Annotated in this window: 48 protein-coding genes and 1 riboswitch (1 of these 49 only partly in view); of the genes, 25 read left to right on the forward strand and 23 right to left on the reverse strand. The window is 75.0% G+C overall.

Annotated elements, in window-relative coordinates:
* Positions 1–207: 207 nt before the first annotated feature.
* The gene (locus ABT247_RS04180) at positions 208–744 is read left to right on the forward strand and encodes an HAD domain-containing protein (protein WP_350737614.1); all 537 of its coding nucleotides are present in this window, start codon (positions 208–210) and stop codon (positions 742–744) included.
* A gap of 101 nt (positions 745–845) precedes the next feature.
* Here ABT247_RS04180 and cobC read toward each other — a convergent pair whose 3' ends face one another.
* Positions 846–1,892 (reverse strand): Rv2231c family histidinol phosphate aminotransferase CobC, encoded by a 1,047-nt coding sequence (gene cobC / locus ABT247_RS04185; RefSeq protein WP_502892378.1) that lies wholly within the window; start codon positions 1,890–1,892, stop codon positions 846–848.
* Positions 1,893–2,029: 137 nt separating this feature from the next.
* Entirely contained in the window at positions 2,030–2,974 is a 945-nt protein-coding gene (locus ABT247_RS04190) for a cobalamin biosynthesis protein (protein ID WP_350737620.1), read from the reverse strand.
* Positions 2,975–3,194: 220 nt separating this feature from the next.
* Between ABT247_RS04190 and ABT247_RS04195 the strand changes: the two genes are divergently transcribed.
* From ABT247_RS04195 to ABT247_RS04210, 4 genes are all read left to right on the forward strand, one after another.
* On the forward strand, positions 3,195–4,130 hold the full coding sequence (locus ABT247_RS04195; protein WP_350737623.1) for an alkaline phosphatase family protein: 936 nt from the start codon (positions 3,195–3,197) through the stop codon (positions 4,128–4,130).
* Between the two features lie 5 nt (positions 4,131–4,135).
* Positions 4,136–5,455 carry an MFS transporter gene (locus ABT247_RS04200; RefSeq protein ID WP_350737625.1) on the forward strand — a complete coding sequence of 440 codons (1,320 nt, stop codon included), beginning with the start codon at positions 4,136–4,138 and terminating at the stop codon, positions 5,453–5,455.
* 2 nt (positions 5,456–5,457) lie between these two features.
* A complete protein-coding gene (locus tag ABT247_RS04205; RefSeq protein WP_350737750.1) occupies positions 5,458–6,483 on the forward strand; it encodes a TolB family protein in 1,026 nt (341 codons plus the stop codon).
* A 119-nt stretch (positions 6,484–6,602) separates the two neighbouring features.
* A complete protein-coding gene (locus tag ABT247_RS04210; RefSeq protein WP_350737628.1) occupies positions 6,603–7,538 on the forward strand; it encodes a hypothetical protein in 936 nt (311 codons plus the stop codon).
* Here ABT247_RS04210 and ABT247_RS04215 read toward each other — a convergent pair.
* Positions 7,517–8,551, reverse strand: coding sequence for an EamA family transporter (locus tag ABT247_RS04215; protein ID WP_350737631.1), 1,035 nt, complete (start codon positions 8,549–8,551; stop codon positions 7,517–7,519). The two genes, ABT247_RS04210 and ABT247_RS04215, sit on opposite strands and share 22 nt — an antisense overlap.
* A 131-nt stretch (positions 8,552–8,682) precedes the next feature.
* On the opposite strand from ABT247_RS04215, the gene ABT247_RS04220 reads away from it, so the two are divergent.
* Both ABT247_RS04220 and ABT247_RS04225 read left to right on the forward strand, forming a co-directional pair.
* A complete protein-coding gene (locus ABT247_RS04220) occupies positions 8,683–9,198 on the forward strand; it encodes a MarR family winged helix-turn-helix transcriptional regulator (protein ID WP_350737635.1) in 516 nt (171 codons plus the stop codon).
* Between the two features lie 65 nt (positions 9,199–9,263).
* Positions 9,264–9,716 (forward strand): hypothetical protein, encoded by a 453-nt coding sequence (locus ABT247_RS04225; protein ID WP_350737640.1) that lies wholly within the window; start codon positions 9,264–9,266, stop codon positions 9,714–9,716.
* Between the two features lie 7 nt (positions 9,717–9,723).
* On the opposite strand, the gene ABT247_RS04230 is transcribed toward ABT247_RS04225, so the two are convergent.
* Together ABT247_RS04230 and ABT247_RS04235 are read right to left on the reverse strand one after the other, a co-directional pair.
* Positions 9,724–10,380, reverse strand: coding sequence for a class I SAM-dependent methyltransferase (locus ABT247_RS04230; RefSeq protein WP_350737643.1), 657 nt, complete (start codon positions 10,378–10,380; stop codon positions 9,724–9,726).
* 112 nt (positions 10,381–10,492) lie between these two features.
* Positions 10,493–11,668 (reverse strand): FAD-dependent monooxygenase, encoded by a 1,176-nt coding sequence (locus ABT247_RS04235; protein WP_350737646.1) that lies wholly within the window; start codon positions 11,666–11,668, stop codon positions 10,493–10,495.
* A gap of 141 nt (positions 11,669–11,809) precedes the next feature.
* On the opposite strand from ABT247_RS04235, the gene ABT247_RS04240 reads away from it, so the two are divergent.
* Positions 11,810–12,415 carry a TetR/AcrR family transcriptional regulator gene (locus ABT247_RS04240; protein WP_350737649.1) on the forward strand — a complete coding sequence of 202 codons (606 nt, stop codon included), beginning with the start codon at positions 11,810–11,812 and terminating at the stop codon, positions 12,413–12,415.
* 63 nt (positions 12,416–12,478) lie between these two features.
* Here the strand turns inward: ABT247_RS04240 and ABT247_RS04245 are convergent, their stop codons facing one another.
* The 7 genes from ABT247_RS04245 to ABT247_RS04275 all read right to left on the reverse strand — a co-directional run bounded on the left by ABT247_RS04245 (position 12,479) and on the right by ABT247_RS04275 (position 20,270).
* Positions 12,479–12,955, reverse strand: coding sequence for an OsmC family protein (locus ABT247_RS04245; RefSeq protein WP_350737652.1), 477 nt, complete (start codon positions 12,953–12,955; stop codon positions 12,479–12,481).
* Between the two features lie 71 nt (positions 12,956–13,026).
* Positions 13,027–13,569, reverse strand: coding sequence for a chloramphenicol phosphotransferase CPT (cpt, locus tag ABT247_RS04250; protein ID WP_350737655.1), 543 nt, complete (start codon positions 13,567–13,569; stop codon positions 13,027–13,029).
* Between the two features lie 40 nt (positions 13,570–13,609).
* Positions 13,610–15,031 carry a cobyrinic acid a,c-diamide synthase CobB gene (locus ABT247_RS04255; RefSeq protein ID WP_350737658.1) on the reverse strand — a complete coding sequence of 474 codons (1,422 nt, stop codon included), beginning with the start codon at positions 15,029–15,031 and terminating at the stop codon, positions 13,610–13,612.
* A gap of 4 nt (positions 15,032–15,035) precedes the next feature.
* Positions 15,036–15,641, reverse strand: a complete 606-nt coding sequence (gene cobO / locus ABT247_RS04260; protein ID WP_350737660.1) for a cob(I)yrinic acid a,c-diamide adenosyltransferase — start codon at positions 15,639–15,641, stop codon at positions 15,036–15,038.
* Between the two features lie 5 nt (positions 15,642–15,646).
* A complete protein-coding gene (locus ABT247_RS04265) occupies positions 15,647–17,776 on the reverse strand; it encodes a putative cobaltochelatase (protein WP_350737663.1) in 2,130 nt (709 codons plus the stop codon).
* On the reverse strand, positions 17,773–19,311 hold the full coding sequence (locus tag ABT247_RS04270) for a cobyric acid synthase (RefSeq protein ID WP_350737666.1): 1,539 nt from the start codon (positions 19,309–19,311) through the stop codon (positions 17,773–17,775). Before ABT247_RS04270 ends, ABT247_RS04265 begins: the two co-directional genes overlap by 4 nt.
* Positions 19,308–20,270 carry a cobalamin biosynthesis protein gene (locus ABT247_RS04275; RefSeq protein ID WP_350737669.1) on the reverse strand — a complete coding sequence of 321 codons (963 nt, stop codon included), beginning with the start codon at positions 20,268–20,270 and terminating at the stop codon, positions 19,308–19,310. The genes ABT247_RS04270 and ABT247_RS04275 overlap by 4 nt, the downstream gene beginning before the upstream one ends.
* A 99-nt stretch (positions 20,271–20,369) precedes the next feature.
* A riboswitch (cobalamin riboswitch) is annotated at positions 20,370–20,498 on the reverse strand.
* Between the two features lie 242 nt (positions 20,499–20,740).
* Here ABT247_RS04275 and ABT247_RS04280 point away from each other — a divergent pair.
* The 3 genes from ABT247_RS04280 to ABT247_RS04290 all read left to right on the forward strand — a co-directional run bounded on the left by ABT247_RS04280 (position 20,741) and on the right by ABT247_RS04290 (position 24,605).
* Entirely contained in the window at positions 20,741–21,433 is a 693-nt protein-coding gene (locus ABT247_RS04280) for a helix-turn-helix domain-containing protein (RefSeq protein WP_350737671.1), read from the forward strand.
* Between the two features lie 121 nt (positions 21,434–21,554).
* Complete coding sequence (locus tag ABT247_RS04285) at positions 21,555–22,688, forward strand: alpha/beta hydrolase family protein (protein WP_350737674.1); 1,134 nt, start codon at positions 21,555–21,557, stop codon at positions 22,686–22,688.
* A gap of 591 nt (positions 22,689–23,279) precedes the next feature.
* A complete protein-coding gene (locus ABT247_RS04290) occupies positions 23,280–24,605 on the forward strand; it encodes a hypothetical protein (protein WP_350737677.1) in 1,326 nt (441 codons plus the stop codon).
* A 162-nt stretch (positions 24,606–24,767) separates the two neighbouring features.
* Here the strand turns inward: ABT247_RS04290 and ABT247_RS04295 are convergent, their stop codons facing one another.
* From ABT247_RS04295 to ABT247_RS04335, 9 genes are all read right to left on the reverse strand, one after another.
* Complete coding sequence (locus ABT247_RS04295; protein WP_392903669.1) at positions 24,768–25,646, reverse strand: CDP-alcohol phosphatidyltransferase family protein; 879 nt, start codon at positions 25,644–25,646, stop codon at positions 24,768–24,770.
* Positions 25,633–26,325 (reverse strand): phosphatidylserine decarboxylase, encoded by a 693-nt coding sequence (locus ABT247_RS04300; protein WP_350737680.1) that lies wholly within the window; start codon positions 26,323–26,325, stop codon positions 25,633–25,635. Before ABT247_RS04300 ends, ABT247_RS04295 begins: the two co-directional genes overlap by 14 nt.
* A gap of 492 nt (positions 26,326–26,817) precedes the next feature.
* Positions 26,818–28,020, reverse strand: coding sequence for an acyl-CoA dehydrogenase family protein (locus tag ABT247_RS04305; protein WP_350737683.1), 1,203 nt, complete (start codon positions 28,018–28,020; stop codon positions 26,818–26,820).
* 170 nt (positions 28,021–28,190) lie between these two features.
* Positions 28,191–28,694: a MaoC family dehydratase gene (locus tag ABT247_RS04310; protein WP_350737686.1), complete on the reverse strand. Its 504-nt coding sequence runs from the start codon at positions 28,692–28,694 to the stop codon at positions 28,191–28,193.
* An 11-nt stretch (positions 28,695–28,705) separates the two neighbouring features.
* Entirely contained in the window at positions 28,706–29,668 is a 963-nt protein-coding gene (locus ABT247_RS04315; protein ID WP_350737689.1) for an HpcH/HpaI aldolase/citrate lyase family protein, read from the reverse strand.
* A gap of 43 nt (positions 29,669–29,711) precedes the next feature.
* Entirely contained in the window at positions 29,712–31,742 is a 2,031-nt protein-coding gene (locus tag ABT247_RS04320) for an ethylmalonyl-CoA mutase (RefSeq protein ID WP_350737692.1), read from the reverse strand.
* A gap of 10 nt (positions 31,743–31,752) precedes the next feature.
* Entirely contained in the window at positions 31,753–33,090 is a 1,338-nt protein-coding gene (gene ccrA / locus ABT247_RS04325) for a crotonyl-CoA carboxylase/reductase (protein ID WP_350737695.1), read from the reverse strand.
* Positions 33,091–33,468: 378 nt separating this feature from the next.
* Entirely contained in the window at positions 33,469–34,404 is a 936-nt protein-coding gene (locus ABT247_RS04330; protein WP_350737698.1) for a TetR family transcriptional regulator, read from the reverse strand.
* Between the two features lie 194 nt (positions 34,405–34,598).
* Positions 34,599–36,374, reverse strand: coding sequence for a 3-hydroxyacyl-CoA dehydrogenase family protein (locus ABT247_RS04335; protein ID WP_350737701.1), 1,776 nt, complete (start codon positions 36,372–36,374; stop codon positions 34,599–34,601).
* Between the two features lie 802 nt (positions 36,375–37,176).
* On the opposite strand from ABT247_RS04335, the gene ABT247_RS04340 reads away from it, so the two are divergent.
* From ABT247_RS04340 to ABT247_RS04350, 3 genes are all read left to right on the forward strand, one after another.
* The gene (locus tag ABT247_RS04340; RefSeq protein ID WP_350737704.1) at positions 37,177–38,628 is read left to right on the forward strand and encodes a type I glutamate--ammonia ligase; all 1,452 of its coding nucleotides are present in this window, start codon (positions 37,177–37,179) and stop codon (positions 38,626–38,628) included.
* A gap of 3 nt (positions 38,629–38,631) precedes the next feature.
* Positions 38,632–39,750, forward strand: a complete 1,119-nt coding sequence (locus ABT247_RS04345; RefSeq protein ID WP_502892379.1) for an amidohydrolase family protein — start codon at positions 38,632–38,634, stop codon at positions 39,748–39,750.
* Positions 39,751–39,989: 239 nt separating this feature from the next.
* On the forward strand, positions 39,990–41,474 hold the full coding sequence (locus ABT247_RS04350) for a S8 family peptidase (RefSeq protein ID WP_350737707.1): 1,485 nt from the start codon (positions 39,990–39,992) through the stop codon (positions 41,472–41,474).
* Between the two features lie 178 nt (positions 41,475–41,652).
* Here ABT247_RS04350 and ABT247_RS04355 read toward each other — a convergent pair whose 3' ends face one another.
* A complete protein-coding gene (locus tag ABT247_RS04355) occupies positions 41,653–42,546 on the reverse strand; it encodes a HipA family kinase (protein ID WP_350737710.1) in 894 nt (297 codons plus the stop codon).
* 103 nt (positions 42,547–42,649) lie between these two features.
* On the opposite strand from ABT247_RS04355, the gene ABT247_RS04360 reads away from it, so the two are divergent.
* The 9 genes from ABT247_RS04360 (at position 42,650) to ABT247_RS04400 (ending at position 53,691) form a co-directional block, all read left to right on the forward strand.
* Positions 42,650–43,090, forward strand: coding sequence for an SRPBCC family protein (locus ABT247_RS04360; RefSeq protein WP_350737713.1), 441 nt, complete (start codon positions 42,650–42,652; stop codon positions 43,088–43,090).
* Between the two features lie 215 nt (positions 43,091–43,305).
* The gene (locus ABT247_RS04365) at positions 43,306–44,460 is read left to right on the forward strand and encodes a glycosyltransferase (protein WP_350737716.1); all 1,155 of its coding nucleotides are present in this window, start codon (positions 43,306–43,308) and stop codon (positions 44,458–44,460) included.
* A gap of 394 nt (positions 44,461–44,854) precedes the next feature.
* Complete coding sequence (locus ABT247_RS04370; RefSeq protein WP_350737719.1) at positions 44,855–46,378, forward strand: sugar transferase; 1,524 nt, start codon at positions 44,855–44,857, stop codon at positions 46,376–46,378.
* A gap of 6 nt (positions 46,379–46,384) precedes the next feature.
* Positions 46,385–47,779: an O-antigen ligase family protein gene (locus ABT247_RS04375; protein WP_350737721.1), complete on the forward strand. Its 1,395-nt coding sequence runs from the start codon at positions 46,385–46,387 to the stop codon at positions 47,777–47,779.
* Entirely contained in the window at positions 47,776–49,557 is a 1,782-nt protein-coding gene (locus ABT247_RS04380; protein WP_350737725.1) for a lipid II flippase MurJ, read from the forward strand. The genes ABT247_RS04375 and ABT247_RS04380 overlap by 4 nt, the downstream gene beginning before the upstream one ends.
* The gene (locus tag ABT247_RS04385; RefSeq protein WP_350737728.1) at positions 49,547–50,398 is read left to right on the forward strand and encodes a polysaccharide deacetylase family protein; all 852 of its coding nucleotides are present in this window, start codon (positions 49,547–49,549) and stop codon (positions 50,396–50,398) included. Before ABT247_RS04380 ends, ABT247_RS04385 begins: the two co-directional genes overlap by 11 nt.
* On the forward strand, positions 50,395–51,510 hold the full coding sequence (locus ABT247_RS04390; RefSeq protein ID WP_350737731.1) for a glycosyltransferase: 1,116 nt from the start codon (positions 50,395–50,397) through the stop codon (positions 51,508–51,510). The genes ABT247_RS04385 and ABT247_RS04390 overlap by 4 nt, the downstream gene beginning before the upstream one ends.
* 46 nt (positions 51,511–51,556) lie before the next feature.
* Complete coding sequence (locus ABT247_RS04395) at positions 51,557–52,534, forward strand: Wzz/FepE/Etk N-terminal domain-containing protein (RefSeq protein ID WP_350737734.1); 978 nt, start codon at positions 51,557–51,559, stop codon at positions 52,532–52,534.
* The gene (locus tag ABT247_RS04400; protein WP_350737736.1) at positions 52,531–53,691 is read left to right on the forward strand and encodes a GNAT family N-acetyltransferase; all 1,161 of its coding nucleotides are present in this window, start codon (positions 52,531–52,533) and stop codon (positions 53,689–53,691) included. The genes ABT247_RS04395 and ABT247_RS04400 overlap by 4 nt, the downstream gene beginning before the upstream one ends.
* Before the next feature lie 39 nt (positions 53,692–53,730).
* Here ABT247_RS04400 and ABT247_RS04405 read toward each other — a convergent pair whose 3' ends face one another.
* Positions 53,731–54,978, reverse strand: a complete 1,248-nt coding sequence (locus ABT247_RS04405) for a glycoside hydrolase family 26 protein (protein WP_350737739.1) — start codon at positions 54,976–54,978, stop codon at positions 53,731–53,733.
* 425 nt (positions 54,979–55,403) lie between these two features.
* Between ABT247_RS04405 and ABT247_RS04410 the strand changes: the two genes are divergently transcribed.
* Both ABT247_RS04410 and abc-f read left to right on the forward strand, forming a co-directional pair.
* The gene (locus ABT247_RS04410) at positions 55,404–56,417 is read left to right on the forward strand and encodes a PQQ-binding-like beta-propeller repeat protein (protein ID WP_350737742.1); all 1,014 of its coding nucleotides are present in this window, start codon (positions 55,404–55,406) and stop codon (positions 56,415–56,417) included.
* Between the two features lie 203 nt (positions 56,418–56,620).
* Positions 56,621–57,096: the 5' end (the start) of a ribosomal protection-like ABC-F family protein gene (abc-f, locus tag ABT247_RS04415; protein WP_350737745.1), read on the forward strand. 1,123 nt of this gene lie beyond the right edge of the window; 476 of the gene's 1,599 nt are visible here — the first part of the coding sequence; the start codon lies at positions 56,621–56,623; its stop codon lies beyond the right edge, outside the window.

Below are 57,096 nucleotides of genomic sequence, written 5' to 3' on the forward strand. Positions count from 1 at the left end.
CCGCCATCAGGGCGCCCGCCTGCTGCTCCAGCTGCTCGTCGGTGAGCCCGTCGTCGTCGGCTGCGGGCGTCCTGCGTGCCGCGGGCGCCGGGGCGGTGGGGCCGGCGGTGGTGCGGTGGTGCCGCGGTGAGGCGCGGTGGCCGGAGCCGGGCGGGGTCGGGTGGAAATCGCTGGTCGGTCCCCGGCCGCCGCAGGAGAATGCGCGGCATGACTCAACGGCCCCTGCTCCTGCTCGACGTGGACGGACCGCTCAACCCCTACGCCGCGCCGAACACCCGCCGCCCCGCGGGCTACGGCACCCACCGGCTGCTGCCCGAGTCCTGGGTGGCGCGCCAGAAGCCGCAGCCCGGGGCGCGGGTGAAGCCGCTGCGGGTGTGGCTGAATCCGCTGCACGGGCCCGAGCTGTCGGCGCTGCCGTACGAGCTGGTGTGGGCGACGACCTGGATGCACGAGGCGAACACCTTCATCGGTCCGCGCATCGGACTGCCCGAACTCCCTTACATACCGTGGACGGAGGTCTTCCGGGAGGACCCGGACGGCCTGCACTGGAAGACCAGGGAGCTGGTCGCCTGGGCGGCCGGGCGGCCGTTCGTCTGGCTGGACGACGAACTCGGCCCGGCGGACATCGAGTGGATCGCCGCTCACCACCCGGCGCCGGCGCTGCCGCTCTGGGTCGACCCGCGGTTCGGCCTGGGGGAGCTGCACTTCGCGGCGCTGCGGGAGTGGGCACAGGAGGAATGCTGACCCGGCCGCCGCACCCGGCGCCGGGCCCGGTGGCCGGGTGTGGTGGCCGGGTGCGGCTTCCGGGTGGTAGCGTCCCGGCCGGCTCGTGAGCGGCGACAGCGTCAGTCCGAACCGAGCACCGCTCCGAGGGCCTCGAGGAAGCGGTCGGTGGTCTCCTCGTCCCGCACGGCGATCCGCAGCCAGTCCTCGCCGAGCCCGGGGAAGGTGTCCCCGCGCCGGACGGCGAAGCCGTGCTCGCGCAGCCGCTCGCGGACGGCCGCCGCTCCCGGAAGCCGGACCAGCACGAAGGAGGCGGCCGGTTCGCCGTGGATCCGCAGCGCCGGGAAGGCGGCCAGGCCCTTCAGCAAGTACGCGCGCCACAGGGCCAGTTCGGCGGCGGCCCGCTCCGCCTCGGCGAGCGCCGCCGGGCCGCTGCAGATCTCGGCGGCGGCCAGCGCCGGGGTGGAGACCGGCCAGAGCGGCTGGGCGGCGGCGAGGTCGGCGATCAGCGGCGCCGGGCCGAGGACGTAGCCGATCCGCAGTCCGGCCAGGCCCCAGGTCTTGGTGAGGCTGCGCAGGACGACGACCCGGCCGGGCAGGTCCCGCACCGAGGCCAGGGACTCCCGTTCGCCGGGGACGGTGTCCATGAAGGCCTCGTCCACCACCAGGGTGCGCCCGGGCCGGGCGAGCGCGGCGACGGCCCCGGCGGGGTGCAGCACGGAGGTCGGGTTGGTCGGGTTGCCGAGGACGACCAGGTCCGCCTCCTCGGGGACGGCGGCGAGCCGGAAGCCCTCCTCGGGGGTGAGCAGCACCCGGTGCACGCGGTGGCCGGCGTCCCGCAGTGCCGCCTCGGGCTCGGTGAACTGCGGGTGCACGACGACGATGTGACGGGTAGTCAGTACGCGGGCGAGCAGGACGAAGGCTTCCGCCGCCCCCGAGGTGAGCAGCACCTCCTCGACCGGGCGCCGGTGCCGGGCGGCCACCGCGGCGCGGGCGGCGCCCTGGTCCGGGTAGGCGGCGAGGTCGCCGAGGGTGGCGGCCAGGTGCTCGCGGAGCCAGACCGGGGGCGTGCCGGTGCGGACGTTGACGGCGAGGTCGACCAGGGCGCGCCCGTCGGCGCGGACCTCGGCGTCGCCGTGGTGGCGCAGGTCGGGTTCGATGGCGGTCACGCGGAGTCTCCTGCTGGTCGATCCGGTCGATCTGGTCGATCTGGTCGAGTGGGTGGATCCGGTCGGGCGGTCCGGGCGGGTGGAGCTGGTCGAGCGGACTGGTTGAACCGGCCGGCCGGTTGACCCGGTCGGACCGGTCAAACGGGCCGGGCGGCGTCGGTGGCCGGCCGGGGTGCGCGGTGGACCTCGTACGGGCCGGGTGGCACCGCGGGCTCCGCGCCGTCGCCCAGGGCGACCAGCACGACGGCGTGTCCGTGCGCGGCGAGCGCGGCGGCCGCCCCGACGTGGTCGACCGCCGTTCCGGTGCCGTCCACCGCCTCGCCGACGCAGGGCGCCACCCGCCCGCCGGCGCCCGGTACCGCCCCGGAGGCGGACCAGGCGGACCAGGCGGCCCAGGCGGTCCGAGCGGTGGGAGCAGCCGAGGCGGCTGCGGCGGCCCGCGGCGGCTCCGGCCGCAGCAGTCCGGCCACCGCCTCGACCGCCTCCGGCCGGCCCACCACCGCCGAGGCGGCCCGCAGTTCGGCCAGCGCCCGCGCCCCCAACCGGTCGGTCGTCCCGGCCGGCCCGAGGCCGACCACGACCAGCCGCCCGCGCACCGCCGCCGCCCGGGCGACCGCCACCGTCGCCGTCGCCGACTTCCGCTTGGTGACCACGAGGCGGCCGCCCGGGGCGCTGGCCAGTGCGGCCGCCTCGGCGACGCTGGCCGTGCCGACGGCCGCACCGACCAGCTCGGACGGGTTCGGCACCGGTACGTCCGCCAGCAACTGCGGCGGGTGCTCGTCCACGGCCACCCCGGCGAGGCGGGACGCTGCCCAGCGCACCGCCGGGTGGTCCGCCTTGCCGGTCACGGTGGCGAGCCGGGCCACCGCGGAGCCGGCGAGGCCGTTCTCCTCCAGGGTGTCCGCCAACAGCCGCAGGACCTCGGTCCGTTCGGTGCCGCCGCCCGCGCCGATGCCGACCACCAGGGTGCGCGGGAACACCAGGACGTCGCCGCGGTCCGGATCGTCCCGGGTGACGACCCGCAGGGCCGGGGGGTCGGCGGCGTGCGGTCGGACCCCGCCGCCGGCGATCAGTCCGATCACGTCCCGTGCTCCTTCGTCCAAGCCCCCGTGATCCCACCACGGGCGGCCGAAACGGGTCAATCGCGGCGGGTGTGAGATCCACCGCCGCGCCGGTTGCTTCGTGTGGCGACCGCGTCGCAGCTGTTCGCCTGTTCTTCACCTCCCTTGTGCGGTACACGACACGCCGCGCTCCTACTGTTCTCGGCGCTCCCGCCCGGAAGCCCCGACCCCGGAGGACCCCATGGTCTTCGCACGACCGCGCACCCCCGGCACCCCCGCCGACGGGCCGCGCCCCGGCCGTCGCCGCAAGCTGCGCCCGCTCACCGCCCTCGCCGGCGGCCTCGGCCTGGTCGCCGGCTCGCTCGGCCTGTGGGCCGCCGGCGGCAGCGCCGCCGCCGACACCGCCGCCGGCCTGCCCTCGCCCGACCACATCGTCGTGGTGATGCTGGAGAACCACGCGTACTCGCAGGTGATCGGCAGCTCGTCCGCGCCGTACATCAACGGCACCCTGGTGGCCGGCGGCGCCAAACTGACCCAGTCCTACGCCCTCACCCACCCCAGCCAGCCGAACTACTACATGCTGTTCTCGGGCAGCTCGCAGGGCGTCGTCGACGACAGCTGCGTGGACGTCGGCGCGCTCCAGCAGCCCAACCTGGCCTCCGAACTGCTCGACGCCGGCCAGACCTGGGCCAGCTACAACGAGGGCCTGCCCGCCCCCGGCGCCACCGACTGCCGCGTCGACAACTACGCGCAGAAGCACAACCCGTGGTTCGGCTTCGGCAACGTGCCCACCGAGACCGCGTACGGCATGGACGCGTTCCCGACCGACTTCAGCACGCTGCCCAAGGTCTCCTTCGTCGTCCCGGACCTGTGCGACGACATGCACGACTGCTCGGTGGGCACCGGCGACTCCTGGCTGCGGAACAACCTCGACGCGTACGCCCAGTGGGCCAGGAGCAACAACAGCCTGCTGGTGGTGACCTTCGACGAGGACAACAAGCTGTCCGGCAACCGCATCCCGACCGTGGTCTACGGCGCCCACGTCGCCGCGGGCAGCTCCACCGCCACCCGCTACAACCACTACGACGTGCTGCACACCCTGGAGGACCTGGCCGGGGTCAACGCCCACGCCGGCAAGTCCGCGGGCGCCGCCGACATCACCGGCATCTGGAACTGACGCCCGTGTACGTCGCGGACTCCCGCAGCTCGAAGGCCCCCGTCGCGCCGGCCGCCGGCCGGGCGCGGCGGGGCGGGGCCGTGCGCGCGGTGCCGGGGACGGTCCTCGTCCTCGGCGCCGTCAGCATGGTCACCGACGTCTCCTCCGAGATGGTCAACGCCGTCCTGCCGCTCTACCTGCTCACCGGCCTCGGCCTGTCCCCGCTCGGCTTCGGGCTGCTCGACGGCATCCAGAACGGCTTCAGCGCCCTGGTCCGGCTGGCCGGCGGCCACCTCGCCGACCGCCGCGGCCGCGACGGTGCCGCCCGCCACAAGGCCGTGGCGGCCGTCGGCTACGGCCTGTCCGCGCTGTGCCGGCCGCTGCTGCTGTTCGTCCACACCGTGCCGCTGATCGGCGCCGTCATCGCCGTCGACCGCACCGGCAAGGGCCTGCGCACCGCGCCCCGGGACGCGATGATCTCGCTCGCCACCGAACCGGCCCACCGCGGCCGGGCGTTCGGCGTGCACCGGGCGATGGACACGGCCGGGGCCCTGCTCGGCCCGCTCACCGCCTTCCTGGTGCTGCGCCTGGCCGGCGGCCCGCTGCTCGCCGACGGCGGCGAACGGCACGGCTACGACGCCGTGTTCACGGTCAGCTCCTGCGTCGCCGCGCTGGGCGTCCTGATCCTGCTGCTGTTCGTGCCCGGCCGGCAGCCGGGTGACGAGCCGTCGGCGCCGGCGCCCTCGCTCCGCGACAGCCTCACCCTGCTGCGCCTGCCGGGCCTGCGCCGGCTCACCCTGTGCGCCGTGCTGCTCGGGCTCACCACCGTCAGCGACTCCTTCCTCTACCTGCTGGTCCAACGCCGGCTCGGCCTGTCCGTCAGCCTGTTCCCGCTGCTGCCGCTCGGCACCGCCGCCGCCTTCCTGCTGCTGGCCGTCCCGTTCGGCTCGCTCGCCGACCGGATCGGCCGCCGGCGGCTCTTCCTGCTCGGGCACGGCGTGCTGCTGCTCGGGTACGGGCTGCTGCTGTCACCGCTGCGCGGGCTGCCCGCGGTGATCTGCGTCCTGCTGCTGCACGGCGCCTTCTACGCCGCCACCGACGGGGTGCTCGCCGCCGCCGCGGCCGACGCGGTGCCCGCCGAGCAGCGCGGCGCCGGGCTGGCCCTGGTCGGCACCGGGCAGGCGCTCGCCCGGTTCGCCTGCTCGCTGCTGTTCGGCGCGCTGTGGAGCGCGGTGGGCGGCGTGAGCGCGCTGGCCTGGTCCGCCGGGGCGCTGGCGCTGTGCGCGGGCGGCGCCGCGGTGGTGCTGCACCGCTCGGAGACCGTCACCGTCGAGGAGGGGCCGTGAACCTGAGGAACCGCACCAGGGTGATCGTGCTGCTGGTCGCCGTGCTGGTGCTCGGCGCGGTCGGCACCGGAGCCGTCCTCTACGCGGCCGACCGCACCGCCGAGCGCGACCGCGCCCAGGCCGGCGGGCCGACCGTCAGCCCGGGCCCGGTCTCCCTGGAAAGCCCGGGCGGCGGACGGCGGTTGCTGTTCCGCAACATGGCCTGGGGCCCGCACCGGGACGAGATCACCGCCGTCCCGGCCGACCGGCCCGACGGACCGCGCACCGCCTCGGGCGTCCAGTGCCTGCGCTTCCACGCCGCCGCCGGCACCGGCATCTGCCTGCAGGCCCAGCACGGGGCGCTGGAGGACACCTACCGGGCCGTCGTCCTCGACGACCACCTGCACGAGCGGCGCTCCTTCCCCGCCGCCGGCATCCCCACCCGCGCCAGGGTCTCCCCGTCCGGGCACCTCGTCGCCTGGACGGTCTTCGTCAGCGGCGACTCCTACGCGGGCACCGACTTCTCCACCCGCTCCTCGATCGTGGACGTGCGGGACTGGAACCTGCGGGAGAACCTGGAGGACTTCACCGTCGTCAAGGACGGCCACCCGTACCAGGCCCACGACGTCAACGTGTGGGGCGTCACCTTCGCCGACGACAACACCTTCTACGCCACCCTGGCCAGCGCCGGGCAGACCCACCTCGTCCGCGGCGACCTCGCCGCCCGCACCCTCACCACCCTGCACGACAACGTCGAGTGCCCCTCGCTCTCCCCCGACGGCACCCGCATCGCCTACAAGAAGCGCGTCCCCGGCCTGCCCGCCGACGCGCCGTGGCGGCTGTACGTCCTCGACCTGGCCACGATGACCGAGACCGCCACCGCCGAGCAGCGCGACATCGACGACCAGGCGCTCTGGTCCGACGACCGCACCCTGCTCTACGCCCTGCCCGGGGACTACGGGGCCGACCTGTGGACCGTCCCGGCGGACGGTTCCGGCACCGCACGGCAGGTCACCGAGGCCGCGGTCGCCCCCGCCTACCTGGGCTGAGGAACTCTGGGCTACGGTGCCACGTCGAGCGGAACGCGACGTCCCGACCGAACGTCCCCGGGCCCGCCCGGGGCGCGTGCCGGCCGGGCGTCCTGAACGAGACGGGGGACCAAGACACCGTGGACGGCATCCCACCCGAGCGGACGGTGACCGACTCCTGGCCCGCCCTGCACGGCCGACCGGTCCTGCGGCGCACCGTCGCCGTCGGACTGGTCCTCGGCGTGTCCGTCGCCGCCGCCCTGGTGGTGCGCGGCGTCAACGCCCTGACGGAGGGCCAGGGAGGCCGGGAGACCGACCGGGACCGCGCCGAGCGCCTGGCCGGCCTCCACGCCTCCCAGCACCCCGGCGCGGGGCGGTACTACATCCCGGTCAGCACGGTCTACACCCGGACGCCGAGCGGCGCTCCGGTCGCCTACCTGCACTACCGGCTCGGCGGCGGCAAGGACCCGGGGGTGGGCGAGTTCCTGCAGACGTACGACCTCCCGGCGCCCGGGCCGACCGCCCCGCTGCCGCCGGACCTGGTGGCGGCGCTGGGCGGGGACGAGCCGGCGGAGGCGCCGGAGCTGCCGGAGGTGCTCCCCACGGCGTCCGCCCCCGGGGTGCCGTCGGCCGGGGCGTCCTCGCCCGGGACCGGCCCGGGGCCGGCGCCGGCCCCGGTCGCCGCCGCGGCGCAGCCGGCCGGTGGCGGCGCCGCGGCTGCCGACCCCGGTGTCGATGCCGGTGCCGATCCCGGTTCGGAGGGCGGCTCCGCAGCCGGCTTCGAGGCGGGTGCCGACGCCGATCCGGACTCCGACGGGGACGCCGGTTCCGCAGCGGCCTCCGCCGGAACGGCGGCCGGGGCCGGGGCGGGCGATCCCACCCCGGCCCCGACCCCGGCGCCGACCACCCCGAGCCGGACCCCGGACCCGACGCCGGGCTGGACGGCCACCCCGACCCCCGGCTGGAGCCCGTCCGCCGTCGCCGTGCACCCTCCCGGCGCCCGCCGGATCTACGTCGTCGCCGTCCCCGGCGGCCTGCCCGGCGCGGCCGACATCTACGTCCGCGCCACCGGCTGAGTGGCGAGCGCTGCCTCGGCCGCGCGGGCGGGCGCGGGCTGCGGCACGGCCGCCAGGTCCGTCGAGGTAGCGACCACCCGGTCCGGCGAGGCAGCGACCACCCGGTCCGGCGAGGCAGCGACCGCCCGGTCGGCTTCTGCCACCGGCGCTGCGGCCGGGCGGCTCGGCGCCTGGCCGACCAGCAGCGCGCCGAGCGCCAGCAGCAGGCCGAGCCGCTGCCAGCCCGTCAGGGTCTGGCCGAGGACCACCAGGCCGCCGACCGTCGCCACCACCGGGTTGATCAGGCCGAGGAAGGACGCCGGTCCGGCCCCCAGGCGCTCGATCCCGCGGAACCACAGCACGTACCCGAGGGCGGTGCCGAACAGCCCGAGGTACGCGAAGCCCGCCAGGTTGGTGCCGCTCAGGGCGGGCGGCGCGCCCTCGACCAGCGCCGCGAGCGGGACCAGGAGGATCGAACCGGCGAGCAGCTGCCAGGCGGTGAGGTCGAGCAGCGTCGCCCCCTCGGGGCGCCCCCACCGGCGGATCAGCACGGTGCCCGTGGCCATCAGCGCGATCCCGGCGACCATCGCCGCGATCCCCACGCCGTCCAGCCGCGCCCCGCTCTTCAGCACCAGCAGCGCCACCCCGCCGACCCCGACCAGTCCGGCGAGCAGCGACCGCCGTCCGGGCCGGACGCCGAGCACGCCGATCGAGAGCCCGGCGACGAGCAGCGGCTGGATCGCCCCCAGGGTGGCCGCGACGCCGCCGGGCAGGCGGTAGGCGCCGACGAACATCAGCGGGAAGAACAGCCCGATGTTGAGCGTCCCGAGCACCGCGGCGCGCCCCCACCACCGGCCCCTGGGCAGTCTGCGGCCGATCAGCAGCAGTAACAGCCCGGCCGGCAGCGCGCGCAGCGCGGCGAGCAGCAGCGGACGGCCTTCGGGCAGCAGCTGGGTGGTGACCAGGTAGGTGGTGCCCCAGGCGGCCGGGGCGAGGGCGGCGGTGGCGGCGATCGCTGCGCGCTTCCGGTCCATGATTGTTCCCCTCAACGTTGAGTATCTGAACGTTGAGATATTTCTACGCCCCGGGATCGATGAACGTCAAGTATGTGAATGTTAAGATATCTGCGACCGGCGGAACCGAGGGACGAGAGAGGGCGACGGGCATGCCGCAGCGCGACACCATGGACGACATCGCCGAACAGTGGGCCAGGAACCGCCCCGACCTCCCCCGCGAGGCCCTGGCCCTGATCGGCCGGCTGCGCCGGCTCAACGTCCGGATCGACAGCGCCCTGCGCGAGTACTTCGCCACGTGCGGCCTCGACTCCTCCGAGTTCGACGTCCTGGCGACCCTGCGCCGCTCCGGCGAACCGTACGAACTCAACGCCCGCGCCCTGCTCAAGTCCGCCCTGGTGACCTCCGGAGCCATCACCAACCGCGTCGACAAGCTGTGCGCGAAGGGCCTGGTCGAACGCCACCCCTGCCCGACCGACCGCCGCGCCGTCCTGGTCCGCCTCACCCCCGCGGGCAAGGACCTCATCGACGCCGCCATGCCCGGCCACATCCGCAACGAGGAACGCCTCCTCGCCGCCCTCGACCCCGACGAGCGCGCCCACCTCGACGCCCTGCTGCGCAAACTCCTCGTCGCCCACGGCGACACCGATCGGCTCCTCGACGACTGACGCCCTCGTGTCCCCCGCCTGCCGGCCGCGTTGACCCTTCGGCAGTCACACACCGGAGGAGACCGATGAGCCGCAGGACACCCAGGCAGATCGCCGTCGACGACCAGTTGCGCGCGGCCGGCGCCGAGGGGGCCCGGTGGCTCGCCGCCGCCGGCTGGGGGCCGCCGGTGACCGTCCCGCTGGAACGGGCGGCCGCGTGGCAGCAGGAGGCCCGGGCCAGGATGCTCGCGGCGCAGGAGGACGAGTCCTGCACCTGGTGCGACCACCTCCTCCACGGCGGGCCGCAGCCCGTGCTCGTCCACGCCGAGCACCCCGCCCACCTGCTCTGCCGTGCCTGCTCCGTCGCCGCCCGCCCCCACCGCCGCTGCCTGGACTGCGGGAGGCCCGCCGCCTCCACGTCCCGGCTGGACGGCCGCGAGGACGTCTGCATGGGCGCGGTGGCGATCTACAGCCGGCTCCGCTGCGCGGCCTGCTTCCGGGGCGACCCGCTCGGCGGGACGTTCCGGGGCGGCGCGTGACGCACCGTCACACCCGGGCGATCAGGGCGTAGCGCTCGTCGTCCACCGGCCCGCCCCACAGATCGGCGTCCCCGCTGAGCGGCTCCACCCGCAGCTCGGCCGCCCACGGGCGCACCGCCGCCGAGAGCCGCTCCGCCCCGACGCCCCCGTCCCAGGGCAGGGGCCCCGCCCCCGCGACGTACGGCGTCACGGCCTGCCCGGCCTCGCGCCAGCGCCCCTCGACCAGCACCAGCCGCCCGCCGGGGCGCAGCAGCTCCACCCAGGCGCGGAGCGCCCGCCGCGGCTCGGGGAGCGTCCAGATCAGATGGCGGCAGAGCAGCGCGTCGAAACCGGCCGCCCGCAGCGGAGGCGCCCCGGCGTCGCCCACCAGGAACCGCGCCGCCACCCCGGCGGCCGCCGCCTTCTCCCGGGCCCGCGCCACCATCCGCGGCGACAGGTCCACCCCCGTCACCCGGTGCCCCTCCGCCGCGGCCAGCACCGCCAGCGACCCGGTGCCGCAGCCCACGTCCAGCACGTCCCCCGGCGCTGACGGCAGCCACCCCCGCAGCCGCCGTGCCCACGCCTCCCGCGTCACCCCCTCGCGCAGTCCGTGGTCCGGCTCGTCGTCGAAGGCCGACGCGGCCGCGTCCCAGTACGCGGCGATCGCCCGGCTGGAGTCACCCATGCCGCGCATCGTGCCACCCGGCACCGACATCGGCCGGTACTCCTGGTTCCGGAGGCGACTCGGCCGGGCGCCTCGGGTGCCACACCGGTGCCCGGGCCGGCCGCGGCCGCGCTCAGGCCCCCGTGCGGAGTGCCGGCGGGCGCCAGTCGAAGGTGGCGTTGGTACGGCTGAGCACCGTGCGGGTGGGGAGCAGGCCGACGAGGGCGAGGGCGGTGTCGCGCAGGAGGGCGGCGGCCGGGCTGCGGACGGCGACGAGGGCGCCGACGCGGCGGGAGGCGGCGGCGACGGCCGTGGTCCGGGGGAGGCGGGCGGCGCTGTAGGCGGGGAGGGGCGAGGCGAGATCGGCGGCGGGGGTGAGGAGGGAGGCGAGGACGACGGCGTCCTCGATGGCCTGGCAGGCGCCCTGGCCCTGGAAGGGGCACATCGCGTGGGCGGCGTCGCCGAGGAGGGCGACCCGGCCGTGGTGGTAGGCGGGGAGCGGATCGGCGAGGTCCCAGACGTCGTTGCGCAGGACCCGGTCGGGTTCGGCGCGGGCGAGCAGCTGGGGGAGGGGTGCGCACCAGCCGCCGAACAGCCGCTGGAGCTCGGCGTGTTCGTCGGCCGCGCGGGTGCCGGCCGGGGCGAGGGCGGCGAAGTAGAGGTAGATCCGGCCGTCGGCGAGGGGCACGATGCCGGCCTGCCGGCCGCGGCCCCAGATCTCGCCGGCGGCGGCCGGCGGGCCGTCCGGGGAGACGACGGTGCGCCAGGTGGTGAAGCCGCTGTAGCGCGGACCGGGGTGGTGGGGGAAGAGCAGGCGGCGCGAGGTGGAGCGGATGCCGTCGGCGGCGACGACCAGTGCGGCGGACTGCTCGCCGCCGGCGGTCCGGACGACGGCGGGTTCCTCGGCGCCGCCGGGGCTGACCAGGGTGGCGGGGGAGTCGGTGCGGACGGTGCCCTCCGGTAGGGCGTCGACCAAGGCGGCTGTCACGTCGGCGCGGGCGACGGCGGCGATCGGGTCGCCGAAGTGGGCCTCGAAGGCGTCGGTGCTGGTGCGGGCGAGCCAGCGGCCGGCGGGGTTGCGCACCCCGACGGCCGGGTGCGGGGCGGCGAGCGCGCGCAGGCGGTTGCCGACGCCGAGCAGGTCGAGGGCGCGCAGGGCGTTGGGGGCGAGGGCGAGGCCGGCACCGACGGGCTCCAGGGAGCGGGCGCGTTCGTGGACGGTGACGGGGATGCCCTGGCGGTGGAGTGCGAGGGCGGCGGTGAGGCCGCCGATGCCGCCGCCGATGACGATCGCTCGCTGCAGGTCCATGGGGGCTCCTCCGCTCGCACTACAGCTGTAGTATCCGTTGGGCGAAACGGTACTACACGTGTAGTTCCCGGTAAACTACGACTGTAGTCGGAGGGGGAGTGAGAGTTGGGGGAGTCCGTCCGGAAAGGCCATGATCAGCCCATGACGCCCCCGCGCCCGACCCTGATCGCCGACGCCGCCATCGACCTGATCGCCGACCGCGGCCTGCGCGGGCTCACCCACCGCGCCGTGGACGAGGAGTCCGGCCTGCCCGCCGGCTCGACCTCCAACCTCGCCCGGACCAGAGCCGCCCTGCTGGAACTCGTGCTCAAGCGGATCCTCGAACGGGAGACCGCCGACCAGCCGGCCTACACCGAGGGAGTGCGCCTCCCGCCCGGTGCCCCGGCGCGCGAACTGCTGGTCGAGATCGGCGCCGACGGGCTGTACCAGGCGCTCACCACCGGCCGCCGGCTCACCCTGGCCCGGCTGGAACTCGCCCTGGAGGCCACCCGCAGGCCCGAACTGCGCGCCGTGTACGACCGCTTGGGCGCGGGCTTCACCGACCTCGCCGCCGTCCTGCTCGCCCACGCCGGCTCCACCGACCCGACGGCCGACGCCCGCCGGCTGATCCGCTGGTGCGACGGCCTCCTGTTCAACTCGACGGCCGGCAGCGGGCACTGGTACGTGCCGACCCCCGAGGAACTGCGCGACGAGGTGGCCGCCTACGTCGCCGCGCTGCTGGCCCGCGGAGCGGGGCCGGGCCGGTAGCGGTCCCGGCCCCGGCGCTCTCGCAGCGCCTCGCAGCGCTCTCGCTGCGCTCTTGGCCGGGTCCTACTCCCGGCCCGCGACCGTCACCACGGGCTCGTGCCGCACCGGGAAGTCGACCGAGGCCGCGATGAAGCAGCCCCGCTGCGCCTCCGCGTGCAGGGCGAGCGCCTTCTCCGTCATGCCCTCCTCGGCGACCTCGATCCGCGGGTGCAGCACCACCGAGGTGAAGTGCCCGCGCCCTGCCGCGACGGCCATCGTGCCCACCGGCCGGTCGACGTACGAGGTCACCACGACCCCGTTCACCGCGCACTGGTAGAGGTACGACATCAGGTGGCACTGGGAGAGCGCGGCGAGCAGCAACTGCTCCGGGTTCCAGCGGCCCGGATCGCCGCGGAAGGCGGGGTCGGCCGAGCCGAGGATGACCGGAAGCCCCTCGACGGACACCTCGTGGTCACGGGAGTAGGAGCGGGGGTCGCTGGTGCCGGTGCCCCGGTTGCCGGTCCAGCTGATCTCGGCGGTGTACGTGAACTGCCTGGCCATTGCGGGTGCCTCCGGGCGGAGCGGACTGCGGTCGCGGCCAGTCAACCGCAGCGGCCGCCCCTCCGCGAGCGTCAGCGCGGGCCCGCCACCCGCGCGAGCACCAGTCGGGCGCACGCGTCGGGCGAGGCCTGCGAGGTGTCCAGGACCAGGTCGTAGGCGACGCCCCGGTGCACCGACTCGGCCTGCGCGGCGGCCATCCCGGCGACCCGGTCGCCGCGCCCGGCCTCCCGGGCCGCGGCTACCGCCGGATCGCAGCGCACCCCGACCCAGAGCACGTCCAGGCCCTCCAGGGCGGCCCGCCAGCGCTGCTGCGAGGCGGGGCCGCCGAGGAACACCTCGTCCACCACGATCCGCGCACCCGCCCGGGCCATCGCGGCGACCCCGGCCGTCCAGGCGGCGTCCAGGGCGGCGAAGACCGGCCCGACCTCCACCGTGCCGTCGCCGTCCTGGAGCCCGCCGATGCCCCCGCCGCCGTCCAGCAGCCGCGGCGGCAGCGCGGCCACCATGGTGTCGGCGCCCAGGTGCAGCCACGGCTCCGGCAGCAGCTCCTGCAGGCGGCGGGCGATGCTCGACTTGCCGGAGCTGGAGCCGCCGTTGAGGACGATGACGTTCATGCGCGCGATCCTAGGAGCGGGCCGGCCGACATGCGCGGGGTTATCGGCCCGCCCCCGGGCCCGCCGCCCGGCCCGCTTCCGGGCCCGCCGCCTGACCCGCCGCCCGGTACGCCGCGGCCGCGGCCGCGAAGGAGGAGGCCAGCGCGGGCGCTCCGGCCCAGTGCAGGTGCAGGTAGGAGGCGTGGACGTGCCCGCCCGCGAAGCCCTCGGTGCGGGGCCCGGTCGGCAGGTGCCAGCCCCAGGCGGGGTGTTCGCCCGCGCCGGGCTCGCAGATCGTCCGGTGGAACTCGTGTCCGCGCAGCCGGGTGCCGGCCGGGGCGAGCGGGGAGTCGTGCAGGGCGACGGCCTCGCGGTAGCCGAGGGTGAGCCGCTCGGTCATCCGGGACACGGCGTCCAGCACTCCGCACATCGGCAGGCCGTCCAACTCCCGCCCCAGGTAGAGCAGTCCGGCGCACTCGGCGGCGATCGGCCCGCCCGAGGCGGCGAACCGCGCGATGGCCCCGCGCAGTTCGGAGTTCCGGCTCAACTCCCGCACGTACAGCTCGGGGAAGCCGCCGCCGATGACCAGCCCGGCGGTGTCCTCGGGCAGCGCGGAGGCGTGCAGCGGGTCGAACGGGACGACCTCGGCGCCCGCCGCGCCGAGCAGTTCGGCGTTCTCGGCGTACGAGAAGGAGAACGCGGCGCCGCCCGCCACCGCGATCCGCGGCCGCCCGGCCACCGGTGCGACCTCGGTCGACGGGTCCCACGGCTCGGCGTCCAGGTCCGGTGCCGTCCGGGCGAGCGCCAGCAGGGCGTCCAGGTCGACCGAGGAGGCGACCAGCTCGCCCATGTCCGCGACGGCCTTCAGCGCCTCCGCCGAGCGCTCCACCGCCGGGATCAGCCCGAGGTGCCGGGAGGGCGTGGCGACCGCCGCCGAGCGGCGCAGCGCGCCCAGCACCGGGACGCCTGACCCCTCCTCCAGGGCCTCCCGCAGCAGCTGCTCGTGCCGGTCGGAGGCGACCCGGTTGAGGATCACCCCGGCCAGCCGCACCTGCGGGTCCCAGGAGGCGAAGCCGTGCACCAGCGCGGCCACCGACCGGGACTGCGAGGAGCCGTCGACGACCAGCACCACCGGCGCCCGCAGCAGCTTGGCGACGTGCGCCGTGGACGCCAGCTCGCCGCGCCCGGAGGCCCCGTCGAACAGGCCCATGACCCCCTCGACCACCGCGACGTCCGCCCCCGCCGCGCCGTGCAGGAACAGCGGGGCGATCCGCTCCGGCCCGCACAGGAAGGCGTCCAGGTTGCGGCCCGGGCGGCCGGCGGCGAGTGCGTGGTAGCCCGGGTCGATGTAGTCCGGGCCGACCTTGTGCGGGGACACCGCCAGCCCGCGCGCGGCGAGCGCGGCGATCAGGCCGGTGGCGACGGTGGTCTTGCCGGCGCCGGAGGAGGGCGCGGCGACGACGAGGCGGGGGACGGTGCTCAACGGCCTACCACTCGATACCGCGCTGGCCCTTGCGGCCCGCGTCCATGGGGTGCTTGACCTTGGTCATCTCGGTGACCAGGTCGGCGAATCCGGTGAGCGGCTCGGGCGCGTACCGGCCGGTGATGACGACGTGCTGGCTGCCGGGGCGGTCCGCGAGCACGGAGACCACCTCCTCGGGGTCGATCCACCCCCAGTGCATCGGGTAGGTGAACTCGTCCAGCACGTAGAAGCGGTAGGTCTCGGCCGCGAGGTCGCGCTTGACCTGCTCCCAGCCCTCCTTGGCGGCCTCCTCGCTGGACATCTCCTGCTCGGCGGTGCGCTGGATCCACGACCAGCCGGAGCCCATCTTGTGCCAGTCGACGGTGCCGCCCTCGCCGGAGGCGCCGAGCACGCGCAGCGCGTTCTCCTCGCCGACCTTCCACTTGGCGGACTTCACGAACTGGAACACCCCGATCGACCAGCCCTGGTTCCAGGCCCGCAGCGCCATGCCGAACGCAGCCGTGGACTTGCCCTTGCCGGGGCCGGTGTGCACGGCGGTGATCGGCTGGGTACGGCGCTGGCGGGTCGTCAGGCCGTCGTCGGGAACGCTCTCGGGGACACCCTTGGGCATGGGGCTCAGGCCGCCTTTCGCATCGAAGTGGTCGAACGGTTCACGGCGCGGTTGTCGCGGACGAGCGAGGCCACGCCCTCGGCGCGCAGCTCGTCCAGGCTGACGGCGCTGCCGCCGAGCCGTCCGGCCAGCGTGCGGGCCAGGCCCAGCCGGACCGGTCCGGACTCGCAGTCCAGCACCACGCTCGCGGTGCCCTGCGCGGCGAACAGCGCGGCCGCGCGGTGCGAGCGGGCGAGCGCGTCCCGCCCGCCGCCGGTGGCCCGGCCGTCGGTCACCACGACCAGCAGCGGGCGCCGGTCCGGGTCGCGCAGCCGCTCGACCCGCAGCACCTCGTGCGCCCGCAGCAGCCCCTCGGCCAGCGGCGTCCGGCCACCGGTGGGCAGCGACTCCAGCCGGGCCGCGCCGACCTCGACGGAGGAGGTGGGCGGCAGCGCCAGCTCGGCGCCGGTGCCGCGGAAGGTGATCATGCCGATCTTGTCGCGGCGCTGGTAGGCGTCCATCAGCAGGGACAGCACCGCGCCCTTGACGGCCGTCATCCGCTGCCGGGCGGCCATCGAGCCGGAGGCGTCCACGACGAACAGCACCAGGTTGGACTCCCGCCCCTTGCGCACCTGTTCGCGGAAGTCGTCCCTGTGCAGCACCAGTGCCCGGCCGTCCCGCCCGCGTGCCACCTGGTGCGGCGCGGCGGCCTGGAGGGTCGCGGTCAGGTGCAGCCGGCTCAGCGGGCCGCGCGGCCGGCGGGCGCGGACGGTGTGCCCGCCGGTGGTCTCGGCGGGGGAGCGGCGGCCCTGGGCGCCGTGGCCGGTGCCCCGCACGGTGAACAGCCGGGTCCGGTACGGGTCGCCGGCCGCGACCGGCGCGGACTCCCGGGCGGGCGCGGGGTGTTGGGCCGGGACGGGCTGCTGCGGCGGGAGGTCCCCGTCCGCGGTGGAGCGCTCCGGGGCCGGGACGCCGCCGTCGGACGGCTCGGGCGCGCCCCCGCCGTCCGGGCCGCCGTCCGGGCCATTGCCGTCCGGTCCGCCGTCGGGGCCATCGCCGTCCGGTCCGCCGTCCGGCCCGTCCCCGCCCGGCCCGTCCCCGTCCGGCGTCGGGCCGTCGCCCTCGGGCTCCGGCTCGTCCGGCTGGGCGTGCTCCTCCAGCGTCCGGTCCAACTGCTCCTCGTCCAGCCCCGGAGCGTCGAAGGGGTTGCGGCGTCGCCGGTGCGGCAGGGCCAGCTGGGCGGCCTTGCGGACGTCCTCCTCCAGCACCTGCGTCCGCCCCGCCCAGGCGGCCAGCGCGACCGCCGTGCGGGCCATCACGATGTCCGCGCGCAGCCCGTCCACCTCGAACGCCGCGCACACGGCGGTGATCTGACGCAGCGCCACGTCCGTCAGCTCGACCTCGGGCAGCAACTCCCGCGCGGCGGTGATGCGTTCGGCGAGCTCGCGTTCCTGGTCGGCGAACCGGGCCGCGAAGCCGGCCGGGTCCGCGTCGTAGGCGAGCCGGCGCCGGACGACCTCGGCGCGCTCGGCCGGGTCCCTGGTGGCGGCGATCTCGACGGTGAGGCCGAAGCGGTCGAGCAGCTGCGGCCGCAGCTCGCCCTCCTCCGGGTTCATCGTGCCGACCAGCAGGAAGCGTGCCGCGTGCCGCACCGACACGCCCTCGCGCTCGACGTACGAGCGGCCCATCGCGGCGGCGTCCAGCAGCAGGTCCACCACGTGGTCCTGGAGCAGGTTCACCTCGTCGATGTAGAGCACGCCGCGGTGCGCCTTGGCGAGCAGACCGGGCTCGTACGCCTTGACGCCCTCGGCGAGCGCGCGCTCCAGGTCGAGCGAGCCGACGATCCGGTCCTCGGCCACGCCGACCGGCAACTCGACGAGCTGGGCGGGCCGTTCACCGCTCGTGGCGGCGGAGTGCGGGCCGTCCGGGCACTGCGGGTCCGGCGCGGCCGGGTCGCAGGCGAAGCGGCAGCCGTCCACGGTGGCGATGGAGGGCAGCAGCCCGGCCAGCGCGCGCACCATGGTGGACTTCGCGGTGCCCTTCTCGCCGCGCACCAGCACCCCGCCCACGGCCGGGGAGACCGCGTTCAGCAGCAGCCCGAGCCGCAGGTCGGCCATGCCGACGATCGCGGTGAACGGATAGCGGACGTCGGTCATGCGTCACTCCCAGGTGCCCCGGGCGACAGGAACGGCAGCGATCCGGCCGCCGGCACCCCGCCCTCGATCAGCTTCCACAGCGCGTCGGTGTCCGCGTGCTCCTCGATCAGGTCGCCCAGCCGGTCCAGCCGGGCCTCGCGCGCCTCGGCGAAGCAGGTGTCCGGTGCCGGGACGAACGCCCGGCCCGCCAGGGCGGCCGTCTCGCGCAGGAGTTCGCGGCGGAAGCCGTCGTTCTCCAGCACGCCGTGCCAGGTGGTGCCCCAGACCGGGCCGACCCGGCAGCCGTCCAGGGCCTGCCCCCGGCCGTCGGAGACGAACGCCTCGCCGCCCTCGACGGCGACGACCCCGTGGTGGATCTCGTAGCCCTCGACGCGCTGTCCGAACGCCTCGCCGGCCGGCCGGGCGAGCACCTTCTCGGCGCCGAACCGCACGCGGGTCGGCAGCAGGCCGAGCCCCTCGACCAGCCCCGCCCGGGACTCCACCTCGTCGTCGATCGAGTGCGCCAGCATCTGGTAGCCGCCGCAGACCCCGAGGATCGGCAGTCCGGCCGCCGCCCGCGCCTTCAGGGCGGGCTCCAGGCCGCGGTCGCGCAGCCAGGCGAGGTCGGCCACGGTGGCCCGGGTCCCGGGCAGCACCACCAGGTCGGCGTCGGCCAGCTCCTCCGGTCTGGTCGCCCAGCGCACCAGCACGCCCGGCTCCTGCGCCAGCGCGTCCACGTCGGTGAAGTTCGACAGCCGGGGGAAGCGCACCACGGCGACCCGCAGCACGTCCGCCCCGAGCGGGCCGCGGCCGTCCACCCGGTCGACCACCGTCGACAGGTCGAGCGAGTCCTCGGCGTCCAGCCACAGCCCCGGCAGCATCGGCAGCGTGCCCAGCACCGGACGGCCGGTCAGCCCGTGCAGCATCTCCAGGCCGGGCGCGAGCAGCCGGGCGTCGCCGCGGAACTTGTTGACGAACCAGCCGGCGACGTGCCGCTGGTCCTCGGCCGACAGCAGTGCCAGCGTCCCGTACATCGCCGCGAACACCCCGCCGCGGTCGATGTCGCCGACCACCACCACGGGCAGTCCGGCGGCGGTCGCCAGGCCCATGTTGGCGATGTCCCGGTCGCGCAGGTTGATCTCGGCGGGCGAGCCGGCGCCCTCGCACACCACCACGTCGTGGCGGCGGCGCAGGTCCGCCAGGCACTCCAGGGCGCGTTCCAGCAGGACGGGCTTGCGCTCCCGGTAGTCCAGCGCGCCGACCTCGGCGACCGGCCTGCCGAGCAGCACCACCTGGCTGCGGCCGTCCGCGCCGGGCTTGAGCAGCACCGGGTTCATCGCCGCCTCCGGCTCCACCCGGGCGGCCTGCGCCTGCATCGCCTGGGCGCGGCCGATCTCGGCGCCGTCGGCGGTGACGAAGGAGTTCAGCGACATGTTCTGCGCCTTGAACGGCGCGACCCGCACGCCCTGGCGGGCCAGCCAGCGGCAGATGCCGGCCGTCACCACGCTCTTGCCCGCGTCCGAGGTCGTCCCGGCGACCAGCAGCGCGTTCGTCATGTCCCACTCCTCTTCCCCAGGAGCCGCAGCAGGACGTGCCCCGCGACCGTCGTACCCAGCGCCAGTGCGCCCACCCGCCGCGACAGCGTGCAGGCCCGCTCGATGTCGTCCACCGTCACCGGCCGCAACTCCGTGCCCAGCACCGGGCGGTGCTCCAACCGCTCGCCGTACCGCAGCGTCCCGCCCAGCCGTACGCCGACCGCTCCGGCGAAGGCCGACTCGGCCTGCCCCGCGTTCGGGCTCGGGTGCGCCGAACCGTCGCGCCGCCAGATCCGCCAGGCCGTGGCGGGCTCCGGGGCGGCGGCCACCGTCAGCAGGGCCGTCAGCCGGGCGCCCGGCCAGCCCGCGACGTCGTCCAGCCGGGCCGAGGCCCAGCCGAAGCGGGCGTGGCGGGGCGAGCGGTGGCCCACCATCGCGTCCAGGGTGTTCACCGCGCGGAAGGCCAGCAGGCCCGGCGTGCCCGCGAGGGCGCCCCAGGTCAGCGCGTTCACCACGGCGTCGGCGGTGTTCTCGGCCACCGACTCGACCACCGCCCGGGCGATCTGCTGCCCGTCCAGCGCGCTCGGGTCCCGCCCGCACAGGTGCGGCAGTCGCTCCCGGGCGGCCGCCAGGTCGCCCGCGGCGAGCGAACGGCCGACGGTCCGCGCCTCCCGGGTCAGCGAGGTGCCGCCGAGCACCGTCCAGGTGGCCGCCGCGGCCAGCGCCGCCCGGCCCAGCGGTCGGCGCCCGACCGTGCGGTCCAGGGCGAGCGCGCCGGCCGCGACCGCGCCCACGCACAGTGCCGTGTACGCCGTTCCGGCCGCGCGGTCGTCGCGCCACAGGCGCCGTTCCAGGCGGGTCGCGGCGCTGCCGAAGAGGGCGACCGGGTGGCCGCGGCGCGGGTCGGCGAAGCGCGAGTCGGCGGCGTAGCCCGCGACGGCGCCCAGCGCGAAGGCGGCGGCGCGGGTCAGCGGGCGCACGGCGGCGGGCAGCTCGGGGGCCGGCGGGGCGGGGCAGCCTGCATCGCGTGGGTGTCCTCACTCAGGGTCCGCGCCCTGGATCGACGTACCGGGGGCGAGAGTCTCCTGGCTTCCGGGTCGGACGCACTCCCGGGCCTTCCAGCGGCTCCTGACGGCCCGCCGTGGCACTTTCCGAGCGTGCTCCCCGGTGACAGTGGCGGGACCGCGCCGGACTCGCACCGGCTTCCTCTCCATGCCTCCGTTTGGCCCCAGGATCCCATCACGCGGCCGTTCCACGCGTCAACCGAGGTCACGGAGGGGTTGGTCACACGGAGGCGGGGCGGTCGGCCACACGGAGGCGGGGTGGTCGGCCACACGGAGGCGGGGCGCCGTCCTGTGCGATCGACCAGCGCGGCCGAGGGCTCGTCAGTCCCGGTTCGTGCGTTCGGGGGCTGGGGGCGCGCCGAGGGGCGCCCCTACGGTTCGGTGCCATGCGCCGCAGAAAGCCCCACGCCGCCGCCCCCCTTCCGGTGCCCTTCTCCCCCGAGGCCGCCCGCATCCACCGCGTCGGCCTCGGCCTGACCCCCGAACAGGTCGCCGAGGGCATGGCCGCCCACGGCGTACGGCTCCTGGCCGGTCACGTCCTCGCCTGGGAGCGCGGGGAGCTGCGCCCGGGCGAGGCCGAGTTCATCGCCCTCGCCCGGGCCCTGTGGTGTTCCGCGGCCGATCTGATGGACGGCCGCCCGACCCGGCTGCGGGACCACCGCATCGCCCGGGAGCTCCCCCCGGAGACGGTCGCCGAGCGCGTCGGCATGCTGCTGCCCACCTACCAGCAGGCCGAGCTGACCGGCCGGTGGGAGGGGGACGCGGAGCAGACCTACGCCCTCGCCGTGGTGCTGGGCCTGCGGCTGACCGAGCTGGTCGAGGCCACCGGCCGCGCCGAGGCGCTCGACCGCCTGCTGCGCCAGTGCGTCGCCGGCCGCTGGCAGCCGCACCTGCGCGCGCTCACCCGGCTCGTCCCCGTCGCCGAGCGAGAGCTCGCCGCCGTCCTGCTCGTGCTGGCGCAGGAGCACCACGTCCCCGCCCACTGGGGCATGCCCAGCGGGCCCCGCACCCCGGCGGTGCCCCTCACCCCCCGCTTCTGGGAACTCCTCGCGGCCCAGCCGACGGCCGTTCCGGTCTGATCGGACGTTGTTTTTCGGCCTTTCGTAGCCCGGACGGCCCAGTCCGGTGGCCGCGGGGTGCCGGGCCCCGGTGAACTGGTGCACGAACACCGACCGGTCCGCGAACAGAGCGGGGAACGATATGCGCTGGGGAACCGCAGCCGTGGTGGCGGCCGCCGCCGTGGGGGCCGGGGCCGCCGCCGTCCTGGTGATCGGCCGCCGGGCCTCCGAGCGGATGGTCAGTCCCGGGTCCGGGCCGGGCGCGGGGACGGCCCTGCAGGAGAGCGGCCCGCTCCTGGTGCAGAGCGTCGCCACCGGGCGGGTCACCTTCACCCGCCGCCCGGAGAGCCTGCGGCGCGGGCGCTGGGCGGTCGAGTGGGCGGACGGCGGGCACGCGGTGGTGGAGGAGATCCTCCACAGCGACCAGCGGGGCGTCACCCGGCGGCTGGTCCGGGCGGACCGGGGCACCCTGACGCCCGGCACCGAGGTCCGGTTCACCCCCCGGGTGCTGCTCGGCGACCCGGCCGAGGCGCTCGGTCTCCCGTTCACCGAGATCGGCGCCCGCGGCGAGCTGGGTACCTTCCCGGCCTGGTACCTCGAGGGCAAGCGCGGCACCTGGGTGATCCTCGTCCACGGCACGGAGGCCGACCGCCAGCAGACCCTGCCCGTGCTGCCGCTGCTCGAGCGCCTCGGCCTGCCCGTGCTGGCCGTCACCTACCGCGGGGACGCGGGCGCCCCCGCCTCCCCGGACGGCCTCAGCCACTTCGGCGCGACGGAGTGGCGCGACGTCGAGTCGGCGGTACGGCTGGCGCTCGACCGCGGGGCCGGCCGGGTGATCCTCTACGGCTGGTCGCTGGGTGCGACCATGGCGCTGCACACGGCGGCCCGTTCGGCCTGGGCCCGCACGATCAGCGGGCTGATCCTGGACTCGCCCGTCCTGGACCTGCCCGCCTCGGCCCGCCGGGAGGCCGCCAGGGCCGGTTTCAGGGGCGCCGCGGCCGAACTCGGCGCGCTCGCGGCCGAGGGCCGCACCGGCGTCGACCTCGCCGACTTCTCCCGCCTCGTCGAGGGCGCGGACCTGCACGTGCCGACCCTGGTACTGCACAGTCCGAGCGACCGGACCGCCCCCTTCGGCGCCGCCCAGCGCCTCGCCGCGGCCCGTCCGCAGCTGGTCAACCTCCAGACCTTCCCGGGCGGGGAGCACGCGGCGCTGTGGAACTCGGCCCCCGACCACTACACCGAACTGCTCCGGCGCTGGCTCACCCCGCTGCTCTGAGGCAGCCCGGGGGTCGGGGCCGGGATTCACCCAGCACCCGAGAGGCGAGCCCGCCTGGCCGGAAGTCCGTTCGATTCGCTCGGGTGCGCGGCGCCCGCGCTGCACGCCCCTTGTGCGCGCACCAGAAGTCGGCCCGGCCGACTTCCCGTGCCGGGCACCCGCCCGCCGGCACATGCCGTCTGGCCGGATTCCCGTCCCTCCCGCCGCTCCGCACCCGGCTCGTCCGACACGGACCGTGATCGGCCGGACGAGTACCGCGACGCCCCGCGCGACCCTGGCATGACCCCGCCACACGTTTCCGGCCAGGTGGTTTGCCTCTGTTGCCCGGTCTTGCGGAGGTGCCGCCACCGGTCTCCCGGTCGTACGGACAACCGGATGTGACAGAAGGCCGGTGCAAGGGGAAGACTGCTCGACGTGACGTCTCGGAACCCGCGCGACCGTGATGCCCCGCTCCCGCCGACGATCGGTACCGGTGCGACGGTGACCCGTCTCCCCGGTACGGCCCACCGGCCCTCCGGTGGCAGGCCGGGCGGGGCCGGTGTACCCCGGCGACGAGGGCCCGCCCCGGCACCCGGCCGCGGCCGGGTACCCGTGCCGGACGGCTTCCCCGCGCCGGCCGAGCTCGCGCCGCTGGCCCGTCGGATGCTGGTCGACGCCGTCCGGATCGCCCGCTGGGCCGGGGAGCTGGACGAGGTCGACAAGCGCGGCGAACTCCTTCCGGAGGACGCCCGTGCGGCCGGCCGCGCGCTGGCCATGACGGTCGGTGCCGCCGCCAAGGCCTGGGGCCAGGCGCTGCTGGTCGGCCTGGTGGAGGCCCGCGACGGCGGAGCCGGCCCCGGCTGGCGCCTGCACGCCTGGGAGCACGACGACGAGGCCGTGGTGCGCGGCTGGTCCGGGCTGTTCGACGCCTGGACGCTGCTCGCCCCGGTGCCGCCCGCCGCCCTGCGCGGGGTGTTCGCCGTCCTGGCCGGGCAGGCCGTGGACCAGGCCCCCCAACTGCTCTCCTTCCTCCACCTGGTGGACGGCCCGGTGGCCGAGAGCGAACTGCTGGAGCTGCTGCGCCGAGGCCTGGACGAGCGCCGGGTGGGCGCCGCCCTCGGCGGGCCCGGCCTGTCGCCCGTGCCGCACGCCGCCTCGGCCGTCTCCGCCGTCCGCGGCACCTGCCGCGAGCCGCAGATCGACACCCCGCCCGCGCCCTCCGACGTGGCCGCCGTCCTGGACTGGATGCTGGACGGCCTGGCGGCGGTCGGCGCCGTGCTGCGCAAGGACGACGCCGCCGAACTGTCCCCGCTGGGCCACTGGGCGGTTCGGGCGAAGCTGGAGGAGATCTGCACGGTCGCCCAGACCGCGGCCGGCCACATCGAGCAGAGCGCCTTCGAGCTGCTGAACGCCTGCGCGGACTACTCGCCGGGCCCGGCCAGGGCCGAGTTCCGCGCCTGGGTGGCGGCCCGTCCGGCGGACCGCGCGGTGGCCGAGCTGCTGGAGGCCGCCCAGGGCGACGACGCGCTGGTGCGCGGGCTCGCCTTCGAGGCGCTGCGGGTGGCCGGCGGACCGGCCGAGCAGGCGGTCCGGGCCGCGGTGGACGAGCCGGTGCTGCGCCCGTACGCGCTGCTGTGGCTGGCGGAGCGCTCGGACGAGGGCGTCTCCCCCGCGGACGTGCTGGGCGCCGAGGACGCCGCCTGGCTGTGGGTGGACACCGCGGCCGCGGTGCTGGACCACGGCGAGACGGAGCTGCTGGTCGGCCACGTGGAGGGGGCCTCGGCCGGTGACCCGGTGCGGCTGTTCGCCCGGGCCAGGCAGTCCGGCCACCCCCGGGCGGCCTCGGTGCTGACGGCGGTCTCGAGCGTGCACCCCGACCCGGGCGTGGCCCGGGCGGCCCGCCGCTCGGCCTTCAGCGTCCACACCGGCGGGGCGTGAGCAAGCGGTACCGCCCGTACCGGCGGGGCCTGAGCCCCCGGGCCCACCCGGCCGCGCACCCGCCCGGGCGGAGCCGGGAAACGCAAACCGGAGCCGGACAACGCAAAGGGGAAGGGCCCGGAACCTGGTGGTTCCGGGCCCTTCCCGTCGAGGCGGTGCGGCTCAGCCGAGGCGCGACTCCGCCCGCCGGGCGCGGACGTCGCCGACCTTCTGGCCGACCTTCCGTCGGATGACCAGCAGCGGCGCCATCGCCGCGAGCGTGATCTGGGCGAAGGCACCCACGTGCATCAGGGTGTCACCGCCCGGCAGGCCGGTGGCCCAGGCCGCCAGGCAGCCGATCGAGACGACGATCCAGCAGAGCGTGGCGGTGGCCAGCAGCCCCTGCGGCTTCGGGTACTCGATCCGGCTGACCATGAGGTACGCGGCGCCGAAGATGGCGAGCAGACCGGGCAGGAACGGCGGGTCGAGCAGCACGATGGCGATGACCGTCATCGCGCCCATCGGGCACGGCATGCCCTGGAACACCCCGGGCCGCATCTTGACGGCGGAGAAGCGGGCCAGCCGCAGGACCACCGCGAGCAGCACGGTCAGCGCGATCAGCGCCGAGAGCTTGGTGTTGGAGCCCTGGGAGACCATGCCCCAGACCGCGACGAAGTAGGCCGGCGCGATGCCGAAGCTGATCAGGTCGGCCAGGTTGTCCAGTTCCGCTCCGAGGGCGGAGGAGCGGAGCTTGCGCGCCACCAGCCCGTCGAAGAGGTCGCACATCGAGCCGATCAGCAGCAGCGTCACCGCGGTGGCGGCGCTGTGCCGGTCCGGAGCGGCGTCCGGGTTGGTGATGTGCGGGACGAGCACCCCGGTGGTGATCGAGTAGATCGCCAGGAAGCCGCAGACGGCGTTGCCCAGGGTGAGGAAGTCGGCGGTGGACAGGTGCTGCGGGGAGCGCGGGGCGCGCAGCTCGCGGTCGCGCGCCCACCGGCGGCGGCGCAGGGCCGTCTCCTCGTCGTCCAGGCCGACGATTGTCTCAGGATCAGTCACGGTCAAGGCGCGTCACCCCGGCTGTGGTCTTCTGGCCGACCTCGACGCCGACCTCGACGCCGGCCGGCAGGTAGGTGTCGACCCGGGACCCGAACCGGATCAGGCCGATCCGGTCGCCCTGCTCGACCTTGGTTCCGGCGGCCAGGTACGGCACGATGCGGCGGGCCACGGCCCCCGCGATCTGCACCATCTCGATGTCGCCGAGCTCGGTGTCGAAGTGCCAGACGACCCGCTCGTTCTGGTCGCTGTCCTTGTTGAACGCCGGCACGAAGCCGCCCGCGACGTGCTCCACCGAGGTCACCGTGCCCGGCAGGGGCGCGCGGTTGACGTGGACGTTGAGGGGGCTCATGAAGATCGCGACCCGGGTGCGGCCGTCCGGCCAGGCGTCGATGCTCTGCACCACGCCGTCGGCGGGCGAGATCACTCTGCCCGTGCCGATCTCACGCTCGGGGTCGCGGAAGAACCACAGCATGCCCGCGCTGAGCGCACAGGCCGGAACCGCCGCCAGGGCCCACGTGCCGCTGCGCCGGGTGAGGGCGGTGGTGACGGCTGCCGTGGCGAGGGTGGGGACGAACCAGGGGGTGGCTCCGCGCGCGATGGTCACGCGGGGTCGCCGACCGGCCGTCGGGGCGGCGAGGGCATCGCGGTCCGTGACGGAGGTGTGAGGGGACGGGCTGATGGGCATCGAAGACCTTTGTCGCGGGGGATCATGGCCGCTGGACGGGGGCCACCGCGGGATCGGCAATAGAGGGACGGCTTGCTGTCCCGGTGGATGCTATCGGGAGCACACGGTGGGTGGGCAACCCGCCTGCTCGTTCATGTGTCCGGTGGAAGCGCGTGTGCGCATCCCGTTCCTACGACCGTAGCTCGCCCCGGTCCGGTTCCCAAGGGACCGGACACGGCTGGTGACTCTTGTCTCAGCGGAGGTGCGGTCGGAACCCGGCGGGGACACGGGCCGTGGCGGCCGTCGGCGGGTGCACGGAAGCGGCCGCAGGGCGCGTCGCTGCAGCTGTACGCCCTGCGGCCGCTGTCCGGAGGGCCGTGCCGGACCAGGCGGACCAGGCCGGGTCCGTGACGGGGCACGGCGCTCAGCCGGGACGGGCCCGCACGCCCGTCGACCGGCGGTTCGAGAGGGGACCGTCCGTACGTGACGTCGTCAACCCGGACGGCCCCGCGATCACTCGGCGATCCGGTACTCCTCCAGCAGCCGGCGCCCGACGATCATCTTCTGGATCTCCGCAGTACCTTCACCGATCAGCAGCATCGGGGCCTCGCGGTAGAGGCGCTCGATCTCGTACTCCTTCGAGAAGCCGTAGCCGCCGTGGATCCGGAAGGCGTCCTCGACGACCTCCTTGCAGTACTCGGAGGCCAGGTACTTGGCCATGCCGGCCTCGAGGTCGTTGCGCTCGCCGCCGTCCTTCTTGCGGGCGGCCATCACCATCATCTGGTGGGCCGCCTCGACCTTGGTGGCCATCTCGGCGAGCTTGAACTGGATCGCCTGGTGTTCGGCGATCTTCTTGCCGAAGGTGGAACGCTGCTGGGCGTAGGAGATGCCCAGCTCGAAGGCGCGGCGGGCGACGCCGCAGCCGCGGGCGGCGACGTTGACCCGGCCGACCTCGACGCCGTCCATCATCTGGTAGAAGCCGCGGCCCGGGACGCCGCCGAGGATCCGGTCGGCGGGGATCCGGACGTCCTGGAGGACCAGCTCGGTGGTGTCGACGCCCTTGTAGCCCATCTTCTCGATCTTGCCGGGCACGGTCAGGCCGGGAACCCTGGGGTTCGGGCCGAAACCCGCCTCCTTCTCGATCAGGAAGGTGGTCATGTTCTTGTACGGGGTGTCGCCGCCCTCGTCGGTCTTGCACAGCACCGCGACGAGGGTGGAGGTGCCCCCGTTGGTGAGCCACATCTTCTGGCCGTTGAGGACGTAGAACTCCCCGTCCTTGACGCCCTTGGTGGAGATGGCGGAGACGTCGGAGCCGAGGCCCGGCTCGGACATCGAGAAGGCGCCGCGGATCTCGCCGGCGGCCATCCGCGGCAGGAAGTGGTCCTTCTGCTCCTGGGTGCCGTGGGCGTTGATCATGTGCGCCACGATGAAGTGGGTGTTGACGATGCCGGAGACCGACATCCAGCCGCGGGCGATCTCCTCGACCACCAGGGCGTAGGTGAGCAGCGACTCGCCGAGGCCGCCGTACTCCTCGGGGATGGTGAGGCCGAACAGCCCGAGCTGCTTCATGCCCTCGACGATGGCGGTCGGGTACTCGTCCTTGTGCTCCAGCTCGGTCGCGACCGGAATGATCTCCTTGTCGACGAAATCCCGCACGGTGGCGAGGATGTCCCGCTGGATCTCGGTGAGGCCGTCGGTCTGTGCGAGGCGTCCCATCGTGCGGCTCCGAAAGGTGTGAGGGGTGGGAAAGTCCGTGGGTCCCCGGAACAGCGGGGGGGGATTATCGGGGGCCCTGCCGGCGTGGCTGCGGCAGCAGGGCCCCCTTCCGGGTGGGGGTCGGCCGATGACGGCGGCCTCCCCGTCCGGGGTCCATCACATGGAGGGGATCAGGCGAGGGGCTCGGGACGGCCGGGCTGCTCGCCGCCGCGCTCCTTGGTGTAGGTCGCGGTCGGCACCATCACCTTGCGGCGGAAGACGCAGACGACCGTGCCGTCCTGCTTGTAGCCCTTGGTCTCGACGTGGACGATGCCCCGGTCGTCCTTGGACTTGGAGGGCCACTTGTCGAGCACGGTGGTCTCGCCGTAGATGGTGTCGCCGTGGAAGGTCGGCGCGATGTGGCGCAGCGACTCGATCTCCAGGTTGGCGATCGCCTTGCCGGAGACGTCCGGGACGGACATGCCGAGCAGCAGCGAGTAGACGTAGTTGCCCACCACGACGTTCCGGCCGAAGTCCGTCGTCTTCTCGGCGTAGTTGGTGTCCATGTGGAGCGGGTGGTGGTTCATGGTGAGCAGACAGAACAGGTGGTCGTCGTACTCGGTGACGGTCTTCCCGGGCCAGTGCTTGTAGACCGCGCCGACCTCGAACTCCTCGTAGGTGCGTCCGAACTGCATGGCTCAGGCCCTCAGCTTTCCGGGATCTCGAACTTGGTGGTGCGCTCCATGCCGGCGGCCCGGCCCTTGCCGGCGATGACCAGCGCCATCTTGCGGCTGGCCTCGTCGATCATCTCGTCGCCGAGCATCGCGGAGCCCTTGGCGCCGCCGGCCTCCGAGGTGCAGTAGTCGTAGGCGTCGAGGATCAGCTCGGCGTGGTCGTAGTCCTCCTGCGAGGGCGAGAAGATCTCGTTCGCGGCGGCGACCTGGTCCGGGTGCAGCACCCACTTGCCGTCGAAGCCGAGGGCGGCTGAGCGGCCGGCCACCTCGCGGTAGCCCTCCTGGTTGCGGATCTGCAGGTAGGGGCCGTCGATCGCCTGGAGGTCGTTGGCGCGGGCGGCCATCAGGATGCGCATCAGGATGTAGTGGTAGGCGTCGGCCGGGTAGCCGGGGGGCTGCTCGCCGACCACCAGGGACTTCATGTTGATCGAGGCCATGAAGTCGGCGGGGCCGAAGATGATGGTCTCCAGCCGGGGCGAGGCCTCGGCGATGGCGTCGACGTTGATCAGGCCCCTGGCGTTCTCGATCTGCGCCTCGATGCCGATCCGGCCGACCTCGAAGCCCATGGTCTTCTCGATCTGGGTGAGCAGCAGGTCGAGCGCCTTGACCTGCTCGGCGTCCTGGACCTTGGGCAGCATGATGCAGTCCAGGTTCGGGCCGGCGCCCTCGACCACGGTGATCACGTCGCGGTAGGTCCAGTGGGTGGTCCAGTCGTTGACCCGGACCACGCGGGTCTTGCCGCCCCAGTCGCCGTTGTTCAGCGCGTCGACGATGGTGTGGCGGGCGCTCTCCTTGACCAGCGGGGCGCAGGCGTCCTCCAGGTCGAGGAAGACCTGGTCGGCCGGCAGGCCCTGGGCCTTCTCGAGGAAGCGCGGGTTGCTGCCCGGCACGGCGAGGCAGGAGCGGCGCGGGCGCAGGCGGTTGACGGTAGTCATGGGGGTGGTTCGGTTCCTTCCCAGTGGTCAGCTGGTCAGCTGGTCAGTTCGTGGCCGGGGACGGTGCGGGCGTCCACGGCTGGAGCTTGTTGGCGAGCCGGATCTCGTCCACGATCCGGCCGATGATGGTCGTGATGCCGAAGTCCTTCGGGGTGAACACGGCGGCGACGCCGGCGGCCTTGAGGGCCTCGCCGTCCGCTGCCGGGATGATGCCACCCACGATCACCGGGACATCCTCCACCCCGGCACGGCGCAGCCGCTTCAGGACGTCGGGCACCAGCTCGGTGTGCGCACCGGAGAGGATCGACAGGCCCACGCAGTGCACGTCCTCCGCGACGGCGGCGGACACGATCTGCTCCGGGGTCAGCCGGATGCCCTGGTAGACCACCTCGAAGCCGGCGTCGCGGGCCCGTACGGCGATCTGCTCGGCGCCGTTGGAGTGCCCGTCCAGGCCGGGCTTGCCGACCAGCAGCCGCAGCTTGCCGGTGCCGAGCTCCTCGGCGGTGGCGGCGACCGCGGCGCGGACCTGCTCCAGTTCCCCGCCGGGCTCGGCGGCCACCGCGACGGGCGCGCCGCCGACCCCGGTGGGGGCGCGGTACTCGCCGAACACCTCGCGCAGGGCGAAGGACCACTCGCCGGTGGTGACACCGGCCCGGGCGCAGGCCAGCGTGGCCGGCATCAGGTTGGCGTCGGTGGCGGCGACGGCCTTGAGCTCGGCCAGCGCCCGCTGGACGGCGGCCTCGTCGCGCCGGCCCCGCCAGTCCTCCAGCGCGGCCAGCACGGACTGCTCGGAGGCCGGGTCGACGACCATGATCGCGGTGTCGAGGTCGGCGGTGAGCGGGCTGGGCTCGGTGGTGTCGAAGCAGTTGACGCCGACGATCTTGTCCTCGCCGGACTCGATCCGGGCCCGGCGGGCGGCGTGCGAGGCGACCAGGTTGGACTTGAGGTAGCCGGACTCGACGGCCGGGATCACCCCGCCCATCTCCAGCACCTTGGCGATCTCCGCCTCGGCACCGGCCAGCAGCTCCGCCGTCTTGGCCTCGATCACCTCGGAGCCGTTGAAGATGTCGCCGTACTCCAGCAGGTCGGACTCGTAGGCCAGCACCTGCTGGATCCGCAGCGACCACTGCTGGTCCCACGGGCGGGGCAGGCCGAGCGCCTCGTTCCAGGCGGGCAGCTGGACGGCCCGGGCGCGGGCGTCCTTGGAGAGGGTGACGGCCAGCATCTCCAGGACGATCCGCTGGACGTTGTTCTCCGGCTGGGCCTCGGTCAGGCCGAGCGAGTTGACCTGGACGCCGTAGCGGAACCGGCGCTGCTTCGGGTCGGCGACGCCGTAGCGCTCCAGCGTGACCTTCTCCCAGAGCCGGGCGAAGGCGCGCATCTTGCACATCTCCTCGACGAAGCGCACGCCGGCGTTCACGAAGAAGGAGATCCGGGCGACCACGTCGCCCATCCGCTCGGCCGGCACCTGGCCGGAGTCGCGGACGGCGTCGAGCACCGAGATGGCGGTGCACATCGCGTACGCGATCTCCTGGACGGGCGTGGCGCCGGCCTCCTGGAGGTGGTAGCTGCAGATGTTGATCGGGTTCCACTTGGGGATGTTGCCGACCGTGTAGGCGATCATGTCGGTGATCAGCCGCACCGACGGGCCCGGCGGGAAGACGTGCGTCCCGCGCGACAGGTACTCCTTGACGATGTCGTTCTGGGTGGTGCCGGTGAGCTTGGCGATGTCGGCGCCCTGCTCCTCGGCGACCACCTGGTAGAGCGCCAGCAGCCACATCGCGGTGGCGTTGATCGTCATGGAGGTGTTGGTCTGCTCGAGCGGGATGCCGTCGAACAGCGTGCGCATGTCGCCGACGTGGCCCACCGGCACGCCCACCCGGCCCACCTCGCCGCGGGCGAGGATGTGGTCGGAGTCGTAGCCGGTCTGGGTCGGCAGGTCGAAGGCGACGGACAGGCCGGTCTGGCCCTTCGCCAGGTTCCGCCGGTAGAGCGCGTTGGAGTCGCTCGCGGTGGAGTGGCCGGCGTAGGTGCGCATCAGCCAGGGCCGGTCGCGCTTCTGGGGGTCGGTCATCGGGGGTCCCTCAGACGTTCCGGAAGCGGTTGATCGCGGGCAGGTGCTTCTCGCGCAGCTCCTGGTCGCGCACGCCCAGGCCCTCCTCGGGGGCCAGGCAGAGCACGCCGACCTTGCCCTGGTGCTTGTTGTGGTGCACGTCCAGGGCGGCCTGGCCGGTCTCCTCCAGGGAGTAGACCTTGGACAGGGTCGGGTGGATCTTGCCCTTGGCGACCAGGCGGTTGGCCTCGAAGGCCTCGCGGTAGTTGGCGAAGTGCGAGCCGACGATGCGCTTGAGCGACATCCACAGGTAGCGGTTGTCGTACTGGTGCATGTAGCCGGAGGTGGAGGCGCAGGTGACGATGGTGCCGCCCTTGCGGGTGACGTAGACCGAGGCGCCGAAGGTCTCCCGGCCCGGGTGCTCGAAGACGATGTCGACGTCCTCGCCGCCGGTGAACTCGCGGATCTTGGCGCCCAGGCGCTTCCACTCGCGCGGGTCCTGGTTGTGCTCGTCCTTCCAGAACCGGTAGCCCTCGGCGGAGCGGTCGATGATCGCCTCGGCGCCCATGGACCGGCAGATGTCCGCCTTGGCCTCGCTGGAGACCACGCAGATCGGGGTGGCGCCGCCGGCCAGCGCGTACTGGGTGGCGTACGAGCCGAGGCCGCCGCTGGCGCCCCAGATCAGCACGTTGTCGCCCTGCTTCATGCCGGCGCCGTTCTGCGACACCAGCTGGCGGTAGGCGGTGGAGTTGACCAGGCCGGGGGAGGCGGCCTCCTCCCAGGTGAGGTGCTTGGGCTTGGGCAGCAGCTGGTTGGTCTTCACCAGGGCGATCTGGGCCAGGCCGCCGAAGTTGGTCTCGAAGCCCCAGATGCGCTGCTCCGGGTCCATCATCGTGTCGTTGTGGCCGTCCGGGGACTCCAGTTCGACCGACAGGCAGTGGGCGACGACCTCGTCGCCGGGCTTCCAGGCGTTGACCCCGGCGCCGGTGCGCAGCACCACGCCGGCGAGGTCGGAACCGAGGACGTGGTAGGGCAGGTCGTGGCGCTTGGTGAGCGGCGACAGCCGGCCGTAGCGCTCCAGGAACCCGAAGGTGGAGACCGGCTCGAAGATCGAGCTCCACACGGTGTTGTAGTTCACCGAGCTGGCCATGACGGCGACCAGGGCCTCGCCGGGGCCCAGCTCGGGCAGGGCCACCTCGTCGAGGTGGAGGGACTTCCGGGGGTCCTTGTCGCGGCTGTCGAGACCCGCGAACATCTGCTCCTCGTCCTTGTGGAGCGTCACGGCCCGGTAGGACTCGGGGAGCTTGACGGCGGCGAAGTCCTCCGACGTGGCGTCGTTGCTGAGGATCGCGTCGAGGATTTCCTGCATGGCTGCCTCCGAAGGCGTACCTGTGTGAGGGTCACAGGGCGTCTGGGGGAGCCGGGAGCGGACACCGGCTTCGCTGAGGTGGGTGGTTGGCGGTCAGGCTGCCGCCCGGTGGTGGTCCGGGCGGGACTGGCACTGCTCCCGGGGTGTGGGAACGCCTGCCGACGGCGCGCCGAGGTGGGGAGCCGCGGCGCCGCGACTGGTGGGTAACAAGGTAGTGGCACCCTGTGCCACTCGTAAAGACACCGGGTGTCATGAATTCCGGCGCTCGGAGAAGGGGCGGAACGCGCGTAGCGGCGAGGGACGGCGGCATGCGAAGGGCCCGCGCCGATCCCTCGGCGCGGGCCCTCGAAATATCTCTGACCTGGGAAAACTCCGACCTCAGTGGTCCTGGGCGGCACTCAGGGCGGCGCGGATGCTGTCCACCACCACCTCCAGCGGAGCGTCCGTCCGGGCGACTGTGATGAGTACCTCACCTCCGGGGCTGGCACTCAGTGCGCTCTCCGCCCCCAGGTCACCGGGCGTACCACTGGCACCCGGTGCCACCAGGGACCCGCGACGTCTGGCCCCCGGCGCGCTGGCGGCCCAGAAGGTCCGCCGGATCACCTCGAAGGAGTGGTCCAGCTGCGCCTCGACGTCACCCCGGCCGCCGGCCCGCAGCCAGCGCCGCAGCACGTGGTTGTGCGCCGCGACGACGGCCGCCGCCGACACCTCGGCCAGCATCGAGTCGTCCTCGCCGCCGCGCTGCCAGCCCGACGGGATCGACTCGCCGGTGTCGAAGCGGCCCAGCAGGTAGCGCGTGAACAGCCGCTCGTACCTGGCCACCACGGCGATCTCCCGCTCGCGCAGCGCCGGGACCTGACGGATCAGCTGGTACCGCGCGACGGACACCCCCGGGGTGGAGGCGTACATCCGCAGCACCTCCTTGATGCCCCGGCAGACCACGTCCAGCGGGTGCTCCTCGGGCTCGGCACTGGCCAGCAGGTCGGCCACCCGGACGAGGGTGTCGTCGTGGTCCGGGAAGATCGCCTCCTCCTTGGACCGGAAGTACCGGAAGAAGGTGCGCCGGGCCACCCCGGCGGCCGCCGCGATCTGGTCGACCGTGGTCTCCTCGTAGCCCTGCGAGGCGAACAGCTCCATCGCGGCCGCGGCCAGGTCCTGGCGCATCTGCTGGCGCTGCGCCGCCGCCCGGCGGCTACCCGGCCCGCCGTCCCCGGCCGAGGGGGCCGTCCGGTCGCCGCCGCGCGGCGCGGCGGCCTGCGGGGCGGACCGCGGCGCGGCGGACTGCTGCGGGGTGGCTGACTGAACCCGATCCATGTCCGGAACGCTACACGGCCCCGGCGGCGGCGCCGCGGCCCTTCCCCGGCGCACCGGCGCCACCGGGCCGGTCACGGCCGGCCTCGGCCAGCGCGCCGACACCGTCCCCGGGCCCCAGCCCGGACGCGCGGCCGGGGCGGACCCGTAGGGCGCGGACCCGTACGGCGCGGGGTCGCCCCCGGCCTGTGCGGTGGTCACCGGCGGGCGTGGTCGCGGAAGCCGCGGCCGGTCTTGCGGCCCAGGCAGCCGGCCGCGACCAGGTGCTCCAGCAGCGGTGCCGCGGCCAGGCCCGGCTCGCGGAACTCCTGGTGCAGCACCTGCTCGATGGCCAGCGACACGTCCAGGCCGACCACGTCCAGCAGCTCGAACGGGCCCATCGGGTAGCCGCAGCCCAGCTTCATCGCGGTGTCGATGTCGTCCACCGTCGCGTAGTGCTCCTGGAGCATCCGCACCGCGTCGTTCAGGTAGGGGAACAGCAGCGCGTTGACGATGAACCCGGCCCGGTCGCCGCACTCCACCGGGTGCTTGCGGACCTTCGCGGTCAGCTCCAGCACGGTCGCGGTGACGTCCGGGGCGGTCAGCACGGTGGAGACCACCTCGACCAGCTTCATCGCCGGCGCCGGGTTGAAGAAGTGCATGCCGATCACGTCCTGCGGCCGCGAGGTGGCGGTCGCGCAGCTGATCACCGGCAGCGAGGAGGTGGTGGTGGCGAGCACCGCGCCCGGGCGGACGATCTTGTCCAGGGTGGCGAACAGCTCCCGCTTGACTCCCAGGTCCTCCGCGACCGCCTCGACCACCAGGTCCACGTCCGCCAGCTCGGTGTACTGGCCGACCGGGGTGACCAGCTCCAGCGCGGCGTCCCGCTGCTCGGCGGAGAGCCGGCCCTTGGCCACCGACCGCTCCAGCGACCGGGCCAGCTGGGCCTTCGCCCGGTCCGCCTTCTCCTGGCTGCGGGCGGCCAGCAGCACCGGGTGCCCGGCCTTGGCGAAGACCTCGACGATGCCGGTGGCCATCGTCCCCGAGCCGCAGACGCCGACGGTGCGGACGGCGCGGCCGGGCACCTTGGGCAGCGCCGGTCCGGTCGCCGCGTCCACCGGCCGGGACGAGCCCGGCGCCTCGTAGGTGTAGAACCCGCGCCCGGACTTGCGGCCCAGCAGCCCGGCCGAGACCAGCTGGCCGAGGATCGGAGCGGGGGCGTGCAGCCGGTCGCGGGACTGCTCGTACATCGCCTCCAGCACGGTGCGCGCGGTGTCGATGCCGATCAGGTCCAGCAGCGCCAGCGGGCCCATCGGCAGGCCGCAGCCGAGCCGCATCGCGGCGTCGATGTCCTCGCGGGACGCGTACTTGGACTCGTACATCGCCGCGGCCTGGTTCAGGTAGGCGAACAGCAGGCCGTTCACCACGAACCCGGCCCGGTCGCCGGCCGCCACCGGCTCCTTGCCCAGGTCGCGCGCGAACGCGGCGGCGTCCTCGGCGGTCTGCGGGGAGGTCAGCACGGTGCGCACCACCTCGACCAGCTTCATGGAGTGCACCGGGTTGAAGAAGTGCAGGCCCAGCACCCGCTCCGGACGGGCGGTCGCGGCGGCGATCCGGGTCACCGACAGCGCGGTGGTGCCGGTGGCCAGCACGGTGCTCTCGGGGCAGATCCGGTCCAGCTCGGCGAAGACCTCCCGCTTCAGCTCCAGCTGCTCGGGCACCTCCTCGATCACCAGATCCGCCTCGGCGGCCGCCGCCAGGCCGTGCCCGACCGAGATCCGGGCGAGCAGCGCGGTGCGCTCCTCCGCGGTGATCCGCTCCCGGTCGACCGCGTGCGCGGTCGCCGCCTCGATCCGGGCCAGCGCCCGGGCGGCCGAGTCCTCGCTCGCCTCGATGCCGATCACCCGGCGGCCGCTCCTGGCGACGGCCACGGCGACGCCGGCACCCATCGTGCCGAGGCCGACGACGGCCACGGTGGGAAAGGGACGCTCCATGTCCTGACTCCTAGTCATGAAGGGCCCGAGCGTGCTCCGGCGGGCACGCCGCCGCGCCCGTCGACGGTGACGGGGGGCGGGGGCGGCCGCCGCCGGAGGAGGGTCCACGCGCGGGGGCTGGGGAGATGACGGGTTCCGGCGCACCCGGGCAGCGGCCGGTCCGCTCCGGCCGAACTGCGGGGTGCGCCGTGGTGCTCAGGCGCTCGAAGGTGAAGGAAGCGACCCTGATCCGCGGGGAGGAACCCGGCCCGCCGCCGTTCGGCGGCACCGGCCGGTGAAGACGCACCGCGCCCGCCGCGGACGCGGCGGTGCGACCTCCCGCCGGTGCGGCTCCCGAAGCCCGGCGGTGGTGCGTGTCCGGCCACTGTAGCGAAGCTACTGGTCGGTAGGAAGGGGTGCGGGCGGGAAATCCGTCGGGTCCGGGGCGGGCCCTTCACCGTGTTCGCCGACCCCGGGGTGGCGCCGGGCGTGCTCCGGGCCGGGGCGCGGGTCGGGCTCCGCGTCGGGGCTCCGATCGGGCTCCGGGGCGACGCCGCCGAGTGGCGGGGCGGCCGCACCGGAGTGGCCACCGCGCCGACGGCCGGCCCACGGCCCCACCCGCCCGATCACCCAACGCCCCGCTGGCGCAGGGGTGTTCGCGGCTCCGGGTGCACGGCGTCCGCCGACCCCGGCGCACCGGGTTCCACGCTCCCGGTGCACGCCTAGGTGCCCGCCCCGAACGGGTGAACGGGAGGACGGTCCTCCGTTTGGACCACTCGATAGGGGAGTTACAGACCCCCAAGGGGAGGGGCAACATGGTGACATGAGCCTCGGAACCGCCGGCGCCCGCGCCGCCCGTACCGCCGACCCCGCCGAGCCGGGCGGTGACGCCGCCCTCGCGGCCGCCGTCGCGCTGCCCCCGCGGGCCGAGCGCGCCGAGCGGGCCGAGGCGGCGGCCGACCGGCTGCGCACCGCCGCCGTCGATGCCGTGGCCGTCACCTGGGTGGACAACGCGGGCATCACCCGGGTCAAGGCGGTGCCGGTCGGCGGTCTGGTGCACACGGCCGAGTGGGGCATCGGCACGGCGCCCTGCTTCGACGTCTTCCTCGCCGACGACGCCAGCACCACCAGCCCGATCATCGGCGGCCCCACCGGCGACCTGAGGCTCTACCCGGACCTCGACCGGCTCGTCCCGCTGGCCGCCCAGCCCGGCTGGGCCTGGGCCCCGGGGGACCGCCACACCCAGGCCGGCGGCCCGCACCCGGGCTGCCAGCGGCTGTTCGCCCGGCGGACGGAGGCCGCCGCGGCCGCCCGCGGGCTGAGCCTCAAGGCGGGCATCGAGGTCGAGTGGGTGGTCGCCCTGGACGGCCCCCCGCAGGAGGCGCCCCGGTACCCGACGCACGGCCCGGCCTACGGGATGCACCGGCTCACCGACCTCTCCGACTACCTGCGCGACGTCCTGCGCGCCCTCGACCACCAGGGGCTGGACGTGCTGCAGATCCACCCCGAGTACTCCCCGGGGCAGTTCGAGGTCTCGGTCGCCCCCGAGGGCCCGGTCGGCGCCGCCGACACGTCGGTGCTGGTCCGGCACACCATCCGCGCCGTCTCCGCCCGGCACGGCCTGCGGGTCTCCTTCGCCCCCGTGGTCGAGCCCGGCGCGGTCGGCAACGGCGGGCACCTGCACCTCAGCCTGTGGCGGGACGGCCGCAACCTCGGCCACGGCGGCCCCGGGCCGCACGGCCTGACCGCCGAGGCCGAGGGCTTCCTCGCCGGGGTGCTCGACGCGCTGCCCGCACTGCTGGTGCTGGGCTGCTCCAGCCCGGCCGGGTACCTGCGCCTGGTGCCCCAGCACTGGGCCGGTGCCTACCAGTGCTGGGGCCTGGAGAACCGGGAGGCCGCGCTGCGGCTGGTCACGGGCTCCACCGGGGAGCGGGCCGCCGCGGCGAACGCCGAGGTCAAGTGCTTCGACGCGAGCGCCAACCCGTACCTGGCGGTCGGCGGGGTGATCGCCGCCGGTCTCGCCGGGTTGGAGCGGCGCGGCACGCTGCCACCCGAGTTCACCGGGGACCCGGCCGCGGCCGAGCCCGGCACGGTGCCCCGGCTGCCGCAGGGGCCGGCCGAGGCGATCGCCGCCTACGAGCGCTCGGCGGTGCTGCGCGAGGCGCTCGGCGAGCCGCTGTACCAGGCGGTGCTGGCGGTGCGGCGGGCCGAGGCCGAGCAGTACGCCTCCGCCGGGCCCGAGCAGCTGGTCGCGGCCACCCGCTGGCGGTACTGACCGGTGGCCCGGCTGGAGGCCCCCGAACTGGTCGACCACCACTGCCACAGCGTGGTGGCGGCCGAGCTCGCCGACGACGCGCTGGCCGGCCTGCTCACCGAGTCCGACCGGCCGCCGGCGCCCGGCTGCTCGCCCTTCGACAGTGCCCTCGGCCTGGCGGTGCGGCGCTGGTGCCCGCCCGCCCTCGGCCTGCCCGCGCACACCACGGCCGCCGACTACCTGGCCCGGCGGCGCGAGCTGGGCGCCGCCGAGGCCACCCGCCGGCTGCTCGCCGCCGCCGGGCTGGACACCTACCTGGTGGACACCGGGCTGACCACCGCCGCCGGCCAGGAGCTGCTGCCGCTGACCGAACTCGCCGGAGTCACCGGTGCGGCGGTGCGCGAGGTGGTCCGCCTGGAGACGGTCGCGGAGGCGGTGACGGCCGACGCCGGGGACTGGCCCCGGGCCGTCGGCGAGGCGCTCGCGGCGGCCGCCGCCGGGGCCGTCGCGGTCAAGTCGGTGCTGGCCTACCGGCACGGTCTGGCCGCACCGGCCGAACGGCCCCCGCACGCCGCCGTGGTGGCCGCCGCCGGCCGCCGGCTGCGGGGCGGGCGCGAGCGGCTGACCGATCCGGTCCTGCTGCACCACCTGCTCTGGACGGCCGTGGACGTCTGCGCCGACCTCGGCCTGCCGATCCAACTGCACACCGGCTTCGGCGATCCCGACCTCACCCTGCACCGGGCCGACCCGTCCCTGCTGACCGACTTCATCCGCGCCGCGGAGCCGAGCGGTGTGCCGCTGGTGCTGCTGCACGCCTACCCGTACCACCGGCAGGCCGCCTGGCTGGCCCAGGCCTTCCCGACGGTCCACACGGACCTCGGGCTGACGGCCTCCTACACCGGGCCGCGGGTGGCAGCCGTCCTCGGTGAGATGCTCGAGCTCGCGCCCTTCGGCAAATTGCTGTTCTCCACCGACGCCTACGGACTGCCCGAGTTGTTCCTGGTGGGCGCCGCTCAGTTCCGACACGGACTGGGTGGGCTGCTGGCGGAGTGGCGGGCCGACGGGGCCTGTTCGGAGGCGGACGCCCAGCGCCTGGCGGGGATGGTCGCGGCCGGCAACGCCCGCCGCCTGTACGCGCTCTGACGCGACGGCACCGAGGTCGGCCGAGCCGGTCGGCTCGTCGGCGAACCATCACTTTTTAACAATCTTTACGCTGTTTTCGCTGGTGAGTCGCGGACTCCCAACCTCCGGTGTTGGTTGAGATGTGACGATTAGATGACTACCTCTTGCGCATATCAGCGAATATTCATTAGCGTCCGGTCATTCCCAGCGCACCTGCCACACCGCAGTTGCCGCCTGACGACTCGGGAGGGCCAACCCCAATGAGAGTTCCTCGGATCAGCCGGACCCGGTACGCGGCGGTGGGCGTCGTGCTCGCCACCGCCGGCGCCCTCGCGCTGCCGGCCGGCACCGCCGTCGCGGCGCCCACCGGCGACCCGACGACCGGTCCGCTGCTCAGCTACGTCGTCAACACCAAGGCCAACCACGGGCAGGTGCAGAAGGTCGAGAAGGCCGTCACCGGCCTCGGCGGCACGGTGGTCCACTCGTACGAGCAGATCGGCGTCGTGATCGCCCGCTCGAACGACACCAAGTTCGCGGAGAAGCTGCGCCTGGCCAAGGGCGTCGACTCCGTGGGTGCCAGCCGCACCAAGGGCATCACCGCCGCCGACCAGGGCAAGGCCGAGGTCGCCGCCGAGCCCGTCGGTGCCGCCACCGCCGGCCAGGAGCCGTACGAGCCCAACCAGTGGGACATGCGCCAGATCGGTGTCGACAAGGCGCACAAGCTCTCGCTCGGCAGCCGCAACGTCACCGTCGGCGTGCTGGACTCGGGCATCGACGCCACCCACGAGGACCTGGCCGCCAACGTGGACGCCTCGCAGTCGGTCTCCTGTCTCGACGGCGCGCCGAACACCGACTGGAAGGCCTGGCAGCCGACCACCAGCGACCACGGCACCCACGTCGCCGGCACCATCGCCGCCGCCCAGAACGGCAAGGGCGTCATCGGTGTCGCCCCGAACGTCAAGCTGGCCGCGGTCAAGGTCGTCAACGACGCCGGCATGATCTACCCGGAGAACGCGATCTGCGGCTTCGTCTGGGCCGGCGAGCACGGCTTCAAGGTGACCAACAACAGCTACTACGTCGACCCGTGGATGTTCAACTGCCAGAACGACAAGGACCAGGCCGCGATCACCGACGCCGTCCGTAAGGCCGTCGAGTTCTCGCAGCGCAAGGGCGTCCTGAACGTCGCCGCGGCGGGCAACGAGAACATCGACCTGGCGCACAAGACCACCGACGTCTCCAGCCCGGACGACACCACCCCCGGCACCCGCCCGGTCACCAACGACTGCCTGTCGCTGCCGACCGAGCTGCCCGGTGTCGTCGCGGTCTCCGCGGTCGGCGTCAAGGGCGAGAAGTCGTACTACTCCAGCTACGGCAAGGGCGTGGTGACCGTCGCCGCGCCGGGTGGCGACGCCCGCTACCAGATCCCGGACACCCCGGACAAGAACGGTCGGATCCTGTCCACCATCCCGGGCAACAAGTACGGCTACATGCAGGGCACCTCGATGGCGACCCCGCACGTCACCGGTGTGGTCGCGCTGCTCGCCTCCACCTTCCCGTGGGCCAGCCCGGACGAGCTGACCGAGCTGCTCACCAACCAGGCCGAGTCCCACGCCTGCCCGACCGGCGAGTTCAACCCGGGCGCCACCGGCCAGTGGAAGGCCACCTGCGAGGGCGGTGCGGACGACAACGGCTTCTACGGCGCGGGCATCATCAACGCCGAGAAGGCGGTCCAGTGGTGGCGGTGAGGCACTGACCACGGCGCGCCGAGCGTGCGCCGAGTGCTGAACGCCGAACACTGAAAGCCGAGTTGGGGAGCGGGACCGACGGTCCCGCTCCCCGTCGCGTTCGGGCACCCGTACCCGGGCCGCCGGCCCCGGCCGGGCGACGGGGCGGACCGGTGGCGGCCGCCCGAGCGCGCCGCCCTCACTCGAAGTGGTGCTCCCACACCGTCTCCACCGACGGCTTGCCGTGCAGGTCCGGCACCTCCTGCAGCCAGGCCGGCCGACCGGCCCGGGTGCGGGCCGCACGCCGCACCTCCGCCTCGCGGAGCTGCTCGGGGGTGGCGAAGCCCTCCGGCAGCCACTCCTCCGAGAGCACCACCCGGGCGGCCAGATGGCCGACGTAGGCCTGCCGGACGGCGTCCGCCGAGTCGAAGCCGGGCTCGTCGGCCAGCCACTCGTCCGGGACCAGCGCCAGGACCTCCTCCAGCAGTGCCACGGTGACCAGCGGCCCGAGGTCCTCGTCGGCCAGCCGGACGTCCGGGGCCGAGCCGCCGAGCGCGTGGGCGCTGAGGTCGTAGCGCTTGCCGACCGAGGCGCCGGCGCTCGCCCAGCGGTGGTGGAAGATCAGCGCGGCGCCGTTGTCGATCAGCCAGAGCCGGCCGTGCCAGACCACCAGGTTGGGGTTGTGCACGGTGCGGTCGACGTTGCCGGTGAGCGCGTCCAGCCAGACCACCCGCCCGGCCTCGGCGGAGTCCACCGGGACCATCCCCGGCCGGAAGTCCTGCGCTCCGGGCAGCAGGTCCATCCCCAGGTTGAGGCCGCCGCTGGCCCTGAGCATGTCCTGGATCTCGGTGTCGGGCTCGTCCGCGGCCACCGCCGGGTCGAAGTCCACCAGCCGCAGCTCGGGCACCCGCAGGCCCAGCCGGCGGGCCAGCTCACCGACGATCACCTCCGCCACCAGCGCCTTGCGGCCCTGGGCGGCGCCGGTGAACTTGACCACGTACGTTCCCAGGTCGTCCGTCTCCACGACGCCCGGCACCGAGCCGCCCGCCCGCAGCGGGTCCACGTAGCGCAGCGCAGTCACCAGATCGAGCACACCGGCCACCCTATCCCGCCGCGTCGCGGGGCCGCCGCTGTGATTGGCTTGCCGGGACAGCGGTACGCCAGAGCGGTACCCACCAGACGAGGAGAGCAAGGTCATGGGACAGGTGCAGGCCACCACCGAGCGGGTCTACGACGCGGCCCCCGAGCGGGTGTACGAGGCGCTGGCCGACTACCAGGTGACCCGCCCGAAGCTGCTGCCCGCGCAGTACAGCGAGTACGAGGTCCGGGTCGGCGGCACGGGTGCCGGCACCCAGGTCCACTGGAAGCTGCAGGCCACCGAGAAGCGGGTGCGCGACTGCCTGTTCACCGTCTCCGCGCCCAAGCCCGACCAGCTGGTGGAGCGGGACGCCAACTCCAGCATGGTGATCACCTGGACCGTCGCGGCCGCCGGCGAGGGCCGGACCAAGGTCACCGTCACCGCCACCTGGCAGGGGGCGAGCGGCATCGGCGGCTTCTTCGAGCGCACCTTCGCCCCCAAGGGCCTGAACCGGATCCACGACCAGGTGCTGGCCAACCTGGCCGCCGAGGTCGGCTGAGGTCTGCCGACGGTCGGCCGAGGTCTGCCACGGTCGGCCGAGGTCCGCTGAGGTCCGCTGGAGTCCGCCGCGGCGGGACCGCCGAATCGGCCGGAGTTTCGAACGTCCCGTCCACCCGTACGACCCGAAAGCCGTACGGGTGGACGGCCCGCCACCTGCGGGTGACGCGGACCTCCCCGCACGGGGGAGCCACCCTAGGCTCGCCAACCGTGCATATGACGATCCTTCACATTTCGCAGCCGGTGGACGGCGGAGTCGCCCGCGTCGTCGTCGATCTCGTCCGGGGGCAGCGCGAGGCCGGCCACCGGGTGCTGGTCGCCTGCCCGGGCGGCGGCAGGCTGGCCGAGGAGGCCGCCGCCGCGGGCGCGCTGGTCCGGGACTGGCCGGCCGAGCGCTCGCCCGGCCCGTCCACCGCCGCCGAGGCCTGGCGGCTGCGCCGGATCGTCCGCGCCGCCGGGCCCGACGTGGTCCACCTGCACAGCGCCAAGGCCGGACTGGCCGGCCGGCTGGCCGTACGCGGCCTGGTCCCCACCGTCTTCCAGCCGCACGCCTGGTCCTTCGCCGCCGTGGACGGCGCGATGGCCGCCGCCACCCTGCGCTGGGAGCGGTTCGCGACCCGCTGGGCGCACCGGCTGCTGTGCGTGAGCGTCCAGGAGCGCGCGGACGGCGTCGCCGCCGGGATCCACGCCGACTGGGCGGTGGTGCCCAACGGCGTGGACGTGCGCCACTACGCGCCCGCCGACCGCCGGGCCGCCCGGATCGCGCTCGGGCTGGAGCTGGACGCCCCGCTCGCCGTCTGCGTCGGGCGGCTGTGCCGGCAGAAGGGCCAGGACGTGCTGCTGGCCGCCTGGCCGGAGGTGCTGGGGAGGGTGCCGCAGGCCCGGCTGGCACTGGTGGGCGGCGGTCCCGACGAGCAGCGGCTCGCGGAGTCGGTGCGGGAGACGGCAGAGCCGTCCCGGGTCCGGCTGGTCGGGGACGTGCCGGATCCGCGCCCGTGGCTGGCGGCGGCCGACCTGGTGGTGCTGCCCTCGCGCTGGGAGGGCATGGCGCTGGCTCCGCTGGAGGCGATGGCGGCCGCCCGTCCGGTGCTGCTGACCGACGTGCCCGGGGCGCGCGAGTGCCTGCCGCAGGCGGCGCGGGAGCAGGCGGTGGTGCCGCCGGAGGACGTGGCCGCGCTCGCCACCCGAATGGCGGAAGCGCTGTCCGATCCGATCGAGTGTGAGCGACGCGGTGCCCGCCTGCGCGACCACGTGGTGGCCCGGCACGACGTCCGCACGGTGGTCGAACAGGTGGACGTGCTCTACCGCCATCTGCTGGGGGCCGGCCCGGCCGCCGGACGGCGCCGGGCCCGTGTCCCAGAGCGGATCTGATCGTTTCACATGCCGTGAATGCCCGCCGGCCAGGCGCTGTCGTATTCGCACCCTCAACCGGATAAGGGGCGGGGCGTCAAGTCGGAAATACCTATTAATGGGCGGCTGGAATGAAACGGCAAGTCAACTTCCTGACCGTATCGCCGGATTCGGTATTGTCGGATTTTGCCTGCTTCGTTTCGATTCCGTCCCGGAAATCCTCGCCCGAGCCCGCCACGACCGCGTCCCGTACGGCCGGCCGTTCCACGATCGGGCCCGACGCGGGAGAACCGAAAGCCGCCAGCGGTAGCAGGTGCTGTCAGGACCTCGCCCACCGGGCCGGGACGGCCGCTCCACGCCTATCGGTGCCGGGGCGTCGTCACCCCGGGCACACAGCAGGGGAGTTCGTGCGCTGATGACCATTGACCACGACAGCGTGCCGCGATCCGGAGGGCCCCTGTCCGGCCCGCGGCGGCCCTCCACGGGGCTGCTCGACCGGCCGGCCGGGTCGGCGCACACCCGGGCGGTCCCGCCGCCGCGCCGGCACCGCAGGGCGATCCGCTCCCGGCTCGCCCTGCCGCTCGCTCTGGTCCAGGTCGACGCGATCGCACTGTCCGCCGCCGCCGGCATCGCCAACCGGGCCGTCGACCCGGCGTTCCCCCGCCCCCCGCTGCTCGGCGTCGCCGCCGTCCTGCCGCTGCTCCTGCTGCTCAACCTGACCGGCGGCCTCTACCGCACCAGGCTCACCCTGTCCGTCCTCGACGAACTGCCGGCGCTGGCCGTCCGCGCCGTGGTCGCCACCGCCTTCGCCGTCACCCTGGCCGGCTGCCTGGACGGCCGCTGGCCCGACTGCGGACCGGCCACCCCGGCCCGCCTCACCGTCCTGCTCGGCGCCCAACTGCTGATCGCCACCGTCGGCCGGGGCGTCCTCTACCACCTGGTCCGGCGGATCCGCTGCAGCCGCCCCAGCCCCGTCCTGGTGCTCGGCGCCGGCCGGCTCGGCCGCAAGGTCGCCGCCGCCCTGGGCGAGCACGGCGAGTACGGGATGCGCCCGGTCGGCTTCCTGGACGCCGACCCGCCGCTGCTGGCCGGCGGCACCGACCTGCCCGTCCTCGGCGGCCGCGAGGTCCTCGAACGCGAGGTCCGCCGCCACCGCGTCCAGCACGTGATCGCCACCGCCGGCGCCGCCGACGAGGCGGAGACCGCCGCCGCCCTGCGCGACGCCGTCCGACTCGGCTGCCAGGTCTGGCTGGTCCCCGCGCTGCGCGAGTTCGGCTCGCTGCCCACCGCCCCGATCTCCGGCGACGACCACCTGTGGGGCTTCCCCTGCCTGCGGATCGGCCGCCCGGCCACGAGCCGCCCCGGCTGGGCCGTCAAGCGGGCCCTGGACGTCACCGCGGCCGCCCTCGGCCTGCTGCTGCTCGCCCCCGTCCTGGCGCTCTGCGCCCTCGCCGTCCGCTTCGACACCGGCCCCGGCGTGCTCTTCCGCCAGCAGCGCACCGGACTGGACGGCCGGGTCTTCACCGTGCTGAAGTTCCGCACCCTGCGCCCCAGCAACGAGCACGAGTCGGCGACCCGCTGGAACATCTCCCAGGACCAGCGGATGGGCGCCGTCGGCCGCCTGCTGCGCAAGAGCTCGCTGGACGAGCTGCCGCAGCTGTGGAACGTCCTGCGCGGCGACATGAGCCTGGTCGGCCCGCGCCCCGAACGCCCCTACTTCGTCATGCGGTTCAGCCAGGCCTACCCCGAGTACGCGGACCGCCACCGGGTGCCCGTCGGCCTCACCGGCCTCGCCCAGGTCAACGGCCTGCGCGGGGACACCTCGATCGAGGACCGGGCCCGCTTCGACAACCGCTACATCGAGAGCTGGAGCCTCTGGCAGGACGTCAAGATCCTGTGCCGCACCGCGGCCATGATGCTCCACCCGGACGGGAGCTGACCCCGCGTGGCCCTCACCCTCTCGGCCCTCCCGCGCCCCGCCTTACGGCGGGCCCTGCCCGCACTCGCGGACCGGCCCAGCCTGCTGGCCGCGGCCACCGTCCTGCTGGTCTGCGTGCCCACCGGCGAGAAGGACGTCACCGCCGCCGTCCACGTCACTGCCGCCGACGTCGCCTCGCTCGCCCTGGTCGCCCTCACCGCGCTGAACCTGCTGCGCGGCCGGCTGCCCGCGCTCAGCCGCGCCACCTGCGCCCTGTTCGGCGGCATCGTGGTCGCCGCCGCCGTCGCCACCGTCGGCTCGATCGACCCGGCCACCAGCCTCACCGGCTTCGTCCGGCTCACCCAGGTGTTCGTCCTGGTGCCCGCCGCCGTGCTCTGCTCGCTGCGCGACCGCGGCGACCAGCGGCTGGTCCTCGGCTCCTTCGTGCTCGCCGCGCTGATCCAGGGCGCGGTCGGCGCCCACCAGTACCTCACCCGCACCGGGGCCTCCTACACCGGCCAGCCGATCCGCGCCGTCGGCACCTTCGGCGCCCTGGACATCATGGCGATGTCCACCGTGGTCAGCTACGGGCTGCTCGCCGCCCTCGCCCTGGCCCTCGGCGAACGCCGGCCCGGCGGGAACGTCCGGCTGCGCCGGGCCATGTTCGCGGCCGCCGCCTTCCTCGCCTTCCCGCTGGCCGTCTCGTTCAGCCGCGGCAGCTGGATCGCCACCGGCGTGGCCGCCACCGTCCTGCTGCTGCGCGCGGACGCCCGGCTACTGGTGCGCGGCGCCGTCCTCGGCCTGGCCGCGGCGGTCGTCCTGGTCGGCGGCCTCGGCCTCGGCGCCTCCGGGGTCACCGAGCGGCTCAGCTCGATCGGCTCCGTCTCCGCCGCCCCCGACCAGTCCGTCTCGGACCGCTACGACCTGTGGGCCACCGCCGGGCGGATCTGGCAGGACCACCCCGTGCACGGCGCAGGACCGAAGGCCTTCCCGAAGCTGCGCGACAGCCACGCCCCGCTGCGGCTCTCCTCGGGCAGCGACGCCGCCGACTCCACCATCGGCTTCCAGCGCGAACCGCTGCTCTCGCCGCACAACATGTACTTCCTGGTGCTCAGCGAGCAGGGCCTGATCGGCGTCACCGCCTACCTCGCGCTCTTCCTCGGCCTGCTGCTCGGCTGCCTGCGGAGCCGCCGCGGCCCGACGCCGGGCCCGGGCCACCGGGACGGCCCGACCCTGGCCGCGCTCGCCCTGCTCAGCTGGGTGCTGGTCGACTTCCTCTACGCCGACATCGGCGGCACCACCACCGTGCTGACCTCCGTCGTCCTCGGCCTCGCGGCCCGCGCCGCCGCCCCGGAGCAGGCCCCGCCCGAGCCCGAGGGGCACGCGGGCGCCGAACGCGGCGAGCGGGCGATGACACGGTGACCACCGACCACTCCGCGGTCGCCTCCACCCTCCCGGCCCCGCGCAGCGCCCCCGCCCGGCCCACGGCCCCCGGGCCCGGCCCGGTGCCCCGGCGCGGCTTCCTCGCCAAGGCCTTCGGCATCACCGCCCTGCTCAGCGCGGCCGGCTCCGGCCTCGGCCTGCTGCGCGACCTCCTGCTCGCCCGCTACTTCGGCGCCAACCAGGGCACCGACGCCTTCCTCGTCGCCTGGACCGTCCCGGAGACGGCCGCGCCGCTGCTGATCGAGGACGCCATGTCCTTCCTCATGGTGCCCGCCTTCGCCCTCACCCTGGTGCTGCGCGAGGAGGACCCGGACGCTCCCGACCCCGTCCGCCAGCTCGTCCGCGCCACCCTGCCCTGGCTGCTGCTCGCCCTCAGCGGCCTCGCCCTGGCGGCCGCGCTCGGCGCCCCCCAGCTGGTCGAGCTGCTCGCCCCCGGGCTGCCCGACCCGGGCCTCGCGGTGACGTGCACCCGGATCACGGCGGTCACCGTGCTGCCGTTCGGAGTGGTCGGCTACCTGGCCGCCGCACTGCGCGCCCACCACCGCTTCACCGCCCCGGCCGGGATCTACGTCGCCTACAACGTCGGCATCCTGGCCCTGCTGCTCGGCTTCCACAGCCACCTCGGCGTCCGCTCCGCCGCCCTCGGCGTGGCCTTCGGCAGCCTGCTGATGGCCGGTCTGCTGGTCGGCCCGTTCCTGCGCCGGCTGCGCCGGGGCCGGGCCGCCGGCGGCCGCGGCCGGCGCTCCTCCCGCCACACGCTGGTGCTGATGCCGCTGGCCCTGCTGCCGGTGGCGGCCTTCACCCTGACCCGGCAGTCGCAGGTGTTCGTCGAGCGCTACCTCGGCTCCGCCCTGCCGCCCGGCACCATCTCGCACCTCAACTACGCCGCCAAGGTGTCCCAACTCGCCATGACGGCGGGCATCCTCATCTGCACCGTCACCTTCCCGCTGGTCGCCCGGGCACTGGCGGCCGGGGACCTCACCGGCGCCCGCGACCGGGTCGAGAAGGACCTCGGCCAGGCGGCCGCGGTGGTCCTGCTCGGCACGGCCTTCCTGATGGCCTGCGCCCCCTCGGTGGTCTCGCTGCTGTTCGAACGCGGGGCCTTCGGCCCGGGCGACACCGCCGCCACCGCCGCCGTCATCCGGGTGTACAGCTTCGGCCTGCCCGCCCAGGCGCTGATCGGCGTGATGATCCGCCCGTACTTCTCGCTGCGCCCGGTGGTCCGCCGGGCCGACGACCCGCGCACCGGGGACTGCGGCCGCCGGCTCCTGGACTGGTACCCGACCGCCGCGATGCTGCTGGGCCTCGGCGTCACCGTCACCGTCGGCGTGCTCACCACCGGCCGCTTCGGCGCCCTCGGCCTCGCCGCCGGGAACGCCGCCGGGATCACCGCCGCCGCTGCCCTGCTGCTGCGCGGCCTGGTGCTGCGCGGAATCCCGCTGCGGCTGCGCCGGGTGCTCGGCGGCCACGGACGGCTGGTCGCCTCCGCCGCCGGTGCCACCGCCCTCGGCGGCGCCGTCGCGGGCCTGGTCGGCGATCCGCTGCTCTCGACCCTCCTCGGGGGCCTCACCGTGGCGCTGGTCTTCGCCGCCGTCGGCACCGGCCTCGGCGCCCCCGAGGTGCGCGGCCCGGTCCTCGCCGCCGCGCGGCTCCTGAACCCGCACACCGGGGCCGGGACCCCGGCGACCGGGGCGCCCACCGGACCTCTGAACCCGCCAACCGTCGCCGATGAAGGGAAGCTTCCCCATGGACAATGAACGGGGAACCGTCCGTTCGGCCCAGGCGGGCGTCACCAACGCCCCGCCCGACCGGGCGCGACTGCCCAGGAGCCGCCGTCCGGCCGGCGAACCGGCCGCCCCCGGCTCCTCCTCGCCGTGGATCCTGATGTACCACTCGGTGGCCGTCGAGGAGGAGGACCCGTACCAACTCACCGTCAGCCCCGAGCGGTTCGCCGAGCAGATCGGCTGGCTGCACCGGCGCGGACGGCGCGGCGTCTCCGTCCGCGAGCTGATGCGGGCACGGGCCCAGGGCCGGGACGACAAGCTGGTCGGTCTGACCTTCGACGACGGCTACGCGGACTTCGCCCGCTACGCCGTGCCGATCCTCCAGGCGTACGGCTTCACCGCCACCGCGTACGTGGTCGCCGACCTGCTCGGGCAGGACAACGGCTGGGACTCCGAAGGCCCGCGCAAGAAGCTGCTCACCGTCGAGGAGGTCACCGAACTGGCCGCCGCCGGTTGGGAGATCGGCTCCCACGGCCTCGGTCACCAGGCCCTGCCCGGGCTGCCCGCCGACGTCCTCGCGGTGCAGACCCGGGAGAGCCGGCGCCTGCTGGAGGAGGTCGTGGGCGGCCCGGTCACCGGCTTCTGCTACCCGTACGGCGCCGTCGACCGGCCCGCCGCCCTGGCCGTGCGCGACGCCGGCTACGACTACGCCTGCGCGATCGCCCACTCCCCGCTCACCGGCCGCTTCGCGCTGCCGCGCTGCTACGTCGGCGACCGCGACGGCGCCTGGCGGCTGCGGGCCAAGAAGGGGCGGCACCTGCTGCGCGACGCCGTCACCGAGCTGCGCCGCGGCCGCGGGGAGCGTCGGCCGTGAGGGTCCTGCACATCGTCACCGGGCTCGCCTCCGGCGGAGCCGAGCGCCAACTCCACCTGCTGCTGCGGCACTTGCCGGCGCACCAGCGGTGCGAGGTGCTCGCCCTGACCAACCCCGGCGCGGTCGCCGAAGCGCTGCGGGCGGACGGCGTGGCCGTCCACCACCTCGGCATGCGCGGCAACCGGGACCTCGGCGCGCTGCCCCGGCTGGTCCGGCTGGTCCGGGCCGGCCGCTACGACCTGGTGCACACCCACCTCTACCGGGCGCAGCTGTACGGCCGGCTGGCCGCGCGGCTGGCCGGGGTGCGCGCGGTGGTCTCCACCGAGCACTCGCTGCACGCCGGGGTGATCGAGGGGCGCCCCGTCACCCGGGGCGTCAAGGGCCTCTACCTGGCGGCCGAACGGCTCGGCAGCACGACCGTCGCGGTGTCCCGGCAGGTCGCCCAGACCCTGCGGTCCTGGGGCGTGCCGCCGGCCCGGATCGAGCTGATCCCCAACGGCATCGACACCGCCGGCTACCTGCGCCCGCCCGCGGAGCGGGCCGCCGTCCGCCGCCGGGTGCGGGCGGAGCTCGGCCTGCCGGAGCGCGGCTGGGTGGTCGGCGGGGTCGGCCGGCTGGTGCCCGGCAAGCGCTTCGAGGTACTGCTGGAGGCGCTGGCCGAGCTCGATCCGGCCACCCGGCTGGTGCTGGTCGGCGAGGGCCCCGAGCGGGCCGCCCTGGAGCAGCGGGCCGTCGAACTGGGCATCGCGGAGCGGCTGGTGCTCACCGGCGAGCGCGACGACGTCCCCGACCTGCTGACCGCGATGGACGTGCTGGCCGCCCCCTCCACCGCGGAGACCTTCGGCCTCGGTGTCCTGGAGGGCCTCGCGGCCGGGCTGCCGGTGCGGCACAGCGCCTGCCCGGCGCTGGACGAACTGCCGCCCAGCGCCGCCCCGCAGGCCCGCCGCATCCCCTCCGAGCCGGCCGCCTACGCGGCCGCGCTGCGCGACCTGCGGCAGTTGAGCGGCCACACCGCGGACCCGCTGCCGCACCCCCCGGCCGTCGGCCACTACGACATCGCCCGGGTTGCCGCCGACCTCGGCGCGCTCTACGACCGGCTGGCCCGCGTCTGACCGCCCGCCGCCGGAACCGCCGTCCCACACCCAAGGAGCCACACCCATGACCACACCGCGCCGAAGCGCCCGTCGCCTGGTCCGCCGCTGGTGGCCGGTGGTGCTCGCGGTGCCGCTGGGCGCCGCGGCCGGCGCCGGGTACGCCGTCGTCTCGCACCCGTCGTACTCGGCCACCGCCTACGTCCTCGTGGTGCCGCAGAACCCGGGGGAGGCGGGCACCGCGACCAACTTCGCCCAGGCCTACGGACGGCTGGCGGGCCAGCCGCAGGTCCTCGCGGTCGCGGCCGCCGAGACCGGCCGCACCCGGGCCGAGCTGGAGTCGCTGGTGGCGGGCACGACCTCCCCGGACGCCCCGATGATCGAGATCACCGGCACCGGGACCCGCGCCGACGAGGCCGCCCGGACGGCCGACGCGGTGGCCCGCTCGCTGGTCACCTTCGCCAACACCAGCAGCAAGGACACCAACGTCCGGCTGGTGACGCTGGCTCCGGCCTCCGAGCCGGACAAGCCGACCACGCCCTCCGCCGAGCTGGACGTCGCGGTGGGCGGCGCGGCCGGGGTGCTGGTCGGGTCGCTGGTGATGATGACCCGCCGCCGGGGCGGGGACGCCGCCGCGCCCGAGGCCGCCGAGGCCCCGTCGGCCCCGCCGGAGCCGTTGGCCGCGTCGGACCCGTCGGGCCCGCGGACCGCCGGGACGGCGGAAGCCGGGGCGGCCGGGGAAGCCGGGGCGGCCGAGGCGGCCGGGGCTCCGGCCACCCCCCGCCCGCGCCGCGGGACCGAGGCCGGCTCCAGGACCGCGGCCAGGACCGCCACCAGGACCGAGCCCAGGACCGCCACCAGGGCCGCGTCGTCCAAGGCCGACACGGGGACCGAGCCCGAGCGCGCCGCCACGACGGAGTCCAAGGCCGGCGCCGAGTCGGCGCCCGAGCCTGCGGCCGAGCCCGCGCCCGAGGCCGGGCGGAAGACCGCCGCCAAGCCCCCGGCGAAGGAGAAGGAGAAGGCGGCCACCGGGAGCAAGCGATGAGCACCGAGGCCCGCCCCGCCCGGCTGCCGGCCCAGGGGGCCGCGCCCGTCTGGACCACCGAGCTGCGCCGCGAGGACGACGCCCTGGACACCCTCGCCGAGGAGTGGGACGACCTGTTCGCCCGCTGCCGGACGGCCACGTCCTTCCAGGCCGCCGCCTGGCAGCGGTCCTGGTGGCGCCACTACGGCCGCCCGGGCGCCCTGCGGGTGGTGGTCGTCCGCCGGGACGGCCGGCTGGTCGGCGCGGGAGCCTTCATGCGGCGACCCGGTCCGTTCGGCGGCCTGACCGGTCTGGGGGCCGGGCTGGTCGACTACGGCGACGTCCTGCTCGACGACGAGTGCGCCGACCGGGCCGCCGCCGAGTTCGCCGCCGCCCTCCCGCTCACCCGGCCCTGGCACTGGCTGGAGCTGCGCGAGGTGCACCCCGAAGCGGCGGTGCAGCAGGTGTACGAGCACTGGCGCGGATCGCGCCGCCGCCACCCGGACTCGCTCTGCCAGTACCTCCCGGCCGTCCCGATGGAGCGGCTGCTCAAGCGGGTGCCCGGCAAGACCGCCCAGCGCAGCCGGGTGAAGCTGCGCAAGATCGCGGAGGCCGGGGTGCAGGTCAGCTCGGCACCGCCGGCCGAGGTGCCGGCCGCCCTGGAGGGGCTGCTGCGGCTGCACTTCCTGCAGTGGCAGGGCCGCGGCGTCACCCCGGAGCACCGGACGAAGCGTTTCGCCGACCACCTGACCGAGTCCACCACCGGGCTCGTCGCCACCGGCCGGGCGGCCGTCCACCGGTTCCACCTGGACGGCGAACTGGTCGCGGTGAACCTGCTGCTGCTCTGCCCGTCCTTCGGCGGCCTGTACCTCTACGGCGCCCACCCGGCGCTGCGCGAGCGGCTGGACATCGCCGGGCTGCTGTTCGGCGCGGCCCTGGACGAGACGATCGGGGCGGACATCCCGGTGCTCGGGCTGCTGCGCGGCCAGGAGCCGTACAAGCAGCGCTGGCGGCCGGACCGGCTGCACAACCAGCGGCTGCTGCTGGGACCGGCCGGCGTGGCCCCGGCGGCCGCCGTCCGGGCCGGGGCGGTGCAGGCGCGCCGGGCGGCGGCGGAGCTGCTGAGCAGCCGGTTCCCCCGGCTGAAGGAGTGGCTGCTGGCTCGCCGGCACGGCTGAGCGGCGGCGGGCCGGCCGTCCGCGGGACCCCGCCGCCGGTCACCGCCGGGAGGGCGTCCCCGGCGCGGACGGGCTCGGCGAGGCAGCTGCTGCCGAGGGGCTCGCCGCCGCACCACCGGGCGTGCCGGCCGCCGCGGACGGGCTCGGTGGGGTCGGCGGGGTCGGTGGTGCGGGCGGGGTCGGTACGGCCGGGCCGCTCGGCGCCACCGGCACGACCGGGGCGGGCGGCGCCGTCGGCACCGCGCTCGGCGCCCCCTTCGAACCCGACATCAGCTGCTTGAAGACCGCGGCCGAGCGCGGGTTGCTCCGGCACTGGTAGAAGCCGTGCGGGCAGTAGTCGGTGACGGTCTGGTAGGCGGTGTCGTGGGTGCGCATCCAGTCGACCATCCGGCGCACGAACTCGGGGTTGTCCCCGTTGCGGAACAGCCCCCACTCCGGGTACGAGACCGGCTTGCCGCGCTTGGCCGCGAACTCGACCTGGTCCTGGAGGCCGTAGGGCTCGCGCACGTAGTCGTCGAAGGTGCTCCCGGCCGGCTGGTCGTAGCTGTCCGTGCCGATGATGTCGACCACGTCGTCACCGGGGTAGCACCTGGTCCACGCGATGGCGTCCAGCCCTCGGTTCGGGGTGAAGTCGAAGCGGAACCGCTGGCCGGGCACCGAACGCATCACCCCGACGATCCGCCGCCAGTACGCCTTCCACGCGGTGGGGTCGGGCTTGCAGCGGTGGGTGTAGGTGACGCCGTTCATCTCCCAGCCGAGGGTGATGACGGTGTCCGAACCGCCGAGGGCGACCAGACGGCGGGCGAGCCGCAGGAAGTGGCTGTCGAAGTCCCCGCGCGCGCCCTGGCCGAGCAGCTTGGCCACCGTGCCGTCCGGCACGTTCGCCTCGTTGGGCACCAGCATCGGCACGCCGAGCACGAGCATCCGGGACGGGTCGGCGAGCCGCCACTGCGACCACATGCCGAGCACCACCGGCTCGCCCTCGATGTCGGCCCAGCCGTTGCCCGCCAGGTAGGTGTGGCCGACCTGCATGTTCGCGTCGCCCAGCCAGCGGGCGTACTGGCCGATCTGCGGGATGTAGGTGTCCCAGGAGCCGACGAAGGCACCGAACGGCGGCTCGTGCGGCGGCCGCTGGACCGGCGGGCGGGGGGCGGCGCCGCGCGGTTCGAAGGCGTCCGAGGAGAGGCTGTGCCGCTCCGTCTGGCTGAGCGGCGTCCCGGCCGGGACGCTGGCGGTGGCCATCAGCAGCAGAGCGGCGGCGGCCAGCGTCAGACGGCCGATGCGCATGGTCTCTCCTCCGGGCGTCGCGAGCGGGGGCGGACGGGCGCGGCGACGGACGGTGGCGCCACGCTCGCCGACAGTAGGACCGTCGGCGGGCGGCGCAGGCGAATGTCACCCTAAAGTGGGCGATATTCGAACGCCGTCTGCCGCAAGACCCCGACCGGAGGCGTCCGTGTATCAGCTCTGTAACGTTCCGAACGGGCCTGCGGGGCCTACCGCGGAGCGCCGCGCCGCCCCGTCCGGGAGCCGACGACGCAGGTGGGCGGGCGGGCGCACCGGCCCGGCGCACGTCGGCGGGCGCACGGCCGACACCACGTGCGAGCGGCGTTTCCCGGCTGACTCGCCCGCCCGGTGACAGGTACGCTCCGGCCGTGTCCTGGAAGCCGCCGCGTGTTCTCACCCCCCGGTCAGTCCTGCCTGCCCTGGCGGTGATGCTGGTCCTTGCGGCCGGTGCGGCGGCGCACGCGAACAAGCCGGTGCCGTTCGGCGACCGGGTGGCGGGGCCGGGCGACGCCGAGGCGACCCCGGTGAACTCGCAGTCGGTCGACTCGGCCGACCTGGACCTCAAGGTGGTCGGCCCCGCGCTGGAGGCGTACCACAAGGCGACCGGGGAGCGGGCCTGGTCCTACCGGCGCGAGGGCGCCGAGGCGCTCTCCGTGGCGATGGCCGGCGACAACGCCATCGTGGTCTGGGACGACGGCCTGGTCACCTCGGTGCGTCCGGGCGACCACGAGGTGCGCTGGCACCGCGCGGTGCCCGGCCTCGCGGACTACCTGCGCGCCGCCGGCGAGCCCGGGGCCGACAAGCGCACCGAGGCGCAGCGCAAGCAGACGGCCACCCAGCGGGCCGCCGCCGCGCTGCACACCGTCCAGCGGGCGGGCTCGCCCTGGCTGGCCGTGGTGACCCCGAACCTGACCATGGGCCTGCGCGACGTCGACGGTGACCTGCGCTACAACGACCGCCCCGCCAACGGCTGCCTCTACGACCCGCTGCGCACCGTCCACACCGACTACGCGGTGCTCATCCCGCGCAGTTGCACCAACGGCAGCGGGGTGGCCGTCTCCGGCGGCATCACCGGCTACCGGCTCGACAGCAACGGCTGGGCGATGAGCACCGGGCCGACCGCGACGATCAAGGTGCTGGACGCCAGCCGGGTGGAGATCACCGACGGCCCGATCGTCCCGCCCCGGGTGTTCGACACCAAGGCCGCCGCGCCCGAGACGGCCTGCGGCGCCGTGGACGCGCCGTTCGCCGCCGTCCGCCCGCAGGACGGCTGCGCGGACCCGTCGGCGCAGTCGAACCCGAACCCGAACCCGACGGCGGACGTGCCCGCCGCCACGGACGTGCCCGCCGCCACGGACGCGCCCGCCGCCACGGGCGACCCGGCGGCCCCGGCCGGCCCGGCGGCTCCCGCGACCGACCAGCCGGACCCGGCGCAGCCGTAGCGGAGGGTGCTTCCGGTACCCCCGGGCGGTAACCCGGGGAGTTCCGCACGGCCCGGTAGACTGGCCGTCATGGCTATCTTCTCCGGGCAATAGCGGGCGGCGGCGCCCCACCTTCCACCGCGCCGACCGCCGATGAAGCCCTCTTCCCGCTGCCCGGGCCCGTACCCGGCCGCCCGCCCACGTCCCAGGAGTAGTGCCCAGCCATGATTTCCGCCAACGCCCTCGAGCTGCGTGCCGGTGCCCGGATCCTCATCGAGTCCGCGAGCTTCAAGGTCGCCGCCGGTGACCGGATCGGTCTGGTCGGGCGCAACGGCGCCGGGAAGACCACGCTCACCAAGGTGCTGGCCGGCGAGGGCCTGCCGGCCGCCGGTACGGTCACCCGTTCGGGCGAGGTGGGCTACCTCCCGCAGGACCCGCGCACCGGTGACCTGGACGTCCTCGCCAAGGACCGCATCCTCTCCGCGCGCGGCCTCGACACCGTGCTGAAGAAGATGCGCGAGAACGAGGACCGGATGGCCAACGGCAAGGGCGCCACCCGGGACAACGCGATGAAGAAGTACGCCCGGCTGGAGACCGAGTTCCTGACCAAGGGCGGGTACGCCGCCGAGGCGGAGGCCGCCACCATCGCCGCCGCGCTGGGCCTGCCGGACCGCATCCTCGGCCAGCCGCTGCACACCCT

Origin of the sequence: Kitasatospora sp. NPDC001539 (assembly GCF_040298565.1) — a bacterium.
Classification (GTDB): domain Bacteria; phylum Actinomycetota; class Actinomycetes; order Streptomycetales; family Streptomycetaceae; genus Kitasatospora.

Bases quoted from the DNA above. Each gene is read 5' to 3' on its own strand.
- ABT247_RS04320 (WP_350737692.1), bottom strand. From the start codon at position 31,742: ATGACCGACCCCCAGAAGCGCGACCGGCCCTGGCTGATGCGCACCTAC.
- ABT247_RS04340 (WP_350737704.1), top strand. From the start codon at position 37,177: ATGAGCCTCGGAACCGCCGGCGCCCGCGCCGCCCGTACCGCCGACCCC.
- ABT247_RS04235 (WP_350737646.1), bottom strand. From the start codon at position 11,668: ATGGACCTGCAGCGAGCGATCGTCATCGGCGGCGGCATCGGCGGCCTC.
- ABT247_RS04330 (WP_350737698.1), bottom strand. From the start codon at position 34,404: ATGGATCGGGTTCAGTCAGCCACCCCGCAGCAGTCCGCCGCGCCGCGG.
- ABT247_RS04400 (WP_350737736.1), top strand. From the start codon at position 52,531: ATGAGCACCGAGGCCCGCCCCGCCCGGCTGCCGGCCCAGGGGGCCGCG.
- ABT247_RS04215 (WP_350737631.1), bottom strand. From the start codon at position 8,551: ATGGACCGGAAGCGCGCAGCGATCGCCGCCACCGCCGCCCTCGCCCCG.
- ABT247_RS04315 (WP_350737689.1), bottom strand. From the start codon at position 29,668: ATGACTACCGTCAACCGCCTGCGCCCGCGCCGCTCCTGCCTCGCCGTG.
- ccrA (WP_350737695.1), bottom strand. From the start codon at position 33,090: ATGCAGGAAATCCTCGACGCGATCCTCAGCAACGACGCCACGTCGGAG.
- ABT247_RS04305 (WP_350737683.1), bottom strand. From the start codon at position 28,020: ATGGGACGCCTCGCACAGACCGACGGCCTCACCGAGATCCAGCGGGAC.
- ABT247_RS04180 (WP_350737614.1), top strand. From the start codon at position 208: ATGACTCAACGGCCCCTGCTCCTGCTCGACGTGGACGGACCGCTCAAC.
- ABT247_RS04385 (WP_350737728.1), top strand. From the start codon at position 49,547: ATGGACAATGAACGGGGAACCGTCCGTTCGGCCCAGGCGGGCGTCACC.
- ABT247_RS04365 (WP_350737716.1), top strand. From the start codon at position 43,306: ATGACGATCCTTCACATTTCGCAGCCGGTGGACGGCGGAGTCGCCCGC.
- ABT247_RS04335 (WP_350737701.1), bottom strand. From the start codon at position 36,374: ATGGAGCGTCCCTTTCCCACCGTGGCCGTCGTCGGCCTCGGCACGATG.
- ABT247_RS04285 (WP_350737674.1), top strand. From the start codon at position 21,555: ATGCGCTGGGGAACCGCAGCCGTGGTGGCGGCCGCCGCCGTGGGGGCC.
- ABT247_RS04265 (WP_350737663.1), bottom strand. From the start codon at position 17,776: ATGACCGACGTCCGCTATCCGTTCACCGCGATCGTCGGCATGGCCGAC.
- ABT247_RS04350 (WP_350737707.1), top strand. From the start codon at position 39,990: ATGAGAGTTCCTCGGATCAGCCGGACCCGGTACGCGGCGGTGGGCGTC.
- ABT247_RS04405 (WP_350737739.1), bottom strand. From the start codon at position 54,978: ATGCGCATCGGCCGTCTGACGCTGGCCGCCGCCGCTCTGCTGCTGATG.
- ABT247_RS04230 (WP_350737643.1), bottom strand. From the start codon at position 10,380: ATGGGTGACTCCAGCCGGGCGATCGCCGCGTACTGGGACGCGGCCGCG.
- ABT247_RS04220 (WP_350737635.1), top strand. From the start codon at position 8,683: ATGCCGCAGCGCGACACCATGGACGACATCGCCGAACAGTGGGCCAGG.
- ABT247_RS04410 (WP_350737742.1), top strand. From the start codon at position 55,404: ATGCTGGTCCTTGCGGCCGGTGCGGCGGCGCACGCGAACAAGCCGGTG.
- cpt (WP_350737655.1), bottom strand. From the start codon at position 13,569: ATGAACGTCATCGTCCTCAACGGCGGCTCCAGCTCCGGCAAGTCGAGC.
- ABT247_RS04270 (WP_350737666.1), bottom strand. From the start codon at position 19,311: ATGACGAACGCGCTGCTGGTCGCCGGGACGACCTCGGACGCGGGCAAG.
- ABT247_RS04240 (WP_350737649.1), top strand. From the start codon at position 11,810: ATGACGCCCCCGCGCCCGACCCTGATCGCCGACGCCGCCATCGACCTG.
- ABT247_RS04225 (WP_350737640.1), top strand. From the start codon at position 9,264: ATGAGCCGCAGGACACCCAGGCAGATCGCCGTCGACGACCAGTTGCGC.
- ABT247_RS04245 (WP_350737652.1), bottom strand. From the start codon at position 12,955: ATGGCCAGGCAGTTCACGTACACCGCCGAGATCAGCTGGACCGGCAAC.
- ABT247_RS04395 (WP_350737734.1), top strand. From the start codon at position 51,557: ATGACCACACCGCGCCGAAGCGCCCGTCGCCTGGTCCGCCGCTGGTGG.
- ABT247_RS04280 (WP_350737671.1), top strand. From the start codon at position 20,741: ATGCGCCGCAGAAAGCCCCACGCCGCCGCCCCCCTTCCGGTGCCCTTC.
- ABT247_RS04310 (WP_350737686.1), bottom strand. From the start codon at position 28,694: ATGCAGTTCGGACGCACCTACGAGGAGTTCGAGGTCGGCGCGGTCTAC.
- ABT247_RS04360 (WP_350737713.1), top strand. From the start codon at position 42,650: ATGGGACAGGTGCAGGCCACCACCGAGCGGGTCTACGACGCGGCCCCC.
- ABT247_RS04195 (WP_350737623.1), top strand. From the start codon at position 3,195: ATGGTCTTCGCACGACCGCGCACCCCCGGCACCCCCGCCGACGGGCCG.
- ABT247_RS04370 (WP_350737719.1), top strand. From the start codon at position 44,855: ATGACCATTGACCACGACAGCGTGCCGCGATCCGGAGGGCCCCTGTCC.
- cobO (WP_350737660.1), bottom strand. From the start codon at position 15,641: ATGCCCAAGGGTGTCCCCGAGAGCGTTCCCGACGACGGCCTGACGACC.
- ABT247_RS04300 (WP_350737680.1), bottom strand. From the start codon at position 26,325: ATGCCCATCAGCCCGTCCCCTCACACCTCCGTCACGGACCGCGATGCC.